Below are 57671 nucleotides of genomic sequence, written 5' to 3'. Positions count from 1 at the left end.
CATTCGAAGCGGTATTGTGGAATATGCCTGCGGTGGCGATTTACAGCTTCCGCCGGGCGGCCTTCAGCCATCTCGGCATGAAAGACAATGATATCGTGGCCTATTCCCGTACGGCGACGCCGCTGCTTGAAGCCATCACGGCCAACAGTACTACGCCCTACATCACCGCCTTTACCGACCTGCAAAAAGGCCCGGTAGTCCTGGAGGTACCCGAAGCCGGTGCGGAAGGCAGTCTCTACGGTCAGATTGTGGATGCATGGCAGTTCACCATTGCCGATGTCGGGCCTGCCGGCATGGATAAAGGCAGGCACTCCAGATACCTGCTGACGCCGCCGGGCTATCAGGAAACCATTCCGGAAGGCTATCTCCATGTCGCCTCCCCCAGTTATCGCATCGCCCTTGCGTTTCGCTCGGTGCCGGCGGCCGGTAAGTCAGCAGAGGATGCCTATCATTATTCAAAAAAGCTGCGGATGTACTTCCTCAGCGAGGCCGGGAATCTGCCGCCGCAGAAATTTGTCGATCCCAGTGACAAGGTTTATCCCACTCTGCCGTATTACGATGAGCGGCATTTCGAAGATATGCACGCGGTGCTGAGCGTGGAACCGGTGCGTGAGCAGGACAAGGTGATGATGGGGATGCTGACATCGCTGGGCATTGAGCGGGGTAAGCCCTTTGCACCCGATGATACCGCACGGCTCGCGATGCGGCAGGCCGCCATTGACGCCTGGTTTTATTTGCAGCAATGGTACGATAATTTCCCGGCAGAAAAGCTCTACTGGCCCGACCGGCACTATGCGTCGCTGCTGCAGGCAGACAAAAATAATCGCTTCACCTTTGTTTATGACGATCGCATCGATCTTATCAACCGTGCGGCTGAGTATTTCTGGTGTACCTATATGCCGGAACAGCTCTCGGCTTCACCGGCGACGCAGTACCTGATGGCACTGGCAGATGCTGACGGCGCGCCGCTGGAAGCCGGTCAGCTGTATAAAATTAATGTTCCGGCGCAGATGCCGGTGAAACAGTTCTGGGCCCTGACCGTCTATAACCGCGATACCCTGTCGTTCATTTACAGTGAGAGCGGGCGAACCACGCTGTCATCTTACGATCTCGACCGGATGCAGAAGAACGCTGACGGCGGCGTAACGATATACATAGGACCAGCAGCACCCGCCGGGCTGGAGAATAACTGGCTCCCCACGTCCGGTAAACGCCCCCTGCCCGCTATGCGCTTTTACGGCGGAACCGACGCGCTGAACAATAAATCATTTAAGCTGGAAGATTTTCAGCGCGTCAGCTGATCTTACCCAACAATGCAGGAACATACCCATGCTGATAAATGCGGAAGATGCGAAAAAGGAACTGCTGCTTACCCGTTCCGGATGCGTCTGGTTTCTCTGGCTGAACGTGGTGTATACGCTGTATCTCTCCGCGCGCTATTTTTTCCATGACCAGCCCGATGCGCGATCGAGCGCGGTCCTGTTTTTCAGTGTCCTGATCCTGCTGTTCTCGCTCTGGAATCTTATCCTGACCGCCCTGTTCAGCCGAAACGGCTTTCTGGTTAAACGGGGAGTGTTACTCAGCATTGTGCTGCTGTATGGCATTCTCTGGGGACTGGAACTCCATTCACTCTACGCTGGCGCGGCTCCGGCAGAATTTATCATTCTGCTGTCACTGCTGCTGGTATTTCCCGCCGTGATTGCCTTTCATCTTTCGCTCAGGCTCATTGCCGCGTTCGCTACCCCTGTCTTGCTGGTGGTGACGGGCGAAGTCATCCTGGCGGGATCAGAGTTCAATCTGTTTCTGCTGTTTTCGTACCTCATTGCGCTGGTCGCGCTCTTCTCTGCGCGTCGGGTGCTGATTGAGTGGTTTCGCAAATCAGAAGAGAGCGAGCGGCATAACGCCCGGTTGATTAAAAAGCTGACGCGGCTTGCAGACAGAGACCCGCTGACCGGCTTAGCCAATAAACGTTACCTGCGGGAATATTTTCATGCCCGCACCGCAACGCTTCCCGCAGGATGCGACACGGTGTTCCTGATCATGATTGACGTCGATTATTTCAAAAAATATAACGACCATTACGGACACCTTGCGGGCGACCAATGCCTGATGCAGGTTGCCCGATGCATCAGTCAATCCGTACGGGATTCGACGGATCGGGTGGCAAGATTTGGCGGCGAAGAGTTTACGGTATTGTTGCTTTCCTCCGATAAGCAGGGGGTCAGAATGGTCTGTGAACGGATACAGCAGAACCTGGCGCGCGCGGGAATCCCGCACGCCCACTCCGGGATTTCCGCGAGTGTCACTGTGAGTCTCGGGGCAGCACAGTTCAAAGCAGGTGATTCGCTGGATCAGCTGCTCGCAGCGGCTGACCAGCAGCTTTACCAGGCAAAACGCGAAGGCCGTAACAGGTTTTGTCTCGACTGATTGCGTATCAAACAACTGGAGCGGCACGGTCAGCGTTAACTTTTTGCGCCTGCGCCTTCCTCTTTCTAAAGGTCACCGCCATTATCAATGGCCCGACACCGCCAACTCTGGCGGTGTCGGGCTAAAGGAGGCACATGAGCGATCAGTGCCCTTTCTTAATGATCTCATCGATCTCTTTTTGCTCAACCGGATGCTGATTAACGCTCCATTCTCCTCTGATGTAATTGACGATATCACGCATCTCATGAGCGCTTAATTCACCGTGATAAGCGGGCATTTTGTAGGGAATATTCCCCTCGGTTACCGGTGTCTCTGCGCCAAAAGCGATCACCTTAATCACATTAGCAGGGTCCTCAGCTTCAACCGATGCGTTATTGACCAGTGAAGGAACGTTATCATCGGTTCCTTTTCCTTCAACCCCGTGACAGGTCGAGCAATATCTGAAGTACAGGATTTTCCCCGCCTTATTTTCCGGCTGTTGCGCTGATGAGGAAACGGGATTTTTTTGCGTCGGGGAAGACACCCGATGATTAAGGCTTAATAAATAGGCGGTAACCGCGTTGAGATCGTTATTCGTCAGGTATTGGGTACTCTGTGTCACGACCTCAGCCATAGGCCCTGTAATCGCTGAATGCTTACTGCGGCCCTTCTGCAGTAAATCTTTTAATTCTTCTGCCGGAATAGCGCTATTTCTCAGGGATGGCGCAAACCAGCCATCGATCATCGCACCACTGAGAAAGGCAGGATCGCTGTCGTCATAGGCTTTTTCCTGCTGCGCAACGCCTCGGGGCGTATGGCAGGCGCCACAGTGTCCCGGACCTTCAACCAGATATTTTCCTCGCGGGATAAGTTCAGCATCACGGCTAACCGGCGCCCTTGCCCGGTCCCCGTGACAGATTATGTTGCACCCGGTAGCCTTCAAAGTGTCTGATGCTGCCATCATCCATTTCGAGTGGAATATCCACAATTAATGCCCGCTTAGGCCGCATCAACGTGTTAGCCCAGTATTCCAGCTCGCCTAAATGAGGCAGTACCCTTTCCACCTGAGTAATAAAAATATTCCATGCAGAATCTTTATTCTCACTTAAAAATGACAGCGTCTTCATGCAACCTCCTGAATAAGAGTATGTAAGTTTTAGGGCACAAAAAAACCGACGATAAAGACCTATCGTCGGCGCTCCGGGGAGCTAAGTACTACGGCGAGGGTGACGCCAGCGCTTCAGCGAATCAGCTTTTCATCACCGATCGGAGAATATTCAGCGCGGCATCAAACTGGTCATCGGGAATAGTCAGGGGATAGAGGAAACGGATTACGTTGCCATAATGCCCACAGGTCAGCAGAAGAAGCCCGCGATCCAGTGCCTGTTTCTGGATGCGCTGTGCCGTCGCTGCGGAGGGTTCGCCGGTCTCAGTATCACAAAACTCTGCCGCAATCATCGATCCCAGACCGCGAACCTGCGCCAGTTCCGGACACGACTCTTTGCAATCCAGCAGGGCTATGCGTAAGCGTTCGCCCAGCGCATCCGCACGCTGGCACAGCTTTTCATCCTCAATAATGTCGAGCACAGCATGTGCCGCCGCCACGGCCATCGGGTTACCGGCGTAGGTTCCACCCAGCCCGCCAGGCGAGGGAGCGTCCATAATGTCGGCTTTACCGACTACGCCCGACAGCGGCATCCCACCGGCCAGGCTCTTGGCCATCGTCATCAGATCGGGCTGATGCGTATAATGATCCATGGCAAACAGTTTGCCGGTGCGGGCAAAGCCGCTCTGCACTTCATCGGCAATCATGACAATGCCATGCTCGTCGCAGAGATGGCGGATAGCCGCAATAAGCTCCGGCGGGGCAACATTAAATCCGCCTTCGCCCTGCACCGGCTCGAAAATAATCGCGGCGACCTGGCTTGCATCAATGTCTGCTTTAAACAGACGCTCGATGGCGACCAGCGTATCTGCCGTTGAGATGTTATGCAGCTGAGAGGGATAAGGAACGTGATAGACCGATCCCGGGAAGGGACCAAACCCTTTTTTGTAGGGAGCCACTTTTCCGGTCAGCGCCATCGTCATGTAAGTACGTCCATGAAACGCCCCGCCGAACGCGATAACGCCGGGACGGCCGGTATGCGCGCGGGCAATTTTAATCGCGTTTTCCACCGCTTCAGCTCCGGTCGAAAAGAAGGCGGTTTTAAGCGGGCCATCAATAGGCGCGGCGGCATTGATCTTCTCGGCCAGCGAAACGTAGCTCTCATAAGGCACAATCTGATACGCCGTATGGGTAAAAGCCTTTAGCTGCTGCTCCATCGCCTGAACCAGTCGCGGATGACGATGGCCGGTATTCAGCACCGCTATACCCGCGGCAAAATCGATATAGTGATTCCCTTCAACGTCCGTGAGCGTGCTGTTTTCTGCCGACATCGCAAAGAAATTGCACATAACGCCGACGCCGCGCGGGGTTGCACTCAGACGACGTTGCTGGAGATTGTCATTGCTCATAGTGATGCCTCATCGATTTTCAATTTATTTGAAATACGAAGAGTAATCTGTCAGCGTTTGGTACCTTAAACGAGAGCCAGAATGTTTTATTTATAGGATCCAAATGCGTTCAATTGCCGGAGATGTGATCAGACAGGCATTTTCTCAATGTGAAGAAGGAAAACTTCATAAGCGGCTTTATATCGCCATAACAGAGTCGATCCTCTCGGGGAATCTCAATCCTTCTGCCCGCATGCCGCCGACGCGCGATTTAGCCGAGGAGCTTGAGCTGTCGCGCAACACGGTGCTCCGGGTTTATGAGCAATTACAGGCAGAGGGCTATATTTCAACCCACAGAGCCAATGGGACGTTTGTAACCCATAGCGTGCTGGATAACCTGGATGCCCGGCCGCTGCCCGCCACAGATGAAGCCGCTGCTGAAGACCGTTCACTGCTGTCTGACCGCTGCCGGATGCTGCTGCAACATGCCAGTGCAAGTCCACGGCAGTGGGGAGCCTTTCTGCCGGGTGTACCGGATGTGGTGAGTTTTCCGCATCGGGTAATGAAAAAGATCCACGACCGCCAGGCGCGCAAGCCTCTTCCGGAACATCTGACCTATGATTCGACGGGCGGCGCGCAGGTTCTCAAATCGGCCCTGACAGACTATCTGCGAACCGCTCGCGGCGTTCGTTGTACGCCCGATCAGATTCTGATTACGGAAGGCATTCATCAGGCGCTTGATCTGGTGACGCGTTCGCTTTGCAATCCGGGTGATACCGCCTGGACTGAAGAGCCTGGATACTGGGGAATAAAGAATATTCTTCGGATCAATGGTGTGGATATTTTCCCCATGCCGGTAGACGAACAGGGGCTGATACCGGCGGCAACGTCCGAAGCCGCACCTAAGCTGATGTTCGTCACGCCTTCGCATCAGTACCCTTTGGGTTCAGTGATGAGCCTGAGCCGCAGACAAGGGCTTCTTTCCCTCGCCCGGGATAGCGGCAGCTGGATTATTGAAGATGACTATGACAGTGAGTTTCGTTTTTCCGGCCAGCCGATTCCCGCTTTACAGGGACTGGAAGAAAACAGTCCGGTTATTTATATCGGCACATTCAGTAAAACCCTCTACCCCGCTCTCCGGCTTGGCTATGTGGTTCTGCCCAAGGCCATATCGGCACCGCTTAAAAAGATGCACAGTGAGCTCTATCGGGGCGGCCATCTCCAGATTCAGGTGGCGTTAGCTGAATTTATCCGTGAAGGTTATTACGCGGCGCACATCCGAAAAATGCGCCAGCTCTATGGTCGCCGCAGGCAGTTTCTGGTAAATCTGATCACCCGCAGCCTGGGTCCCGACTATTTAGGCCAGTACAACAGTAACGCTGGCCTGCATCTTATCCTGCAGCTTCCCGTGGAGAGTGATGATGTCAGAATTGCCCTTGAAGCCAATAATGCCGGGTTACTGGTTCGTCCCTTATCGCGTTACTTTGTAGACAAGGTGACGATCAGAGGATTGCTACTGGGTTTTGCTCACATGGATGAAAAGGAAATTGAATCGGCTTTCACCCGGCTGCATGTGATCATACAAGCCAGTGAGGGGCAGCATTTAAATCAGGATTGAAATGTAATGGCTGGTCAGACAGAAAGGGATCTTTCTCAGCGCTGGTCTCTTTTAGAGTAAACTGACGCACATCTTTCGTGTATTTGCTGTCATGCTTTATCCGCTACAGAATAAAAATGGACAAAGAGAGAATAGATGTAACTCATACAGCTATCCTCTTATCCTGAGTCAATAAACATGCCTGTTGACGGGATATCGGGAAAGCACTGCTTTTCGGATTTTCCTGGGTAAGACTATTGCTGATTACAAATAAAACCTCCGCTGATGGCTGGCGTACAGGTTGTTTGAACAACAGGCCTGGGTTGAATGGTTTGATTATAACTGGCACTGGCTGCGTTCAGGTTAGCCGCCTTTTGTTGCCACCCTGCCGCCGTTGATTGAGCAATAGCCGCACAGTCTGAGGGCGAAATAGTTGCAGTTCCTGCCAATTGTCTTGACTGCATCATGCGTGCAGCTTCAGACCCGCTTGTAAACGTGTCTCCGCTCATGGCCTGACAAAGTTCATAATCTGAGGCATCCGGATTATTTGAGCAACCGGCCAATGTAGTTAAAAATAACATAACAAAAATCAGTCTTTTCATTTTACACCCCCAGCTTAGATTCAGTAGTTAAATTAGTCACCGGTTCATCCGGATGAATATTTTTCATTAGTTCGTCGGTAATAATTGATGAGCACTTATACGCACCTAAAGGTATTCAGAGTTAAACTCACATCAGCTAGCCGCATTATTCGGGTATTTTAAAAAAGTTTAAACGGGTAATTCATCGACGTTGTGTACCGGGAGGCCTGAGCCTCCCATACTGCTGAGAGTGAAGCGCGACAAGCAGACAGCGACTCCACTATTACGTCGCGTTCCCCCTCGTTAACGATAATCAGATTTCAGACGACAGGTGCCTTTATAAACCTGTCGATCCGGCATCCTCTTTCATTCGGGCGTTAAAAATTACCCGCTGCACTGTGTCCACTGCGTTGACCGCCCTGTCCACGGCCACCCATCGCGGAACTATGCGCATTACTGTTGCCATTGTTGCGTGTTGATGCCGCCTCCTGATGCGAGCCGCGATGCTGACCACCGTTGTTGTGCGAACTTTCGACCACGAAGACTTTCGCAATGATCGGGGTTGGAATATTGGTCACGATGGCCGGAACCCTATTAACCGGGGTTAACTGGCCTACTACCGGTGTATTTAAGGTGTTTTGAGCGGCAATTGCAGCTTCAGCGTCGGCCTGAGCTTTTGAAGCGGCTAGTGATTTAGCAGCGGCGTCGGCTTCAAGCGCCTGAATTTGCTGCTGTGAAATCTGAACATTATCATTTATAGCGGCATATTTAGCCGCTGTCAGATCGCGCATTGCCTGCTGCGCCTGGCCTTCTGAAACGGCGGCATATTTAGCAGCTGTCAGATCACGCATTGCCTGCTGCGCCTGGCCTTCTGAAACGGCGGCATATTTAGCAGCTGTCAGATCACGCATTGCCTGCTGCGCCTGACCTTCAGAAACGGCGGCATATTTAGCGGCTGTTTGATCTCGCATTGCCTGCTGCGCCTGACCTTCAGAAACGGCGGCATATTTGGCAGACGTTAATGCAGCCTGAGCCTGCTGAGCTTCGCGCTGTGCCTGTTCTGCTACCTGCGACATGTGCGCGGCCAGTTGCGATGCCTGAGCGGCTTCAGATTCATGCTGCGCCAGCGCGGCATTACGCGCGGCGTTTAAAGCTGTGTTCTGTGCTTCGACGCGATCACGATTTGCCTGTACAAGCGCCTCACCGCGCGCCTGCGCCTCCTGCTGCATCTGAGCGTTTACTTCCGCCACGCCGCCCGCGACAATCTGCTGACGGGTGCGTTGCTGGTTGGCCTTGGTCAGCGCCTCACCGCGCGCCTGTGCCTCCTGCTGCATCTGAGCATTAACCTCTGCCACGCCGCCCGCGACAATCTGCTGACGGGTGCGCTGCTGGTTGGCCTTGGTCAGCGCCTCACCGCGCGCCTGCGCCTCCTGCTGCATCTGAGCATTAACTTCCGCCACGCCGCCCGCGACAATCTGCTGACGGGTGCGCTGCTGGTTGGCCTTGGTCAGTGCTTCACCGCGCGCCTGCGCCTCCTGCTGCATCTGAGCGTTTACTTCCGCCACGCCGCCCGCGACAATCTGCTGACGGGTGCGCTGCTGGTTGGCCTTGGTCAGCGCCTCACCGCGCGCCTGCGCCTCCTGCTGCATCTGAGCATTAACTTCCGCCACGCCGCCCGCGACAATCTGCTGACGGGTGCGCTGCTGGTTGGCCTTGGTCAGTGCTTCACCGCGCGCCTGCGCCTCCTGCTGCATCTGAGCGTTTACTTCCGCCACGCCGCCCGCGACAATCTGCTGACGGGTGTGCTGCTGGTTGGCCTTGGTCAGCGCCTCACCGCGCGCCTGTGCCTCCTGCTGCATCTGAGCGTTTACTTCCGCCACGCCGCCCGCGACAATCTGCTGACGAGTGCGCTGCTGGTTGGCCTTCGTCAGCGCCTCACCGCGCGCCTGCGCCTCCAGCTGCTTCTGGCTCTCATATTTTGAAGCAACTATTCCGTTGAATCGCTGGTTATGATTAATCTGCTCTTTAGTCTGGGCACTTAAACGACCGCTTACTTCATTTCGCTGATCACGTTGTGCGGCGGCATTCTGCTGATTTTCGTTAATCGCCTTCGCCTGCGCGGTAGCCGCATCTATTTTCATTTGTGAACCGCTTATTGTCAGGCCGGTGCTCTGTCCATTACCTGCCCATGCGTCATAACCAGGGCGCTGACTATTTTGGCTCCAGCGCTGAGTCGTACCAGTGACTTGTGTAATCGCGTCAGGATTGGAAATGTGTGGATTGGCTGATTCATCAATTCGTGTCGGGGTTGATGAAATCAGCGTGTCTGGCTGGATAACTTCTGCCGGTTTGACGCTGGTTGGCTGAATAATGTTCTGATGTACCGTTTCACCCTGAAGCAGTTGATCCAGCAAATGACGTGGTGTTGGATCGCCAATTGATATTTTGGCTTGCTCTATTGAATCACTATTCATCGTCTCCAGAATAGCGCGGGCAGCATCCAGAGAAGCGTGCTGATTTACCACATTATTTAACGCTGCGCGTAGTGATTCGATAGCTTGATTATTAACGTTACTATAGTTGATAGCCATAGCGTTAAATGACGGGAAAAATGCTAACATAATGGCAACAGAAATTATTTTTTTGTTCATTATCAGTGACCTGGATCAGGGTTACCGGCTGAAATAGTTTCAGCCTTATTTTTTAATGAATAATAACGGCTCAAAAAGCCCCATTGAGATATAAGCCTTGGCCATCATGCGCTTTTTCTCAACACATGAAATGGTAACGTTTACACCTGTGATCGTAAGCGGAGAACACCGCTTCTGTGGCGAAATCTAACCCTGATCAGGTAGGCTGAAATTGATTTATATCAATTTTGCAAAGTATAAATATGAATGCGATTACACGCACATTTCAATTCATTGTTTCGCAAGGAAAAATATTATGCAAAAAGTGCTATCTGAACCTGTAAATCAACATTTTCAAATAGAAATAAATCTCGTTCTAAAATATGAAATCACATGAGCCTTTTATATCAATCTATTATTGAAAGTAATGACCTACAGGGCTCCGTCATTCAGGCGTTTTAACAGGAGAGGGTTTTTAGTCAGGCAGAGAACGGTGCGGTAGGAATTGCTGAAGGTTTTACAGGGATATTCTCTACCCAGCGAACGGGCGATACCGGATCCATACAGCGAAACCAGGATGCTATTCGCATGGAGATATGCGTTATGCATCAATATTCTGACCTAAGAAAGGTCTTAGTCGCCCCTTTATACTCTTTTTAACTGACATGATTTTTTAACGTTCGCCTTCGGGTTAAAGTACCCTTCACACGACCGGGCCGGTGTACCTTGAGAAAGGCAAAAATATGACCACGCCTGATTAGCGCAATAATGTCGGCATTAACAATAATTCAACCAGCGCTCAACAATGCACTCCGGGTTTGCCACGGTTTAAGGCAGTTATTCTGTGTAACTGCCCTTCTCCTTTTGCCTTAGATACCCCCATTTATTTTTCGCGACTGGCAAAGATATTTGCCATCTGCTCAGCATTTCTCGTGCCCCAGTTGCAAAGCGGGATAATGGCATCAGACAGGCTGCTGCCAAGAGCGGTCAGTGAATAATCCACACGCGGTGGCACCTCCTTATAGTCAGTTCGCAACAGCACCTGATCGGCTTCAAGATCTTTCAACTGCTGAATAAGAACTTTATCACTCACCTCCGGAATCAAACGCTTTAGCTCTCCATAGCGTTTAGAACCGTCTCGCAGAAAAAAAAGAATCAACGGCTTCCACTTACCCGATATCACACGCAGCGTCGCATTAAGCCCACAACCGGTACCGCAAATTTCACTTTCAGAGGGGATTGTCATTTGATACTTACCAAAAGGTGCATACTTGACGTTAAGTTAGCAGACGAACAGACTGGCCTGCAAGCGAGCAGATCCCTGCTTTCGTTAACTCACCAAAAGGTAGACGACATGACCAGACTGAATGGAAAGACGGCGGTAATAACCGGTGGCGCAACCGGGATAGGCCTTGCGGCAGCAAAGCGGTTCATTGAGGAAGGCGCTTTCGTCTTCATTTTCGGTCGCAGACAGCAAGCACTTGATGCAGCAGTTGCCACCCTCGGCCCTGATGCTCGTGCAGTAAAGGGCTCTGTTTCTGATCCGGCTGACCTCGATCGACTCTACGCCGCAGTTAAAGCTGAACGGGGCACGCTCGATATCCTGTTCGCCAATGCCGGAGCGGGAAGCCCGCTTCCGCTTGGTCAGATCACGGCACAGCACATCGACGAGACTTTCGACACCAACGTTAAGGGCACAATCTTTACGGTCCAGCAGGCATTGCCGTTAATGACTGTGGGTGGCTCGATTATCCTGACGGGTTCCAGTGCCGGCACAACAGGTGCACCAGGCTTTACGGCCTACAGTGCAAGCAAGGCGGCAGTGCGCAACCTTGCCAGGAGCTGGGCCGCAGATCTGAAAGGTACCGGCATCCGGGTGAACGTGCTGTCACCCGGCGCGACTGCGACTGAACTGGCGAAGGAAGCGCTGGGTGTAGAAGGTCAGAAAGCCTACGGTGCGATAACGCCGCTCCAGCGTATGGCGGAACCCGAGGAGATCGGGGCGGTGGCCGCATTTCTTGCTTCAGGCGACAGTAGTTTTATGACCGCCAGCGAGGTCGCCGTTGACGGTGGGCTGGCTCAACTCTGACCATTTCAGCTGGCCGACTAGCGCTATCGGTTTCTGATATCCATCCCTCTTCTGAACTCTGAGGCACGATATGAATTATGCAATTATTGGTTTTGGCAGTGTGGGAAAAGCACTTGCCGCAGCATTTGCCCGAAAAGGCATCGACGTTTCCGTTGCAACCACCCGTGATCCGGAGAGCTTTGCCACTGAGACGGCCATGACTGGACCTGGCATCAGGCCCAAAAAGTTAGCTGATGCCGTCAATGCCGACATCATTTTTTTAGCTGTTCGCTATCAGTCACACCCGGACATTGCCAAAACCCTGCCGACCTGGCAGGGAAAAACGATTGTCGATGTGACGAATGCTTACGGTGTGCCCCTTGAGGAACTGGATGGTGAACCTTCCGGACGTGTTGTTGCACGCGCCTTTGCTGGCGGTAAAGTGGTTAAGGGCTTCAATCATTTGATCGCTTCTGTGCTTGCTGAAGATCCTGCCGTTAATGGCGGCAAAAGGGTGGTGTTTCTCGCCAGCGATAATAACAGTGCGCTTGACGAAGTCGGCACGCTGGCCGAAACGTTAGGTTTCGCACCGATCATGCTGGGAAGCCTTTCGGAGGGCGGAATGCTGGTGCAGGCTCACGGGAAGAAATGGGGTGAACTGATATTTCAGGATTTAGTGAAGTTCAGCAGATAATATTTATGCTTAACGCAATCCTGACTTAATATCATCTCCAGAAAAAATCAATATCTATTCTAACGGCATGCTAAATAGCATAGCTGTCTATTCTTACTGCAAAAAAATTGCGCCCCGGCCAATTGTCTGATGTATGGGTACATTAGCTGTGCGGTTCGGGCGCAAGCACATGCAGAGTAAAAACACCTATAGATGGATTGAAGTATATTAATTAAATGGATTTTTCCACATGAATATTTGCTTTCATATTTATCGCCTGAGGATATGTATTATTACTCACCGCTTTAACGTTCTGCTGAAACGGTGATACCCACCTAATGCCAGACGCGAATATTATCTTCGGGAAAAATTGAGCAGATAACCTGCGCTGTTTAGTTCCCCTGATGAGTGAGGACTGGCAGCGACCACATTCATTATTGAACTGACCAAAAAGCATAAAATCCTCCGCAGCCCCATCCTGGATCATTTCATCGAAACGGCAGCGTTCGCTTACCCCGAAGGAGACAGGGTTTCAAAATTGTCTCACTCGTTCCGACGTCGCGTATCGTTCTGATATTGATGCGGAATTAATGAGGGTCTTCCGACTCCTTTTTTCACCTGGAACAATCCCTCTCTGACCTATCAGGCTGGGATAGGCGCATTACCCAATCGTGTTCATCGGGCCAGCCGCCTTTCCGAGACCGTACTGCGGCTGCGGACGTCACTCAGGTCAGCGGCGAGGATCGGCACGGCTGACGCCCCCTGACAGCCCGCATTTCAGTATCACCGCGTCAGCCGGCACCATTTTCGGTTAACCCGGCAACTATAGTTCATACTCAATACTGTTTATGTCGTCACGCTGCGACGGCCACTAAGCGTGGAGACCTGGCTATCTGGCCGGGTGAAGCAAACGTCAACACGACATCAGTGTGGGCGCTGATATCCATAAAGTTCGTATTTTCAGGAGATTTCATGTGTAACGTCAGTTGATAAATTGAACATCGGGTAAGCTCAGGTGTTACCTGATTTACCTGCTGATAACCGTGAACACAACGGTTACTGAATGTTTAAAACTTATCTGACAACTCAGGGTTGTTAGCTGAATATAAGGGAAAATAATGCCGTTGATATTTGATGAGTTATCTGGTTTGCCATCATGGGTGCCTGTTGTATTACTCTTCGCGCTCTCATTTGTACTGGGTTTTCTTGCACGCCTTATCCTTCTCAGGTTTATTCGCTACTGGCAGAGTCGTGATCGGAAACTGTTCAAATCCCTCGAAAAACACCTTCGTGGCTCGATGTTCCTTTTCATTCCCTTGTTGCTGGTCAATGTCGGGATTAATTACATCGACATTCACCCGGACCTGCTGGTTTTCATTACCAATACGGTGAATGTATTTATAATATTATCGTTTTGCTCAGTGTTAATTCGATTAACCAACGTGGCGCAGGATATGCTTTACATCCGCTACGACATCAATATTTCGAACAACCTTCGTGCGCGTAAAATTCGCACACAGATCATTTATGTAAAGAAAGTCGTCATTGTCATACTGGTGTTATTCTGCCTCTCTCTGATTCTGCTCAGTTTCCCCGGTGTGAGAAAATTCGGTACCACTATCCTCGCCGGTGCTGGCGTAGCCGGTATCATCATTGGTTTTGCCCTGCAGAAGTCGCTGGTCAATCTGTTTGCCGGTATTCAGATCGCCTTTACCCAGCCGATCAAAATTGATGATGCCGTGGTGGTAGAAAAAGAATGGGGCTGGATTGAAGAGATCAACCTCACCTATGTGGTGGTGCGGATCTGGGATTTGCGCCGTCTGGTGTTGCCCATCACTTACTTTACAGAAAATCCGTTTCAGAACTGGACCCGCAATAATGCGCAGATTCTGGGCTCGGTTTTTCTCTACGTTGATTATTCAATGCCGTTAGAACCGCTGCGACAGCATTTTGAAAAAGTGCTGAATGAAACCAAACTCTGGGATCGGGAAACTCAGGTGCTTCAGGTGACCGATACCACCGAGAAGACCATGACGATCAGGATGCTGATGACCGCGCAAAATTCCCCGATAGCCTTTGATTTACGCTGTCACGTGCGGGAAAAGATGATTGAATTTATTCAGCAGAATTATCCGCAGAGTCTGCCTCACGTCAGAGCGTCTCTCACCGATACCGCTGCCTGACAGACGGTGAGGTTAAGTTGCAGTCGAATAAAAGCGGAAGGTACAGTGTGCTTTCTCAGCGTCAGGGCCGCTGACCTTCCGCTTCCTGCATGTGTCCGGCTCTGCTTTCCACGCCAGGCCAGAGCAGACAGTCAAATCCCTGATTAAGATGACCGGCGGCGTCGATCCGGCATCATCTTCAGCCTTCGCATAGCCTTGCCCGTTGCTTGCCCCAGCATTCACCTTTATGAAGGAGCGATGATCGCTATCCCGTTGAGGTAACCATACAACGTTATGATGTCTCACCCAGACATTGCCACTGTTGGTCTTTGTTCACTGAAATCAGCACCCTTCACCCGCAGTCGCTGAGTGGTTATCCGCGGCTTTGACTCTCCGATCGAAAACAGCCTGATTTCACAGAAACGCCTGCCAGGCCGCTTTCAGGCCGTTGCGTTAAACCACTACGTTCACTGTAGTCAGTGAAATCAGATTCCGGAAATCCAGCAAGCAGACAGGCTGTATAACCAGGCTGACAGTTAAGCCTCATCAGGCTTAGCGAAATAGAGTGTCGTTGTTTCAAGGCGTTATTAGCCGGTCAACTTTAACGCCCTCGCTTTTCGGCACGGTTAACCTCATCGTGATCACGGCACCGCAGGAAAGGTTAAAGCAAAGATATTGCATTAAGCCCGCACTGCCCGTATACCTTATTAAAGCTAATCCTTTGCGTTAAGGTATCCATCATGACAGCCATCCAGCCCGTTCTGACTCCCCGGTCCGCTGCACGTCTGACGCTTTTCAGCTTCACCGGCGCGGTATTGATTTCGGCCACCAGCAGCGCACCGACGCCGCTTTATCCGCTCTACCGCTCGCTGTTTCATCTGAGTCCATCGCTGCTCACCGTAATCTTTGGGGTCTATGCCTTTGCGCTGCTGGCTGCGTTGCTGACCGTGGGGAAAATATCTGACTACACCGGTCGCCGGCCACTGATGCTGCTGGCTTTGGCGCTCAATAGCGTGGCGCTGGTGATTTTTATCACTGCAGATTCCGCTGCGGTTTTAATCGGCGCACGTCTGGTTCAGGGCTTTGCGACCGGCATCGCCTTACCGACTTTTGGCGCGACCCTGATCGATGCCAATAAACATCGCGGTCCGTTGCTCAACTCCGTCACCGCCTTTCTGGGAATGACGCTGGGTACGCTGGCAGGCAGCATCCTGGTCACTTACGCCCCCTTCCCTACCGTTATGCTTTATGCGCTGTTGTTACTGGCGATGCTGGTGGCAATGGCGCTGTTGCCGCTGATACCCGAAACCATTTCACCCCAGCCTGGCGTGCTGGCGGCGCTGCGGCCACAGGTGATGATTCCGCGTCGGGCGCTGGGACCGCTGTTGAAAGTCGCGCCGGTGAACATTGCCACCTGGATGCTGGGCGGATTCTATCTTTCACTGATGCCGACGCTGGTGATCAGCGCCACCGGCCTGACCTCACCTTTTATTGGTGGCAGCGTGGTGGCAACCCTGATGCTGAGCGCCACCGCCGCGGTATTTTTCTTCCGGTCGTTGCCAGCTGCGCGAGCGCTGTTTATAGGGACGCTGATGCTGATAGCCGGTGTCAGTGTCACTCTCTCTGGCGTCGGTTTGCATGCCGTCGCCTGGCTCTATCTCGGCACGGCCATTGCGGGCCAGGGATTTGGCTCAATCTTTTCAAATGTGCTGAAGATCATTATGCAACTCGCTGAAAGCCATGAGCGCGCCGGGCTGTTCTCGGCCTTTCTCATCAAAAGCTATCTCGCCTTTGCGCTACCGGCGATTCTGGCAGGTATCGCCGCGCCACACATTGGCCTGACTCTGACCGCATTTCTTTATGGCATGACGATTGTGATACTGGCGCTGGTGTCGTTGCTGGCGGTCAGATCTGGTTCATTTGCCCGGGTGCACAGCTAAATAGTGGGACTGAATGACCAGCTTCCCGGCCACGTCATTCACAAATCGGGATTATCATTTACACTCAAACGGTTCGATTCACTGAGTCCTGCTGTTGGGTAACGCCAGAAATATCATGCCTGAATCCCGTCCTGATGATGCTTTAGCCCTGTTTTCGCCCGCGACGCGGCGCTGGTTTTCCACGACATTTGATGCTCCGACGCCGGTGCAACAGTCGGCATGGCAGGCGATTGCCAGCGGTCAGCACTGCCTGGTGATTGCCCCGACCGGCTCGGGGAAAACGCTGGCGGCCTTCCTGACCGCCATCGATTCGCTGTTCCAGGCCCGGGCACAGCAGCCCGCGCCCGATCGCGAATCCACCACCCGTATTCTGTATATCTCGCCGGTTAAAGCGCTGGCGGCAGATGTGCAGCGCAACCTCAATCTGCCGCTGGCCGGCGTGATGGCTGAACGTCAGCAACGGGGCGAGCCAGAGATCACGCTCAATGTCGGGATGCGATCCGGCGACACGCCAACGGCTGAACGGGCAAAACTGTTGCGACGGCCACCGGATATTCTGATAACGACCCCGGAATCGCTGTTTCTGATGCTGACCTCAAAAGCCCGTACCACGTTGCAGGGCGTGACCACGGTCATTGTTGATGAGGTCCATGCGGTAGCCGGATCAAAGCGCGGCTCACAGCTGGCGCTAAGCCTTGAGCGGCTGGATGCGTTGCTGCCGCAGCCCGCTCAGCGCATTGGGCTTTCCGCCACGGTACGTCCGGTCGAACGCGTCGCTGAGTTTCTCGGCGGCTGTCAGCCAACTCTGGTGGTGAATCCCGCCGCTGGCCGCATCCTGCATCTCAGCATTGAAGTGCCGGTAACCGATATGACCGATATCGCCAGCGATCCGAATCCCCATAGCGGCACAGGTCAGCCCAGCGGATCGATCTGGCCGCATATCGAGACCCGCATTCTGCGGCTGGTCATGGCGCATCGTGCCACGCTAGTGTTCGCTAACTCACGCGGACTGGCAGAAAAACTCACCGCGCGACTGAATGAACGTTACGCGGCGCAGCAGCAGACAGAAAGTCTGCGCCAACCGGCGCAGCACTATGATTCGTTTTCCGGCGGCAGCCAGAACCGCAGCGACAGCGCGCCCGCGGTTATTGCACGATCTCACCACGGCTCGGTGTCGAAAGAGCAGCGCAGCGAAATTGAATCGGCGCTGAAACAGGGCGATCTGCGGTGTGTGGTGGCGACATCGAGCCTGGAGCTCGGCATTGATATGGGGCCGGTTGATCTGGTGATTCAGGTGGGTGCACCGTTATCCGTCGCCAGCGCGCTGCAACGGGTTGGCCGGGCCGGACATCAGGTGGGCGGCGCTTCCACCGGGATTCTGTTTCCGCGCACCCGCCGCGATCTGCTTGATGCGACGGTGATGGTGCAATCGATGCAGGCCGGGCAGCTTGATGCTCTTTCACCGCCGCGTAACCCGCTGGATATTCTGGCGCAGCAGACGCTGGCTGCCGTTGCCATGGAGCCCCTACAGGCGGATGCGTGGTTTGAACGGGTGCGGCGTGCCAATCCGTTTCGCACCCTCTCTCGCCGCCTGTTCGACGCCACGCTGGATATGCTGGCCGGTAAGTTTCCGTCGGATGATTTTACGCATCTGCGTCCCCGTCTGGTCTGGGATCGCCAAAGTGGCCTGTTAACGGCCCGGCCTGGCACCCAGCATCTGGCCGTCACCAGCGGCAGCACCATTCCCGATCGCGGCATGTTCAGCGTCATCCTGCCTGAAGGCGAAGAGCAATCGGGATCGCGGCGGGTCGGCGAACTGGATGAAGAGATGGTTTACGAATCGCGGGTTAATGACATCATCACCCTCGGGGCGACATCCTGGCGTATCCAGCAGATTACTCACGATCAGGTCGTGGTCGTACCGGCACCGGGTCGCTCAGCGCGCCTACCGTTCTGGCGCGGTGAAGGCGTTGGCCGGGCGGCAGATTCAGGTGCCAGCCTGGCGGTGTTTTTGCGTCAGCTTGATCACGCGACGCCCGAAGATGCACAACAGCATCTGCACTCCCTCGGGCTGAATGATCATGCCGTCTCGAACCTGCTGTCGTTAGTGGCTGAGCAGCGCGCTGCCACCGGCGTTTTGCCTGGCGATCGCACCCTGGTAATCGAACGCTGCCGTGATGAAACCGGTGACTGGCGGGTGATCCTGCATTCACCCTGGGGACAACGCATCCATGCGCCCTGGGCGCTGGCGATCGCGGCCCGCATCCAGCGGCGGCTGGGCATAGATGCTTCAGTGGTCGCCAGCGACGACGGCATCATCGCCCGCTTTCCCGATAGCGAAGGCCGGGTACCGGGCGCGGAACTGTTTGTTTTTGATGCCGATAGCCTGACGCAGCAAGTCTCTGACACGATAGGCAGCTCGGCGCTGTTTGCCGCCCGCTTTCGGGAATGCGCTTCACGCGCCTTGCTGCTGCCAAAGCGGAATCCGGGTAAACGTTCTCCCCTGTGGCAGCAGCGGTTACGGGCCGGTCAGCTGCTGGAAGTGGCTCGCCAGTATGAAGATTTCCCGATCCTGATCGAAACCGCACGCGAATGCCTGCAGGATGTCTATGATTTGCCCGCGCTGCACCGCCTGATGAAACAGATCCAGCAGGGAAGCGTGCAGTTTGTTGAGGTGATCACTGAACACCCTTCGCCGTTCGCAGCGCCGCTGTTGTTTGGCTATGTGGCCGAATTTCTCTACGCCAGCGATGCGCCACAGGCTGAACGCCGCGCTTCACTGCTGGCACTCGACAGCAACCTGCTGGGTGAACTGCTCGGCCAGACGGATAAAGGTGAATTACTGGCACCTGCCGTGGTTGAGCAGCTAGAGCAGGCATTACAGCGTCTGGACCCGCGCTATCAGGCACAGCATGTTGAAGGCATTGTGGATCTGCTGCGCGAGCTGGGTCCGCTGTCACTGAATGACATTGAGGCGCGTTTCAGCGGCGATCCTTCACAGGCGGTCGCGGCATTAGAGCAGTTTGAAGAAACCCGGCGGGTGATTCGCGTCACCGTTGCCGGCGAGGCGCGCTGGGCGGTGGTGGAAGATGCTGCCCGTTTGCGCGATGCGCTGGCTACCCGCATTCCCGATAACCTGCCTGCCACCTTTTTACAACCGCTCTCCGATCCGCTCCGCGACCTGATCACCCGCTATGCCCGAACCCATAGCCTGTTCAGCGCGCAGCAGCTCGCCGATCGCTATGGATTAGGCGTGGCGATAGTCAATAAGGCACTGCGCCCGTTACGCGAGCAGGGCACTCTGCTAAGCATCGCCGCCGGGCCGGACGCGGCGGCTGGCGTCTGGGTTGATGCTGGCGTGTTTAAACGGCTGCGGCTACGTTCACTGCAATCAGCGCGTGAGGCGACGCGTCCGGTCGCGCCTGCTGCCTGGGTAACGCTGTTGCTGGAGCGGCACGGCGTGCTTAATCCGGCGGCCGCCTTTACCCTTGAATCCTCAACGGTGGCGCAGCCGCTGTATGAGGGTATTGATGGCCTGGCGCGGGTGATAGAGCAGCTGGCGGGCGTGGCGCTGCCTGCTTCGCTGTGGGAGTCGCAAATCCTTCGCGCCCGAATCCGTGATTATCAGCCCGCGATGCTGGATGAACTGTTAGCTAACGGCGAGGTGCTCTGGTGCGGGCATAAGGCGCTGGGACACAGCGACGGCTTGATTTCGCTCCATCTCGCCGAATTTGCCGCTGAAACGCTGCCGCCATCTGACTCAACGCAGTCACCGACAGCCTTGCAACAGGCCATTCTTGAGGCGCTCAGCCACGGCGGCGCGTGGTTCGCCCACGAGATTATGGCAAAACTGGCGGGACCGGAGACGCCGCCATCCGGCGATATTTATGCCGCCTTATGGCAACTGGTGTGGCAGGGCGACATCACCACCGATACCTGGACTGCGGTGCGTGGGCTGCTGGGCTCGCCGGGCGGGACACGCTCCCGGCCGACGCGCGCGCTGCGTAGCCGTCATGTGCAGCGATTCGCACCGTCAGCCCCGGCGGGGCGCGGTCCGGGCGTTAATACCATTGCCGGACGCTGGTCACGTCTTGTCCGGCGAGATATTTCACCGACACGTCAGGCCCTGGCGCTGGCCGAAAACATGCTCGACCGCTACGGCGTCATTACCCGCGGCAGCGCAATTTCGGAGCAGATCCCCGGTGGTTTTCCTGCATTGCAGCCGGTATTGCGCGGTATGGAGGATGCCGGACGGATAATGCGTGGACGCTTTATCGCTGGTGCAGGCGGCGCGCAGTTCGCTGACGCCCTGACGATTGAGCGCCTGCGTGAACTGGCACAGCAACCGGCCGACCCCACCGCCGCGGTAGCGCTTGCCGCCATGGACCCGGCGAATCCGTTCGGTGCCACGCTTGGCTGGCCGGTTCATCTGACCGGCACTCGCCCGGTGCGGCGGCTGGGTGCGCGGGTCGCGATCGTGGGTGGCGAGCTGGCGCTCTATCTGCCGCAGGGCGGAAAAGATCTGCTGATCTTTACACCGGATGAAGCGCAACAGCAGGCCGCCATCGCCGCACTGGCGCTGGCGCTGAAGCGCGAAAGATCGCTGAGCTTTACGCTGGAAACGGTAAACGGTCAGCCGGTATCGCAGTCGCCATTACTCAACGCCCTGCGCCATGCCGGATTCTCCCGCGTGCCACAGGGATTCAGCTGGTACGGCTGAGATTATCTTCACGAACAAAATCGATAAAAGCCTGCAGCGGTGCCGGAATTAACCGGCGGTCATTGTAGTAGAGCCACGGGCCAGAGAAGCTCAGCCACCAGGGCTGTAGCAGCGGTTCCAGTTTTCCGTTGTCAAAACAGGGCTGCAGCCACTCCTCAAACAGATAAATAATGCCGCTACCGGCAATAGCCGCCTCAACCGCCAGATCCATCGCTCCGCCAACGCTCACCACCAGCGGTCCGTTCACCTGTACAGTGACGTCATTGCCATCCCGGCTAAATTCCCAGTCCGGCATGACGCCGCTGGCATATCGGCCCCGCAGACAGCGATGATGGATCAGATCGCGCGGATGATCGGGACGGCCATATCGGGCAAGGTAAGCCGGTGAAGCGGCGGCGGCAAACCGCTGGCGACGTGGGCCAATCGGCATCGCTACCACATCCTGCTCCAGCCGTTCATCGTAGCGGATGCCCGCATCGCAACCGTCACGAAAGACATCCTGAACGTTACTTTCCGCCACAATCTCCAGTTGAATGTCGGGATACCGCTGCAGAAACTCCGGTAATAACGCCGGTAACACCAGCCGCGTGGCGCTGACCGGTACGTTGAGCCGCAGCGTACCGCCTGGCGTATTGCGGTAGAGATTGATCGCATCCAGCGCGGCGTTGACCTCATTCATTGCCGGAAGCAGACGATCCATCAGCGCCCTGCCCGCTTCCGTTAACACCACCGTCCGCGTGGTGCGGTGAAATAACCGGATACCGAGTTGCTGTTCGGCACGGCGAACCGCATCGCTCAGACGTGACGCGTTACTGCCGGTCACCCGGGCCGCCTCACGAAAACCACCGGCTTTTGCCACCGCCACGACCGCCTCCAGTAACGCTATCTCTACCGCCATTGTGCAGCACTCCGTACAGTCTGTCCTGATCTGACCGGATAGTTGCACAACAGGAACCCCGTTACAATCAATCTACATTCACGCAGGAGGTTTCCATGTCACACACCACCATGACCTATCCGCTGGGCGATCGTAATGTTAACCGTCTGGGCTACGGCGCTATGCAACTGGCGGGACCGGGCGTCTTTGGTCCGGTCAAAGATGAAGCGCGGGCCATTCAGGTACTCCGCGATGCGGTGGCCGCAGGCGTTAATCATATCGATACCAGTGATTTTTACGGCCCGCACGAAACCAACCAGCTCATCAATAAAGCGCTGCATCCCTATCCGCAGGATCTCTGCATCGTGACGAAAGTCGGCGCCCGGCGTGATGCTAAAGGTGGCTGGCTGCCCGCGATGGAACCCGACGCGCTGACCCAGGCGGTAGAAGATAACCTGCGTCATCTTGGGCTGGATGTCATCGAGGTGGTGAATCTGCGCAGTATGTTTCAGGTGTTTGCGCCGCAGGAAGGTTCGCTGGAACCGCAGCTGGCAGCCCTGCTGGAACTCAAAGCGCGCGGGTTGATCCGGCATATCGGCCTGAGTAACGTGACGCCGAAGCAGGTCGCTGACGCGCAGGCCATGACGCCGATTGTCTGCGTGCAGAACATGTATAACCTGGCAAACCGGCAGGATGATGCGCTGATCGATCAGCTGGCCGAGCAACAGATCGCCTACGTGCCCTTCTTCCCGCTGGGAGGTTTCTCGCCGTTGCAGTCGACGCAGTTAAATGAGGTCGCCGCCGCACTGAATGCCACGCCGATGCAGGTCGCGCTCGCCTGGCTGTTGCGCCGTTCGCCAAACATTTTGCTGATCCCCGGCACCTCATCTCCCGCGCATTTGCAGGAAAATCTGGCCAGCGCTCAACTGACGTTAAGCGATGAGATCATGGCAAAACTCAACGGTATCTGAGCTATTCGCCCGCCTCGCGGGCTTTTTTTTGGCTGAACGGTGTCAGAACTGCTTCAGACACTCCACCAGCGAGGGCCGATCGCTACAGCGGATGTGGTGATCAATTCTGTCGATCATATAGGGGTAAAACGGGTTCGATGTGGCGCGCATGATCGAGTCAAGACCGACAATCAGCACCGCACTCTCGCCCCGCAGCGACAGGGTGCCGAAGCTGATGCCAAACTCATTTTTGATGGCTGGCTCACTGCCATATAAGCCATCCTGCGCCGGAAACGGGATCGCGACGTGGGAGAGTGAATAGAGACCGGCAGGATAATTGATCGCCAGCGGCAGCGTCTGCTCGCTGATCTCACCGGCTGGTACTGTTTTCGTCACCATGTTTAACGAGGTGGCCGTGGCGTTAGTGATCACCGTTGAGGTATATAAACGACGGGCAGCCGGCAACAGCTGATTAACCGCGGTGTAGGAGGAGTGACGGAACAGCGGGCTGACGCTGACTGCCTGATTGATATCAAACAGCACCAGTTCGCTGCCATTATCCGGCAGGTAGTTATAGAGAGATCGGATCACCGACGGGGTGCTGACGGTGGAATCCATCACCGACTGGAAGGTCAGTACCGGCGGAAAGGTCGCCAGTTGCTGTTGACGTGACGCCTGCACAATCTGCTGTTGCAGCGCCTGCGTTAACAGGTAGGTCTGGCGAGCAGCGTGAACCGGAAAGGAGTTGTACTTAAAGGGATTGAACTCCGGCACGATGTTCAGCCAGGCCGTTTTAGAAAAAGCCGGAAAAATCGACGGCAGCCCCGCGACACCGGCAAAGCGGGCGAAACGGGTTACGCCTATCATCGGCGACAGCAGGATCAGCTGTTGCGGACGGCGTAAATGGTGATCGGTCAGACTGTCCAGCGTGTACTTCACCGCCAGCGCGCCGCCGTTGGAAAAGCCAACCAGGTGCAGAGGCGTCTTCTCACCCGCCAGCCGGGTCGCCTCACGCACCGCTAACCGTGTCGCCGCCAGCCAGTCCTGCCAGTCTACATCCGTCAGCCCGGCCGGCACCGTGCCGTGACCGGGTAACCGCAGTGCCACCGCCACATAGCCCTGCTGGCGGTAGGCTTCCGCCACGTGTCGCAGGCTATAGGGGCTGTCGGTCAGGCCGTGCAGCAAAACGACCGCTCCCCGCGGTACGCCAGCGGGTCGCAGAATATAGGATCGGTTCCAGTCGTGACTGAAATTTTCGGGATAGATCAGGCTACGAGCATAGTAGCGGTTAAGCGGCGTTTTCTCGTCCGCTTCCAGCTTGTCGCTGACCTGCTGCTTCATCTTATCAAACAGCCGGTTTTCCGCCGCCAGATAATCGGCATAGCTGGCCTGATCAAGCTGCTCAACCGTTAATTCATCCGGTACCCAGGTGTGCCAGCGATGTAATTCCGGACCGCGCTCAGCCTCATATACCCGGAAGATCAGCAACAGCACCACGATCAGTCCTGCGCCGAGAAGGCAGCGTTTGCTCCAGCGGGCGATTTTTTTTAACGTCCTGGTCATGCATCCTTACCTGAAAAATTAAAAGCCATAACGAAGCCATGCAAATAAGACATTGCCATTGTTGTAGGTGCCGGGAATATAGGTGAACTGCACATTCAACGCTTTATAACCGGCAGAGAATAGCGGCAGGACGATTGGCAACGGGATATATCCGCCGAAATCGTCACGAGCCGTAATACCCGCGGTTAATCCCGCGCCTAACCGGAAATCGTGATTATCACCGGGATACCAGCCCTTCTCCCAGCCGTAACCCACAATCGGTTGCCACTCGTTATGCGAGTCTTTAAATGCCATCGCGTATAACGCATTCCAGTTGCCGTTCTCATCATATCGCGACACACCCAGCCCGCCGCCCCACGGCATCTCGTTATAGTGGTCGGTTTTCTCTTTGTCATACATAAAACGGGCATGCCAGCTGATAAAGGGCAGATAGAGATCGGTATGCTGCGGTGCATTCCAGGTCTGCGCGACATCGTCCGTCACCCCATCCCACCAGGATGACAGAGACGAGACGGCTGTTTCAGCATAGAGCGGACCGACAGCCAGCGATGCAGCAAGCAATACCGTTGCGGTTGCAATTTTCATGACAGGTCCCGTCAGCGCGCGGTGGTGATGACGAATGAGTATAGCGCAGTCCTTAACGCGCCGATTGTCACCGGTCATGCTTCGCTTAAATAGCGGATAATCTGGCTTATTCCCCAGAGGATCAGTAATGAAGAGGCTGCTTTCAGACCGTACTCAGCAGAATTTCAGGCTGAAATCGCCAAGGGTGAAGGTATAACGACCACTGATTACAGTGAATGTCTGAGTGCTACAGTTGAGGGTTAACGGTGAACAGCAGGAAGAAAGAACCGGACTGGAGCCAGTCCGGTTCGGAGGATCAGGCTTCAGCAGCCAGGGATTTTTCGCTAAACTTCTCTTTCATATGGGACTCAATCTCTTCCAGACTTTTACCGCGCGTCTCAGGAACCATCGCCATCACAAAGATCAGCGAGCCGACGTTAATCGCAGCAAAGATAAAGAAGGTGGTGCTGCCGGCATATTCCATGATGGGTGGAAAGCCAAAGGCGACTATCGCGTTAAAGATCCACTGTAATGAGACGGCGCTGCCGGTTAACACGCCGCGCAACTGCATCGGGAACAGTTCCGACATCATCAGCCAGTAGACCGGTGAAATGCACATCTGCATACAGAACAGGAACAGCAGAATACAGCCCAACGCGAGGTAGCTTTGCATCAGGCTCGGGCTGATGAAGGTCATCACCGCACCCAGCATAATCTGCGAGGTGATGACCAGACACAGGCCGGTGATCAGCATCGCCCGACGAGGGAAACGGCTGACCGCCCAGATTCCCACAATCGCCGCCACGACGGAAACGACGCCGTTGCCGATGGTTGCGGCGATCGAGGCGCTGGTGCCAAGACCGGTCTGCTTGAGGATGATAGGCGTGTAATACATAAAGCCATTAACCCCGGTAAACTGCGCCACGAAGCCCAGACCGACGCCGATAATCATCAGGCGTATCACCCACTTCTCGCGGATCAGGGTTTTTGCATCAGGACCCCGTTCCGCTTCCCGCGCCTGCTTCTTCATCTGCGCCATTTCATGACGCACTTCTCGCGGCGTTTCACGCAGGTATTTGAGGATCTTTTTCGCTTCTTTCAGGCGACCTTCCGCCACCAGCCAGTGCGGTGACGCCGGAACAAAGAAGGTTCCGATAAACAGCAACAGGCCAGGCACCATCGCGATGGCCAGCATGTAACGCCACAGATGCGGATCGTGCAGCAGATAACTCAGCAGCGTACTGGCCACGTAGGCGATCAGCTGACCGGTGACAATCATCAGTTCATTACGGCTGACCAGCGGCGCACGCAGTCGTGGGCCGGCAATTTCAGCGATGAACACCGGCACGGTCGAAGAGCCGCCACCCACCGCGATACCGAGCAGGAAACGCATCGCCACCATCACATTGACCGATGGCGCCAGCGCCGTGCCCAGCGAGCCAAGCACAAACAACACAGCCAGGCTGCGCAGCGTGATACGGCGACCAAAGCGATCGGAGAAGAAGCCGCTCAGGAACGAACCGATGGCCGCACCGAACACCAGTGAAGAGGCGACCAGCCCTTCGGTGAAGGAGTTCAGCCCAAGTCCGCCCTGATCCGGCGGAGAAGTCATGTAAGGTAAGGCACCGGAGATAATCCCGGTGTCATAACCGAACGCCAGCGCACCCATAGTGGCAACCAGCACCACAAGAAAAATACGCTGGCGTACCGTGTCGGCAGGCGCGTGTTCGCCCGCTTCACCCGCGTCTGGTCTATTCGTACTCATAATTACCCTGCCATTAACAAGTTAAACATCCGTTGATGAAATTTCATACGGAATAAAATTGGAACATATTTACCGATTGGGAGATGAAGTGTAGACGGTATTTATCACTTAGCTTTAGCAATGCGTCTTTTCTGGCGGGATAATTAATTACAAAACTCAGGGAAATAGTGGCGAACCGAAATTATTTTTAACATTAAATTAACGTATTCAGTTCGTGCTGGATCCAGTTCAGGAAATGACTGACGCGGGGAAACTGCGCAAATCCGCGCGGATAGACCAGGTGGTGCGCGCTGACCGGCAGGCTATAGGGCTCTGGCAGCACTCTGACCAGTTTACCGCTGCGTAGATAATCTTCAGCCAGCAACTCACTCTCGAAAATAAGCCCGTGCCCCAGCATGGCGGCTTCAAGACTCATATAAGAGCGGTCAAAGCGAAATAACCATTCTCTGTCCGGCTGGGGTAATTGTTGAGCAGCGAACCATTGTGGCCACTGAATAAGCGGTGATTCCGATAATATCAGCGCGTGATGAATGAGATCCCCGGCCTGATTAACGGGAAAGCGTTCAAGATAATCGGGCGAAGCCAGTACCGACATCCTTTCATGGCGGATGGTTTTAATCTCAAACGATTTCCAGTCCGGGAAACCGTGCCGCACCGCAAGATCAATATTATCGCGACTGAACGATAAATTTTCATAGGAGCAGGAGAGCGTTAGCTGAAATTCCGGGTAGCTGTCGCGAAATTTATGAATCCGCGGCAACAGCCACAGCAGACCGAAACTCGGCGCGCAGTGAATCCGCAGATTACTGCGCGTCTTCTCGTTACTGATGCGCGCCGTCGCCTGCGCCAGGCCCAGCAGTATCGGGCTGATTTCTTTAAGGTAATGTTCGCCTGACAGCGTCAGCACCACGCCTTTAGCCGAACGATTGAACAGGCTGCAACCGAGTTCCCGTTCCAGTTTTGCCAGCTGATGACTGGCCGCCGAAGGCGTAATACTTAATTCCTCCGCCGCACGCGCCACATTGCCAAAATGGGCCACCTGCTCAAACACCCGCAGTGATTTAATCGAAGGTAAGTGGTCAGCCTGCTTGTCCATTGGTCTCTCCGTGACGGAAATATGTGATGTATGCCCGTTTCTAAACCGCAGAAATGTTAACTGCATCAAACCAACAAATTCATTCAGCATCAAATGAATTTTTTTGCATTGCCAATATCGACGGCTTTATCAATTCTGATCGTGACCCTGCCGGTAGCAATACCGAACCACTAATAATTATTCTTCTGGAGTGGACCATGTTACTTGAAAATAAAGTCGCGATTATCACCGGTGCAGCTTCCCAACGCGGGATTGGCCGTGCAACCGCAGCCTGCTTTGCGCAGCACGGCGCCCGCGTGGTAGTGCTGGATTTGGATTTACAGGCCGCTCAGGCCAGTGCGCTGGCCTGTGGTGACGGTCATCTGGGGCTGGCCGCAGACGTGACCGATCCGCTTAGCGTTCGCCGGGCAATCGATCAGGTCCTGAAGCACTATGGCCGGATAGATGTGCTGGTCAATAACGCCGGGATTACGCAGCCGGTGAAAACGCTGGAGATTGGCCTTGAGGATTACAATCGCATTCTTGATGTTAATCTGCGCGGCACTTTGCTGATGTCACAAGCGGTGATCCCCACCATGCAGCAGCAAAAGAGCGGCAGTATTGTCTGCCTCTCGTCGGTTTCCGCACAGCGCGGCGGCGGTATTTTTGGCGGCCCGCACTACAGCGCAGCCAAAGCTGGCGTGCTGGGGCTCACCAAAGCGATGGCGCGCGAATTTGGCCCCGATCAGATCCGTATCAATGCGCTTACGCCCGGTCTGATTCAGACCGACATCACCGGCGGTCTGCTGCAGGATGAACGTCGTCACGCCATTATTGACGGTATCCCTCTTGGCCGCCTCGGCGCAGCCAGCGACGTCGCCAACGCTGCGCTGTTCCTCGCCAGCGATCTCTCCAGCTACCTGACCGGCATCACGCTGGACGTCAACGGCGGCATGCTTATCCATTAAAAGCGCCCTGCCCTGCCCGCATTACCGGCGGGCTCACACCGGGAGTGACTATCATGAGCACGCTTAACCTGAGCGCAGCTGCGGCTGCGCGCGATATCACCTATCGCAAAATTGCCTGGCGATTAATGCCGTGGCTGATGCTGTGTTATCTCTGTGCCTATCTTGACCGCGTGAATGTCGGCTTCGCTAAATTACAGATGATGGAAGATCTGTCACTGAGCGAGACGGTATATGGTCTGGGTGCTGGCATCTTTTTTATCGGCTATTTCTTTTTTGAAGTCCCCAGTAATCTGATTCTGCATCGGGTCGGCGCTCGCCGCTGGATCGCCCGCATCATGATCACCTGGGGTTTTATCTCAGCCCTGTTCGCCTTTGTTGAAACTGCATGGCAGTTCTATCTGCTGCGTTTCCTGCTTGGCGTGGCAGAAGCCGGACTCGCGCCCGGTCTGCTGCTCTATCTCACCTACTGGTTCCCCGCCAGCCGCCGCGCCCGCATGACAGTGCTGTGGTTTATCGCCATTCCGCTTTCCGGGATGCTTGGTGGCCCGCTCTCTGGCTGGATTATGGCAACCTTTGCCGGTTTCCACGGCTGGGCCGGCTGGCAATGGATGTTTCTGCTGGAGGCTATCCCTACCATTGCTATGGGTTTAGTGGTGTTGCTGGTGCTGAAAGATCGGGTTGAGCAGGCGGACTGGCTGGATGATGACGAAAAGCGCCGAGTCCGCGCCGACCTGGATGAAGACAATCAGCAGAAGGCTTGTCACAGCACGGTTAAAGCATTCGTTGCGGATAAGCGTCTCTGGCTGCTGGCGCTGATCTACTTCTGCGTCGTGATGGGACAATATGCCCTGACCTTCTGGTTACCGACGCTGGTCAGAAATTCCGGCGTCAGCGAGCCGCTGCATATTGGCTTCCTGACCAGCCTGCCCTACCTGTGCGCCATCATTTTTATGCTGCTGGCCGGTCGCAGCGGTGACCGTCATCGTGAACGCCGCTGGCACCTGATCATTCCGATGCTGGTGGGACTGAGTGGATTGTCGCTGGCAACGCTGCTGAGCCATAGCGTCTCTCTGTCGCTGCTCTCACTGTGCATTGCCGCCGCCGGGATTCTCTCTGCGTCTTCACTGTTCTGGATGCTACCGACCAATCTGCTGGGTGGCGTCTCTGCTGCCGCAGGCATCGCCGCGGTGAACTGCATTGCCAATCTGGCCGGCTTCTTTTCGCCGTGGCTGATTGGTGCCATTACCACGGCAACCGGTTCACCCGCATCAGGAATGTATTTTATCGCTGCCGTACTGCTGGGTGGCGCGCTGTGCGTGCTGCGCATCCGGGCAGCGGATGTTAATCGTTAATCAGGAGGTAATATGACTGACCATCTGCACGCGTCTTCCGGTCTCTCACTGCAGCAACGCGCTACCAATATTCGCCGCCACGCGTTATTGATGGGCCAGGTTCAGGGACAGGGCTATATCGGTCAGGCGCTCGGCGCGGCCGATCTGCTCGCCGTCAGCTATTTTCATGCCATGAACTATCGCGCCGATCAGCCTGACTGGGAGCAGCGCGACCGCTTTTACCTGTCGATTGGGCATTACGCTATCGCCCTGTATGCGGCTCTGCTGGAAGCTGGCGTGATACCGGAAGCCGAACGTGAGACTTACGGCACCGATGAAAGCCGCTTGCCCATGTCCGGCATGGCAGCCTATACGCCGGGCATGGAAATCACTGGCGGTTCGCTCGGGCATGGCTTAGGGATCGCCGTTGGTGCCTGTCTGGGCCTGAAGCAAAAAGGATCTGCTTCGCGGGTCTTTAACCTGCTCTCTGACGGCGAGCTGAACGAAGGGTCAACCTGGGAAGCGGCGATGTCCGCCTCACACTGGAAACTGGATAATCTGATCGCCATCGTTGATGTCAATAATCAGCAGGCGGATGGCCATAGCAGCGAGATCCTGGCCTTTGAACCGATTGTGGATCGCTGGCAGGCTTTTGGCTGGTATACGCAGCGGGTGGATGGCAATGACATCACGGCTTTACAGTCAGCGTTTGATGCAGCGCTCAACTGGGCTGAACCGCAACCACGCGTGATTATCTGTGATACCCGGATGGGCAAAGGTGTCTCGTTTCTGGAGAGCCGTGAGAAAACGCACTTCATCCGGGTTGATGCCGATGAGTGGGACAAAGCCCTGACTGCGCTTGAGCAAGGAGTCTGAGATGAATTTACAACCGCAAAAAAAACGCCTGACCACCTCGGCAATGATCGCGTCGATAGCCGCAGAGGGACAGCCAACACTCTCAGCACCGTTTGGTCATACGCTGGTCTCGCTGGCGCAGCAACGACCGGATGTGGTCGGAATGACGGCGGATTTAAGCAAGTACACTGACCTGCATCTGTTCGCCGACGCTTTTCCGGAACGCTTCTATCAGATGGGCATGGCGGAGCAGTTGCTGATGAGCGCAGCGGCTGGCATGGCGCGTGAAGGCTTTACGCCGTTCGTGACGACCTACGCGGTATTTGCGTCACGGCGCGCCTATGACTTTATCTGTATGGCTATCGCCGAAGAGAATCTGAATGTCAAAATTGCCTGTGCGCTGCCGGGCTTAACTACCGGCTACGGACCCAGCCATCAGGCCACGGAAGATGTGGCGATTTTCCGCGGGATGCCTAATCTCACCATCATCGATCCTTGTGATGCGCTGGAGATCAGTCAGGTCGTTCCGGCTATGGCCGAGCATCAGGGACCGGTTTATCTGCGCCTGCTGCGAGGTAAGGTCCCACTGGTGCTGGATAAATATGATTACCGCTATCAGCACGGTAAAGCCCAGCGCCTGCGTGGCGGCAAACATGCGGTGATCATCAGTAGTGGGCTGATGACGATGCGGGCTCTGGAAGCCGCCGAAGCGCTGGAGAAGCAGGGTATTGAGGTAGGCGTAGTGCATTCACCCGTCATTAAACCGCTGGATGAAGCGACTATTCTGCGCGAAGCCGGTGAGGCGGTTGATGCTAACCGGCTGGTGATCACCGCAGAAAATCATTCAATCGTAGGTGGATTAGGGGAAGCCATTGCGGGTCTGCTAATGCGTAACAGCGTGATGCCGCGCTTCAGGCAAATCGCCTTGCCGGATGCTTTTCTGGCAGCAGGCGCGCTTCCAACGCTGCATGACCGCTATGGCATCTCAACCGAGGCAATGATCAGGCAAATCACCGCTTGGCTGGAGGCGTAATCCACAGTAAAACCGGGCCGGGCCCGGTTTTTTTTCGTCTTATAAACTGTCGTAGCCGGGGCGAAGCTGAATCAGCGCTGCCTTCAGCTGATTGCAGTGGTCAGCGAATCGGGTCAGCCAGTGATCCTGATAAGAGTGAAGCGCCAGCGGCTCCCGTGTTCGCATCCCGCCTGGTAAAATTATCGCTATCCGATAAAAGCTAAAAACTGGCTATTCACTGTAAACAGTATCTGGCCCGGACCCGTGGTTCGCTACCGGCAGGACGACAAGCAATCGGGGCAGAAGAGGTTATCTGGCATCGGTGACATTCCTGTTTACCGATCGCAGTGAATGGGAGATCAGGCGCTGCTATCTCAACTCATATCCTGAATGCGTGGTAAGCATGACAATGCGCTGACAACCTGAAAGTCGATGAAACCTGTTAAAAAAGTGCTGACATAAAAACCTGTTTCATCAACGGGAAAAAAGTTATCCACTTTTTCTGTGGATAACTGAGGGATATTTTCTGAGTATCTTTTTTTACCCCGGTTTGTTGCGCTTCTGGCTGACCGGTACCGCTTAACCTGAGGCTGTTTTCCAGAGACCTGTTGCCAATAGATTGGCCGGAATGGCCTGAAATTCTGGCGATTTCAGGCTGAAATCCTTCTGATTATTGGAATTAAATCAATATGTTATCTATGAAATCCATCTGGCGCGGCGTTTGGCTTCCGAACGTCAGAGGTGCGCAAACAAGCGCTGAGCCGTCTGGTCGTGCGTTAAGGAACCTGAAGTAAAAATTGATTGGTTACTAATGAACCAGCGTTAGAATTAATGATGTTGCATTGTCATCTTTAGTGAGTGACCGGCAAGCTGGCACGTTAATAACTCATCTTCCTGATTCAATGAATAGCCCCGGTCATAGAGGCTTCACTTTTGACTGTGTCATCCGCTGACAGGATTTCCCCGCAATGCTGGCATCAGTGCATTGGTTCTTTCATCACTTTGAACTGCTGGCCTGCATCATCTTTGCCGTAAGAGTTAAAGCAGCCGACCATCGTTGCTTTAACGATCAAGACCAAAAGCGTAAATCATCGCTGATTCTAAACGGTGGCGTTAGTAGCCAATGTCAGCGAAATTTCAGGCAAAAAACACAGCGATTTCATGCGAAGTTTTGACGGTGATAAATTGGCTTTATCTATATTTAACAACAAGTTAGATTTGAAATTTTCGATGATTTTCTGGCGATTTCAGCCTGAAATTCGGCTGAAATCGCTGTAGCCAAGGTATTTCCCGTCAAAAAACCCGCTCTGAAGAGCGAATAGTGATCAGTTAAACGACAGGTGATAACGCAGAGTGGTACCGCTGGTGCAGAAGTCTACGCCGGGAAGCATGGAGAGTTCGGGGCCGGGCAAAATGGTCGATCGCCGAACGGTACGCCGGCACGACGTCAAAGCCAAAAATAACGCGTGAGCGGCGCGAGCACGGCCCGGCCCGGCAGCAGCAGAAGCGCTCAGGCCCGCACTCCGGCACACGCGCGCAGAAAAAAAGCTGCCACGTTTGAGCGTGACAGCCTTTGCAAATTTAACCTTAACTGACGAGCATTCGCTCTGAAGCGTTGGTTTTTTAACGGATGAAGCGTTAACGGGCGAGATATTTTTTCAGCGTCTCTGCAATGACTTTATCCAGCTCTTCCTGCAGCTCTTTTGACTGTCGGTTGAACTCATAGCTGAACATCCGGCCACGAACTTTTTTGCGAGCGAAGCGATCCTTGTCTGCAAATGACCAAAGCGTCGTTGCCTGGGTTTTGTCTTTCTCAGGCTCTTTCATCAACGTCTGGCTGCCCTGGCGAATCAGACGCAGGATGTGATTTTTGAGCTCATCCTCAGCCAGGCCGTCACGCGCACAGACCACATCAATCTCCATAGAGATCGAATCAATCAGTGCTTCTACAGTTTGTCCGGACTCGCTCAACTTATCGGCCGCCTGCAACAGCGCTTTATAGTCCGGATAGGTGAGTTCAGAATGATTAGGAAACAGTGAAATCAAATCAGAGGGTACGCTGGCCGCCTGCAAAGCGCGCGTCACTTTGGCCTGAGATAAGCCCTGATTTTCGGCAATCTCTTTCTGCGACAGGCCACCTTCTTTTAGCGTTAACAGGCGCATCCCGACTTCACGCAGGTTATGTTCACGCGCAGTCTGGATATCCTGTGCCAGACGACGCGCTTCCTCTGCGCTGATTTCAGCGTCACTGATCAGAACATCCAGACCCGTTTTGCAATAAATAGCCGCAGCACGACGGCGTGAACCATCCAGGATCTCAATGCGGTCATTACGCATGATGCCGATAGCCGGGAAAAACTGTTGCAGCTTGATAGTGCGAATGATGTCACGCAGCGAATCCGGCGTGAGCCCGGCCTGGTCACGGCCGTTCGTTTCCATCGTGACTAATGTTTTCGTTTCGACTTCATTTGCCGCAATGCGCTCAAAGCGAAACAGCGCACGTTTACCGGTGGCCAGCACAAAGGTCTGGCTGTGCTGTTCATCACTCTTATCATTTTCCAGCGGCGTCTGGCTGAAGGTTCTGCCAATCGTAATTCTTTTTGCGCTCATACAAACCTCAGTTCAGGCGAATAAATTCGATACGGTCAAATACCGCTTTAGCAAAATCCTCAGCAGCTGAGCGCGCATTTTTCAGCGCTTCGCTACTGCCGACATAGGTCGAAGGATTTGCCGAGATTACGGTGTCGAATGACTCACCGCACCGTTCGAAGCCGTCAAGGCGGGGAAGGGCTGCGTCCAGCATGTCACCACCAAAGATTTCCTTGGCGAGACTGTGGCACAGTTTGTGGTCCGCCTTGTTAGAGAGTTTCGACATAAAGCCGATGTTGCCCTGCAGGCGACAGGTCGCGCCCGAATCTTCGATGATGCCAATCAACTCCGGTAAACGGGTCAGATACTTCAGAGTTGAATGGAAATCGACCTGAGCAGGCGGCACCGGCGTCATCAGGAGATCCGACGCGGCTATGGCGTTCTTCAGAAACGCATCCAGATGTGGACCACTATCAATGAAGATAAAGTCGTAATCTTTCTTCAATTTAGCAATAACGTTGTCATACAACACGGAATGGACGTTTTGCCCAGGCAGATGTTCAGCGCACAGCTCGTCCCAGCGTGAGGCAATAAACGCATCGTCGATTGAAGCGGGCAACACATCAACGCCCGGAATAATCGACGGCACGATAAATTCATTCACCAGCTCATCACGGGAGACGTTCTGCAGCATCGCCTGGGCCGCCGTAGCTTCGACCAGACCGACTGAACGTTCATGATTCAGAAACATGGTAGCGGACGATTGCGGATCGAGATCAATCACCAGAATACGCAAATCTTCAAATAAAAGATGAGGATGCGCGCGCAGTGCATGTGCCAGCGAAACGGTTGATACGGTCTTAGAGACGCCACCTTTAAGGTTACCGACAAACAGGGTGTAAGCGTCGGTATGGCGGTCGCGATACTTAGGTACGCCACGATGGTGATAGATATCGATGATATTCTGAATCGACATCGCGTACTTTACTGACGATCCGGCTGCACGCTTATCGAACTGATAGCCGCTCTCCTCCATCTCGTTAACCGCATAATCCACACTGGCTCGGGTCAATTTAGGCAACTTGGCTAACGCCGCTTTGGCATAGACCTGATAGTAGGTGTTTTCATGTAACTCTTGTTTTTGCGCCTGAATTTGCTCGGTAAGGCTTAACAACATGCGTTCTGAACGCTGCGCCACCTTCATTACCTGCTTATCATCGTTAGCCATAGTTGCTCCGGACATGTAGGATTTATGACTTTATACAGAAATCCTGCACATGAGGCAATAATTTATCCTATCAACGTAATCTGCGTATCTGTGTAGTCAGAGTGGTTATGGTGAGGTTCATCACATTATTTTTACATTACTGTCTGTATCGGCGCATTCTCACAGACCGAAATGTTCACTGTAATCAGTAAAACACTGGCAGAACATTCACTGTAATCAGTAACAGGTCAGGCAACGGGCAGAACGCGGGCGGGATAGCGGATGGTTGGACAGAGTCGCGGATAGGTGGGCAAGAGAGAGCTGGATAAGGGCACGGAGTTGCTGGCTGATATGATAAAAACATTCACTGTAATCAGCGGACCCTAAGGAAGCCTGTTGTGATCTTTAAAGGATGGTTATGAAAGAAAAGGGTGGGGCCGCAAATTTTGTCTGAACCATCATCAGCTGAACGCAGGGTAGTGAGCCGGGATGGCGCAGGTGTTCAGCCAACTGTCTGCTGTAACGTTCACTGTAAGCAGTAGAACAGACCAGTGGCGTTGCAGAGAGAGGTTCCATGACATCAACTCAAACGTTCACTGTAGTCAGTAGTTTCTCACTTCTGGTTTGGCTTATTTTCTCAAGGCGACGCAAACATTCACTGTAATCAGTAAAATTGAGCCTGAACGCTGCAGTTTGGTTAATTGCCAGGCACAGTAAAACTGACTCGCGTCGGGATAGAGATGCTGAACGGTGAACAAACCCACAAACGTTCACTATAATCAGTAGCGCAGTAGCCGGAGGCTGACTCTGCGTTCACTATAATCAGTAAAAAGCGCGCCCCGAGCATAACGTTCACTGTAGTCAGTAAACTGCATACGGCCAACCTGCCTTCCTGTTGCGGCAAGGGTGATGCGATGCTGACCGCCTCTGAATGCCTGGCCGGGTAGGGCGGATACTACTCTGGCGGCGCCAGGCCCTGCGTTCTGAGCCCTGCGTTCTGAGCCCTGCGTTCTGAGCCCTGCGTTCTGAGCCCTGCGTTCTGCGTCCTGAGCCTTGCGTTCTGCGTCCTGAGCCTTGTGCCCTGAGCCTTGTGCCCTGAGCCTTGTGCCCTGAGCCTTGTGCCCTGAGCCTTGTGCCCTGAGCCTTGTGCCCTGAGCCTTGTGCCCTGAGCCTTGTGCCCTGAGCCTTGTGCCCTGAGCCTTGCGTCCTGAGCCTTGCGTCCTGAGCCTTGTGCCCTGAGCCTTGTGCCCTGAGCCCTGCGTTCTGAGCCCTGCGTTCTGAGCCCTGCGTTCTGAGCCCTGAGCCCTGCACCAATAGCGCAATATTCATTAAGGATGCGGCAAAGCAGGCATGACTCGCTTAATTGCAGCAACTGCCTTCTGAGCGCAGCGTCGCCTGGTCAGGGCTGGGATAGCGATCAGTAAGCCCGCCTCTCACGCTTTCATCCCGATACTGACTGCAGTCAACAACCCGATCTGCCCGTGGTCTTTCAGAGACTACTACGCTGCAAACATTCACTGTAATCAGCAACACGTTCACTGTAATCAGCCAGCCATTCTCAGCACCCGCTCGTGCCACCAGAAAACATCGCAGTCTGGCTTGCGTGACCAACCTGACAAGGCGAAGAGGAACGTTCACTGTAATCAGTAATCCGTTTCCACAGTTGCAGAGCTGAAAAACAGCCTAACCCCAATGCCAGCCGCTCTTCAATGCCACCAGCCGGTTTGACCCGATACTTCAGGTGTTCACTGTAATCAGCAATTCTGCGAACCCTGTCACGTTTGTCACTGATTGCGCTGTAAAAACAGGGTTGTGAGCGTAATGCTCATCCCATACCGCACAGTTTTTTTATAATTATTATTTTTCAATGATTTAGAATTAAGTGTTCACTGTAACGAGTAATATGGCGTGTTAAAGCGTTCACTGTAATCAGTAAACAGCCTTGAGTCGTCAGGCACGTTCACTGTAATCAGTAAAACGGTTAAACGCAGCGATAAGGTAATCACCAATATATTGAAGTAAGCACTAACTAACATGCAAATTACTGTTACATATGGAATTTAAAAAGGGGTAGCGCCAGATACGTATCTCGCCATAGCGGCGACTGCTGAATACAGTGAACGTTACTGATTGCAGTGAACAGGGGGAAGGATGCTGATTACAGTGAACAGCTGAATCTGGCATGCAGTGTCACTTTCAGGCGGGAAGTGACACTGCAACGCGCGGGTACTGATTACAGTGAATAGCAGAGGCTACTCGTCAAATTCAATCTCATCCAGCGAATCGATGCTCTCAAGATTGCTGATACCATCAAGTTTCGGGGTACGGCTATGGATGATGAAGAAGACCGAGCGGCCACGCTTCACCTCAGAATAATCAAGATAGCCAATCTCTTTCAGTTGTTCCATTGCGCGTCGTACCACATGATTCTGAGTGGTGGTCTTGGAACCCAGGTTCAGACGCATCCGCAAGCGGGCAAGGGAGATAGGTGCAGGATTAGTCGGCAGGCTTTCAAGAAAAGTATAGAGCGCCTGAGCAGACTCTTTACGCTTGAGCCGTGATATCGCCCGGAGCTGCAATAACACTTTGTGATCGAAATTATAGAGCTCAAACAGCTTGGGGTCCGCCTGGATACGCACGATATCCTTTTCGCGATCGTAATAGGCCGACTGCACAAGGTGGGTATGATACGCCTTTCCGTTGCCTTCAAAGGATAAGGTATTGGTTGCAATGCGGCGTAATGAAGCATCCAGACGCTTACGCAATGCGGCAGAAGAGTTGGCTGAAGGGATGCCGCACATTTTCACAAAATCGATAAACGGCAGCGTCACCGTGTCGCCTTTGGTCGGATAACGTGAAAATGACTGAATGATGCCAGCCCAGGTTTTAAAATCGTTATCCATATCCAGCCGCGCGCCGGTGATGGTAATCTTTTCATACCCTTCAGCTTTAACCAGCGACAGATTCTTCAGCTCTTTGGTGGCGTCCGTTGATGCCATGGCACCGGATTTGCCGCGCGCTGTCGATTTCAGCGTCGGAACAAACAATCCGAGCCGCATTAAAGCAACAGGCTGAACCGTATTATTCTTGTTGGGATGAAGCTGAATAACTTCACCGCTGTTTTTGGTCACCGACAGAAAAGGTTCTAGTAACGCTTTGTTTTCACTATCTTTATCTGCCATAGCTTGAGATCTTCATTCTGTGGATGAAAGGGATCGTTTTCTGACTACAGTGAACATTAGCACTGTTTATAGTGAACATTCTACCTGGTACAGTGAATAAAGTACTGATTACAGTGAACACTTTACTGATTATAGTGAACGCGATCACCCTTTCAGCCCTTGTGGGGTGCGGCCTGCGACGATCGGGGATCTCTTAGGATCTCTATATGATCTCTTTAGGATCGTTATATAGGAACTAATCACTGTATAAGTGGATAACCTCTCACGGTTCTTATCAGTATGCACGTCAGAGAACATCCTCAGGATCATTACCGAGATCGCTGCCACAGCAACGATCAATGACCTCACACTGAAAACGACCCGACACTTATCGTTCTCAATTAATAAAGAACTTCCTCACTATTATTCATTTTTCATCACTAATTACCGGGCGTATGGTGATGTGACTGTCTACTGAATAAGGAAAGGGTGCCATGACTGACTATGCTATCTCTCGTAACCCCACCACAGGCGAAGAAATTGGCCGCTATCCGCTGCAGAACAGCAGTGAACTGGAAAATGCGTTGCGCCGCAGTGCAGACGCTTTTTCACAGTGGCGACACAGCGCGATGGATCTTCGGGTTAAGGTATTGCGTCAACTGGGCGAGCAGATCCGTCTGCGCGAACCGGACCTGTCGCGCATGATCACCCTGGAAATGGGTAAACCGATCGCTCAGGCGCGAGCTGAAGTGCTTAAATGTGCCAATCTGTGTGACTGGTACGCGGAAAACGGACCGGCAATGCTGGCTGACCAGCCCACTCAGGTTGCGGATGCATGGCAGCGATTCCGTCCGCTCGGCGTGATCCTGGCAGTAATGCCGTGGAATTTCCCTCTGTGGCAGGTTCTGCGAGGCGCAGTGAGTATGCTGCTGGCAGGCAACACCTATCTGCTTAAACACGCGCCTAACGTCATGGGAAGCGCAACGCTGATGGCTGAGCTGTTTGACGCCACCGATCTGCCGGCGGGTGGTTTTAACCTGATCAATGTCGATAACGACGGCGTCTCCGCCGCCATTAAAGACGATCGTATCGCGGCTGTCGCGGTAACCGGTAGCGTACGAGCCGGAGCGGCTATCGCTGCGCAGGCGGGTGCAGCACTCAAGAAAACCGTATTAGAACTGGGCGGCTCCGATCCCTTTATCGTGCTGGCGGATGCCGATCTGGATGAAGCCGTCAAATCAGCAGTGATTGGCCGTTTTCAGAACACCGGACAGGTCTGCATGGCGGCGAAACGTTTTATCGTGGAAGCGCCGGTTGCTGAAGCGTTCGAAAAGCGCTTCACCGCGGCCGTTCAGGCTTTAACGATGGGCGATCCGCTGGATGAAAATACTTTCCTGGGTCCGATGGCCCGTACCGATCTGCGTGATGAACTGGATCAACAGGTACAGGCCACGCTGCGCGAAGGCGCTCGTCTGGTGCTGGGCGGCGAAAAGGTGGCGGGGCAGGGCAACTTCTACGCGCCGACCATCCTGTCAGATGTGACCTCTGAGATGACCGCTTTTCAGCAGGAGCTGTTCGGACCGGTGGCGGCCATCGCCGTGGCGCGTGACCCGCAACATGCGCTGGCGATCGCCAACGACAGTGAGTTTGGATTAAGCGCAACAGTCTGGACCGCCAATGAAGAGATCGCCGATCAGCTGGCGTTGCAGCTGGAAGTAGGTGCCGTATTTATCAACGGCAACGGCGCTTCCGATCCACGAGTGACGATCGGTGGTGTGAAGAAAAGTGGCTACGGTCGTGAACTGTCACACTTTGGCGTGCATGAATTCTGTAACGTTCAGACCGTCTGGAAAAATCGCCGCTAAGATTTACTGCGCCGCCGGAAGATAAGCAGGCGCAGCGTTTTTATCATCTTCAATAAGCGGGCGCACTAACCGATCCGGTGCAAAGTCAGTCAGCATCGCCGGACGTGCGCCGCTTAACATCTCCCCGGCGACCAGCCTGCCGAGTAGCGGTGCCAGCGTCATGCCGCTGTGACTGACCATCAGATAAACCCGCGCCAGCCCGCTGACATATCCTATCGCCGGCAAGCCATCCGCCGGACGGGATCGCTGTCCCACCTCAATCCGCTCGATGCGCGCATCCTGACTGTTAGCGAACAACCGGCGCAGTCGCCGCAGCATTTCGTTCCCGATCATCCCATCCACCGCCACCGGACGCGCCGGATCGGCATGCTGATCCAGATCCAGCGCCTGCAGCATCAGGCGGCCGCCGCCATCGGGCCGGACATTCAGCTCCGGCGTAATAATATTGCTGCTGAGCTGAATCGGCAGCGGCTGTGTATAAGCCAGAAAGCTACAGGCGGCAGGGTTGGCCCGGTTAGCTTCGGTCATCGCCAGTTCAAAACCGCACTGCGCCAGCAGTTCGGCGGACCAGCGGCCGGTCGCCAGCACCAGCTGATCGCCCTGCCAGCGCTCGCCACTGGCAAGCGTCAGATCAACACCCTGATCGGAGGTGGACAGTGTGGTCACTTCGTCATGGCAGACCAGTTTAGCGCCCAGCGTCCGCAGATCGGCCAGCATCCGGGCAATGAACAGGCTGGGATAGAGCAGGCATTCAGAGGAGAAGAACCAGGCATTCTGCACCCGGGGATCGGGCCGCAGCTCCGGCAAAGCAGCCTGCAGCCTGGCGCGATCCCAGCTTTCTGCCGGGTAGCCGAGCGCCCTGAGCTTAGCCACGCGCTGTTCCAGCTGGCGATGAATGGCCGGATGCGCCGCCCACTCCAGCGTGCCGGTTTCCAGCAGCCAGGGCGCAGGCGCAGGATGCTCTGCCTGCCAGCGCTTATGCTCGTCAATCGCCGCTGCGTTGAGCCGGTGATAACTGGCGGGATCTTTGCCGTTAGCATTGACCCAGCCGTAGCTGATCTGGCTGGTGCCGCTTCCGGGGTAGCGTTTGTCAAAAACCGTGACCTGCGCGCCCTGGCTGGCCAGCGATCGCGCAACCGCTAAGCCCAGCACGCCGGCACCGATCACGGCAATACGTTGTGGTGCAGTGTGTTGTCGCACAGTCTTTTGAGGCATAGTCAGTTTTCTCCGGAATTGATCGATGCAGCGGGCGTCGCCGATAGCTGTCGATGGTTTGATTCAGGTGACCTGTTCATTCAGGCTGGATAGAAAGGATTAACTTAACCGGGAGCCAAAATGCAACAACTCTCCATTGTTCCGCGCCTGTTGCCCGCTGTCCGACACGGTGAAAAAACGCATACCCTGCGCTGGCAGGAAGGGGATATCCATCCCGGTCCGCTTCGCTACTACAATCAGCAAAACCCTGCCGACACGCTGGTGGTATGGGTGACGAGCGTTGAGACGCTGCCACTCAGTGCGGCAGCGGAGAGGCTGGGAAAACAGGCAGAGTGGCCGGATGAGGTACTGCTGGCCGGAATGCGTGAACACTATCCGGCAATTGAACTTAACAGCGAGGTTCAGCTGGTGCATCACCTCACACCTGAGGCGACGCGGCAAAAAATGGCTAAATCTGCGTCAGAGGTGCTCCATCACCCGTAACGCCAGAGTATCTGCTTCTCGCGCATGGCTTCTATCGACTATGAGATCGCCTGATAACGGCAGAGCCAGAGTGCGCGTGAAGCCTTTCGCAACCTGCGCAAATTTGAGTTCCTCATCACATAAAGGCGATCAGATAGATTTTACAGGCTGATGCAAAACAGCGGCAAAGGCACCATTTACCGCACCCGATTTTGTTTCAGCAATAAAAAACCCGCGAAATCGCGGGTGAATAAGGCGCTAATTCAATCAATATAAAGTTGTGTTGTTCTGCATTGATATAAAGTGGCTAATTTTTCAAGTGTTTGTTTTTGCGGTTTTTTCCTTGATTCTAATTTAGAAACGCCGGCCTGAGTTATTCCCAACGCAGTTGCAACGTCTTCCTGTGACATTTTGCGGTGTAAGCGCCAGGCAACATGCAAAGGAACAGACTGTCTGCGACTGATTTTCAGAACCTCATGAGGAATTGTTTCATCATCGTCAGGCCCAGCCTGGTATGGAACAGGCTCAAACGCTTCTTCTGATAAATGGCTTTCGGCCATTAATTTGTTGAATAGCTCGATAGGGATAACGGCACTGGTACGATTCCCGCGGTCGTCGGTGAGAAACTGTATAACTGACATGAGTGCTTACTCCTATACGGTAGCGGCAAGCCCGGTATTCTGGTCATCCACTGGATATTACTGTCGCGTGTTTTTGTCTGCAGAGAACAAAATGAAGAGATCGGCAAGGCGGTTTCTCTTCACCATCCTGTCAGCGCTTTTTGTAGGTCGTCGATGTTCTTCTCAGTACTTCCAGAATATCAATCACCACGGGCTGACCTTTTTCAATCTTCCAGAGAACACGATAGTTACCTACCACCAGCTTCATTCGCTTCTCCTTGTCGTCGGTCAGCTTTTCAACTTTCAAATGTGGAATTTCAGGCCATTTCGCGAGCTCTTCCACCGCGTCCTCAATGGCATCACCCTCTTTTTTAGGTAGCGCTGAAAGTTGTTTCGATGCCTTTTTTGTCCAGTTAATTTCTGGCATCTCTCACCCTTCCATGTGATTAAAGAAAAGACTGAATCAGGCTTAAATATAACTATATTCAGTCATAATTGAAAGTGGATGGTTATAAAAAATCGATTTTAGTCATAGGGTAATGCGCGAGTGACGTACTGCGGACACTATCCGGCAATTGAACTTAACAGCGAGGTTCAGCTGGTGCATCACCTCACACCTGAGGCGACGTGGCAAAAAATGGCTAAACCTCCGTCAGAGGTGCTCCATCACCAGTAACGCCAGAGTATCTGCTTCCAGCGCCCGGAAAATATGCGGCTCATCGCCCGGGTAAGTGATGTAGTCGCCCACATTCAGTTCGACCGGGGAATCGACCGGACCGACGAGCGCCCGGCCCTTAGCCACGATGATGTGCTCGTTGGTGTTAGGGGAGTGCGGCTGAGAACAGCGATCGCTGCCGGGCTGAACCTGCAACAGATAGAGGTCCCGTCGGGCGCCTGGCGGGCAGGTCGCCAGCAACACCGCCTGATAATCGGCTAAATCGGCGGTTACCGTTGGCCCTTCACCCCGGCGAATCACCTGCATACGGCGGGCTTCCGGTTCCATCAGGCGTGAAAAGGGAATATTCAGGGCTACGCACAGTGACCACAGCGTTTCGATGCCGGGATTACCATTGCCCGCTTCCAGCTGCGACAGGGTGGATTTGGCGATACCCGCGCGGCGAGCCACTTCCGCCAGTGATAAACCGGCCCGCTGACGTTCACGGACCAGCGCGTTAGCGATGATGCTGATAGGGGTATTCAAATGAACTCCATTTTCCTGATCGTTTTTTATAACGAACGTAATGTTCGACTTGTAAATGCATCTGTCGGTGTTCATTATAATGGGTAATTCGTTCATTATGAGATCAGGTCATGCTGTTTTCACAAATAAAATTGCTGGACAAAGGGGTGGTGAAGGCCATTTTTCTGGTCTGTCTGGCGGATGGCATTGTGGGTTTATCCTACGGTTCGCTGGCAACCGCCGACGGTTTTCCGCTGTGGGTACCGCTGGCGCTCTCCACGCTGGTACTGGCGGGAGCGTCAGAGTTTTTATTTATCGGTATCGTGGCGGGCGGTGGCAGTCCGTTTACCGCCGCCGCGGCGGGCCTGCTGGTCAATGCCCGCCATTTGCCCTTTGGTATCGCAGTCAAAGATCTGGCAGGACGCGGTCCGGTCGGCTTGCTGGGCTGCCATATCATGAATGATGAAAGTGTGGTGTTTGGTATTTCACAGCCAAAACTGGCGCAGCGCCGCATCGCCTACTGGCTGTGCGGCATCGGGATCGGTTTAATATGGCCGATCAGCGTGATGACCGGAGCGGCCATCGGTCAGTTTATTCCCGATACCTCAGTCATCGGGCTGGATGCGGTGTTTCCTGCCATCCTGATTGCCCTGATTTTTCCGGCGCTGCGTCAGCGCCGCACCCGTATTCCCGCCATGCTGGGCGCTTCACTGTCGCTACTGGCGACACCGCTGGTCCCGGCGGGAATGCCGGTGCTGTTCTCGCTGCTCGGCCTGCTGGCATGGAGATCGCGCAAATGAGCCACCAGACGATGATCGTTGCCGGAATTGCCCTGCTGGCGGCCGGAACCTGGCTGATGCGCTTCGCCGGTGTCAGGCTGGGAAATCGCTTACCGCTCAGTGAGCGCAGCCAGCAGATGCTGTCAGACGCTGCCACCATGCTGCTGTTCGCCGTCGCTGCCACCACCACACTGTTCGAAGGTCAGCATTTTTCCGGTATGGCGCGGGTGCTGGGTGTCGGATTTGCGCTGTTGCTGGCGTGGCGTCGTGCACCGCTGATTATCATTATTCTCGGTGCGGCGCTGATGACCGCGTTGCTGCGCTACTTTGGTCTACCCTGACCGCGATAACCCTATCAAACGCGGGATTTTTTCGCGGTGGATATTTGTTAGGATGCCGGTCAGTTAAGTTTTACTCAACACTGAACAGGCGTTGCTGAATGAATACAGCCCGAACCTTCCGGGGTTATGTCCTGCCGCTGCTGCTCGCGATGGCGAGCGTTTTCACGGTGAATCCCGCCACTGCGCGCCCCGATCTGCGCCCTCTGGGCGAAAATATCGCCGACAAAGGCTCGGCTTGGTATCGCTTTGAGAGCAGAACCTTTGACTCGCAGGACGGCAAGCGACATTACCGGGTCTGGCTCGGTATTCCGAAAATGGCGGCTCCTTCCTCAGGCTATCCGGTGCTCTATATGCTGGACGGTAACGCGGCGATGGCGCAGCTGACGGAAAGCCAGCTTAAACAATTACGCCGTGGCTCGTCACCGGTGCTGGTGGCGGTGGGTTATGACAGCAATCTGCCATTTGACGTGGTGGCGCGCAGCTACGATTACACGCCACCTGACGACGCGCCAGACCCGATAGTCAACATGCCGCAGGGTCGCAAGGGCGGCGGCAGCCATCTGTTTCGACAGCTGCTGCTGAACAGCATCGTACCCTGGGTTGAAGCACAGGCAGCCAGCGATCCCCATCAGCGCGGCTTATGGGGCCACTCCTACGGCGGTCTGTTCGTGCTGGATACCTTTTACCAGGCCGCCTGGTTCAGCCATTACTTTGCGGCCGCTCCGTCGCTGGGCTGGAACGATCAACGCATCATCGAACTGGCACGGCGTGCCGATCCCCATTCACTGCAGCCATTATCTCTCTACCTGATGGAGAGCGACGGCGTCACCGAGCGGCGCGCCGGGCATTCTGATGACCTGCAACAGGAAGAGGCTGAGCTGATACCTGTTCTGCGCCAGACCGGTGCTACGCTGCATCTGACCCATTATGCCGGGCTAAGCCACGGTCAGATCCTGCCGTCCTCGCTGGCGGATACGTTAAAAATCGTCTCCGGTTCAAAAGGTTGATCACCGCCGGCTAACCTGCGCATGATGTTTGTTTATACCCGGAGGAAGCCTTTTATGAGCTGCCCGCTACAGATTGGTCTGTTGCTGTTTCCTGATGTCACCCAACTGGACTTAACCGGTCCGTGGGAAGTTTTTGCCCGCACGCCGCAGTTTGCCTGTCATCTGATCTGGAAAGATTTGCAGCCGGTTCGCTCCGATCGCGGCTTATCGATTTTACCCACCGTGACGTTCGATGCCTGCCCGCCGCTGGATGTGATCTTCGTGCCTGGCGGTCCGGGACAGATTGCGCTGATGTCAGACAGTGAAACGCTGAACTTTCTGCGTCAGCAGGCCAGTCAGGCTCAGCGCGTGACGTCAGTTTGCACCGGCTCGCTGGTGCTGGGCGCAGCCGGACTATTGCAGGGTTACCGCGCCACGTCGCACTGGGGTTCGATTGATCAGCTGGCTTTGCTGGGTGCCGAACCGGTCAGCCAGCGGGTGGTACGCGATCGGAACCGCATTACCGGCGCGGGCGTGACCTCCGGTATCGACTTTGCCCTGACGCTGGTGGCGGAACTGTGTGGCGATGCCGTTGCCAGGGCGATTCAGCTCCAGATGGAGTACGATCCGGCGCCACCATTCAACAGTGGTTCGCCCCGGACCGCTCCGGCCGAAGAGGTGGAACAGGCGAGAGCGGGCATGGCAGCCTTTATCGCCACGCGTCGTCAGGCTACCGAACAGGCGGCGGCTCGGTTACAGGCTGATCAGTTTACTAACGCCGGGAATACGCAGCATCAGCAGTGAGATGACCATCGAAAACAGCAGCGTCAGGGCGATCACCAGCAGTTTATCGCCCAGCGTCTGAATCCTGATGGCCAATGCCAGCAGATTGAAGATCAGATAGTGCAGGATGTAAACGCCGGTCATGGTTTTGCCCAGCGTGGTCAGAAATGAGGTTATCCACGGCCTGTTTTCCGGCAGCCTGATGGCATTAATGCTGATCACAATCAGCAGCACCAGCAGGTAAACCTGCGAGCCGGTGAGCACGACCTCATTGCTGGTGGCAAAAAAACGGGCGATGAAGTAGTAGCGCTCATAGAGCCAGGTGAACAGCCAGACCGCGGGCAGTAACAGCAGGCTGCTTTTGATCACGCGGTGCGACATCAGCAGGCGTATCACCTGTGGTGCCGCCATCAGCCGTCCTGACAGGTAGTAAAGCACCCAGGTCCAGATGCGGTATTGCGGCAACAGTGAAAACGCCCGCTGATTGGGGTAGAGACTGGCCATCAGATCGTAGACAAAGGCAAAGATCAGCAGCAGCAGTATCCCCAGCGCCATCTTGCCAGGCGTACGGATCAGCCGGTCGATCAGCGGATGTGAGGCATAGATGAAGATTAACGCGATCACAAACCACGGCTGGATTAAATAGCCCTTCTTGTGCAGGCCGGCAAACCAGAAAAAGCTAAACCAGAAGAGGAAAATCAGCAAAATGCGGCGGATTTTGCCCAGTTGCCAGGCTGACGTATGCTGCTCGCCCGCATCCATATAGCCGCTCAGTAAAAAATAGAGCGGCGTGGCGATGGTTGAGACGAAGCTCAGCACGTTCAGCGCCAGATCCGAGTCGTAGTGGTAGCTGTCGTAACTCTGATAAAAAGTAAAAAAGGAGACGGCAGTGATGCAGGCCAGCATCTTCAGCATCGCCAGCCCGCTTTTATTCATTTTTCGCCTCCCGCCCGTGGAAGCAGCGATAGATCACCGGCAGCACCAGCAGGGTTAAAACGGTGGCGAAGCCCAGACCAAAGATGATCACCACTGCCATGCTCTGGAAGAAGACGTCGCGCAGCAGCGGCAGCAAGCCCAGCACCGTGGTAAAGGCGGTAAGCAGAATCGGGCGCAGACGTGAGGTTGCGGCATCAATGATCGCCTGCTGCAGCGGTTTTTCCTGCTGGAACAGACGAATCTCCTCCACCAGCACGATGCCGTTGCGGATAAGCATTCCCGACAGGCTGAGCAGCCCTATCAGCGCCATAAAGCCAAACGGAATGCCGGTCATTAAGAAGCCAAAGGTCACGCCGATCAGTGCCAGTGGCACGGTGATCCAGATCGCCAGCGCGTCGCGCAGCGAGTTGAACATCAGAATGGTAATCACGAACATGGCCAGGAATCCCACCGGAAGCGAACTCAGCAAACCACTCTGCGCTTCACGCGAACTCTCCAGCTCGCCGCCCCATTCAAGCCGGTAGCCGCTCGGTAAGGCAAGTTGATCGATTTGCGGCTTCACCCGCGCCACAATCTGTGCAGCGGTCAGGCCAGAGGCGGGATCGGGATCGGTTTGCACCGTCAGCACCCGCATCCGATCGCGGCGCATAATCAACGGATTTTCCCATTCCAGCCGAAAGTCGGCGATCACATTACTAAGCGGAACGAAGTGCTGTAGTGCGGCGCTCCAGAGCTGAATATTGGCGATATGGTCGATATCCTGTCGCTCTTCATCTGTGGGATAGAGCATCACCGGCATCAGGCGGGAGCCGTCACGGAAAATCCCCACCGCATCACCGCTGAAATTCATTCTCAGGGCCTGATCGATGTCGCGTTTATCAATGCCCAGCTCCTGACCGCGCAGCGCTGAATAGAGCGGCCGGATGACTTTGCTGCGTTCCTGCCAGTCATTGCGTACCGGGAACGTGGTGCCATCCGCAAGGAAAATGGCATCCAGCTGGCTGGCAATGTGGCGCAGTTTTTCCGGGTCAGGGCCGATCACGCGCAGGGCGATGGCGCTGTCGCTGGCGCTGCCAAACTGAATGCGTTTAATCCGCTCATTGACCTGCGGATAGTGCTGCTGAATATAGGCTTCCGTTTTCAGCACTAGCGCATCGAGCTGACGGGCATCTTTCACCCGCACCATGATCTGCGCAAAGTTGCTGTACTGGCGGGCGCCATCATAGGTCAGCGTAAAGCGCAGCGCGCCCTGACCGACGGTGGTGACCGTCGCTTCTGTGGCCGGGTCCTGATTGATATAACGCGCAACAGAGGCGGCTGTGTCAGCGGTGTAGTGGATATCGGTGCCGTAGGGCAGCCAGAGATCGGTAAAAAAGATCGGCGTGCTGGAAGAGGGGAAGAAGTTCTGTTTCACCAAACCGAAGCCATACAGTGACAGTGCCAGCAACGCCACCATGACCGTCAGCGTGGTCAGCCGGAAACGCAGTAATCCACTCAGCGCCTGACGGTAAAGCCGGAAAACGATGCCCTGATAGGGCGCCTCTTGCTGCTCTGGCTGACGGGTTGGCTGGCGCTGCTCGCTCCAGCGGATAAACACCGGCGTTAAGGTCAGGGCGGTAACCCAGCTCAGCATCAGCGAAATCAGCAACACCTGGAACAGTGATTTACAATACTCACCGGTGGAGTCCTGCGACAGGCCGATCGGGGCAAAGGCGATGATGGCAATCACGGTAGCGCCCAGCAGCGGCAGGGCGCTTCGCCGGATCATCCGGGTCATCGCCTGCTGCAACGGCTGGCCGCGCTGGTGATCAATTTTGACTCCTTCAACCACCACGATGGCGTTATCGACCAGCATACTCAGCGAAATAATTAACGCTCCCAATGATATTCGCTGCAGCTCCAGGCTGAACAGATCCATGATCAGCAGCGTACCCAGCACGTTGAGTGCCAGCGAGGCGGCAATCACCAGCCCGCTGCGCAGCCCCATAAACAACAGCAGCGTACCCACCACTATCGCCAGGGCCATCAGGAAGTTAAGGATGAAGCCATCGACCGACTGCTTAACCTCATGGGCCTGGTTATAGAACACGTTAAGGCTGATGCCCGCAGGCGTCTCCTGCTGATAGCGTGCCAGCTTGTTTGAAAGCGCATCGCCCACGTCAATCACGTTAACGCCAGGCGCAAACGAGACGCCGATAGCCAGGGCCGCTTCGCCATCGGCAAAGTAGAGGTTGGCCGGATTATCGGTGACGCCGCGCGTCAGGGTTGCGATGTCGCGCAGATGAACATTTTGCGGGCTGCCGGCGGGCAGAATCGGCAGGCTGGCCAGATCCTCAAGCGTCTGCAGTTCGCCAGTGGGATGGAAACGGATCGATTCACTGTCCACCCGCACGCTACCGGCATTGGCCACGCTGTTGTGGCGGCTGAGCAGATCGGCCACCCGCTGCGGTGTCATGCCGTAGGCGGTCATTTTGCTGGCCGAGAGCGCAATGCGTATCTCTTCCTGCTCAACGCCCGCCACCGCGACTTTTGCCACGCCAGGCACCAGCACCAGATCGCGTCGCAGCTGATCGGCATAGTTACGCAGTTCGCTGTTGGTGAAGTCTTTGCCGTGGATGACAAAGAAGTAGCCATAAACATCACCGAAATCGTCATTCACCAGCGGTGCCTGAACGCCCGGAGGAAACTGGCGGGCTGCATCATCCACCCGACGACGCAGTTCGTCCCAGATCTGGGGTAGCTGATCGGCGAGATAACGGGTATGGATATTGACGGTGATCTGCGACAGGCCATTTGCAGATATGGAACTGACATTATCCAGCGAAGGCAGACGTTGCAGGGCGTTTTCCAGCGGCAGGGTGACCTCTTCCTCAACCTGCTGCGCCGAGGCACCGGGATAGGCGGTCACTATTACCGCGGATTTGATGGTAAATAGCGGATCTTCCAGTCGTCCGATATTGAGCAGGGCATAAATTCCGCCCACGCCCAGCAGCAGAATGACCATCCAGTAGCGGATCGGCTTATCGAGGAAATGCTGCTGAATACGCATTATAACCCCCGCTCGCGCTGCCAGATGCGTACCGCTTCACCGTCACGCAGTTCGCCAACTCCGGCGGCGACAATCCGATCACCCGGCTGCAGTCCGCTGACAATCTCAACACCTTGCGCACTCAGCCTGCCGACCTCAACCTGACGATCTTTGACCCGCAGCACATCGCCCTGTTGTTCCACCAGCCAGACGTGCGGCTGATTAGTCGGGCTGTGATTGGGATTAAACACGGCGGCGGCAGGCACCACCAGACGAGGCTGGGCAGGTGCGTTGGGGAGATTGTGCAACTGGACGCGCACCGAGCCGCTCAGCCCCGCCACGCCGGGTAAATCTGTCGGCCGCGGCATGGTCAGCACCACCTGATAGGTCAGCGTGGCGGCGTTGGTCTGGCTGGTGTGTTCCTTATATTGCGCCTTAAAGACGCGTCCCGGCAGCGCATTAAACTGGACTTCGGGCTGGTAATGGATGTTCTGGATATCCAGACTGGCAAACAGGGTTTCTGGCAGGGTAAAGATCACATCCAGCAGGTCTGCGCGAGTCAGCAGCGCCACAGGCTGACCTGCCGCGACCACCTGATGATTCCGCACCTGAACCTGCGCGATCACACCATCAAACGGAGCACGTAGCGTGAGGAACTGTAACTCTTCTCTGGCAAGTTTTAACGCCGTTGCCGCCGCATCGCGATTGGCGGTCTGGATATCCATCTCTGACTTTGAAACCGCACTGCGCTGTGCCAGCGTGCGGAATCGCTGGTACTGACGTTCCGCCAGTTGCAGGCTGGTCTGGCGGTCACGCACCCGTAACTGCGCCTCGGCGTCGTTGAGGGTCGCGAGAGTCTGTCCCGCTTTTACTGTTGTTCCGTCACGAATATCCAGCGTAACCAACTGGCCTGCGCGCTTAAAAGCCAGATCGGTGTTGTCACCGGCCTGAATACGCGCAGGAAAAACACGGATATTTTCGGCGTGATTGCTTTCCAGGGTGAAAACTTTAATTACGCGCGGAGGTGGCGCATCAGGCTCTTTTTTCTCGTCACACGCTGTCATAAAAACACAACAGAGCAAAACGGAAATAACTTTGTGTTTGATCATTTTCTTCGCCTTAACATCAGCTATTTTAGCCGCGGTTTAATAAGCGTTGAGGAATAAAGTTACCTGATGCTTATCGCCACCGATTTAAAAATAAGTTTAACGCACTCAAAATATTTTTAGCCAGACGGCAGTGCCGCTTCGTTTGTTACCTATTAGTTTGCCATTTGCGAGACGACCAGCCAGGTCAATAGCCCCACCAGCGTGGTCGCGGCAACCGCGAGAATAACGAAACCGCAAAGCACGATAATGCTCTGTTTTTTCATCAATGTTTCCTTTTGTCTGCCACGATCTGAAACGGTGCAGAGTGCACGAACAGGTATAAACCTGAGTTAAACAAAAACAACGTTGTCATTCTGATAATATAGGTTAAATTTAATTTAGCCATTTCCTGTCATCCACCATACCTTTTTTGCTGAAAAATGATGTCGGTCATTACCTGTGGGTATCGTATCCCGCAAAATGCATTTTTTTAAATTTCGCGTTTAATTCATCGCTTAATGGCACGGGGTTTATATATGCTAAACAACGAAAAACAGGATAAAGCGCCGGCTTTATCAGAGCGTACCTGGTATCAGCGTAGTGTGACAGAGATATTTACTGACCTGCAAAGTTCCTCAGCGGGATTAACCTCCGCTACCGCTCAGGAGCGGCTAAAGAAATATGGTCCGAACGCACTGCCACAAAAAGCGGAAAAATCGGCGCTGATAAAATTTATCGCGCATTTCAAAGATGTACTGATTTATATCCTGCTGGCAGCGGCGGTGATCACGGCGATCATGGGCCACTGGGTGGATACCTTTGTCATTCTCGGCGTTGCTGTCATCAATGCGCTCATCGGTTTTATCCAGGAAAGCAACGCCGAGAAATCTTTGAAAAGCATCCAGAACATGCTGGCGAATGAGGCGATGCTGGTGCGTGATGGAAAGCAGGTCACCGTGCCGACGCGGGATATCGTGATTGGCGATGTGGTGATGCTACGGCCCGGCGATAAGATTCCGGCTGATTTGCGGCTGTTCGAAGTCAACAATCTGCGGGTTGAAGAGGCGATTCTGACCGGTGAGTCGACGGTGGTATCGAAAAGTGTCGATACGCTGAGCGGCGAAAAATCGCTGGGCGATCGCCTGAATCTGGCCTTTTCAGGCACCACCGTCAGTTCAGGCACTGCGGCGGGCGTGGTCATTGCCAGCGGAGGAGATACCGAACTCGGCCATATCAATGAGATGATCAGCGGCATTAAAGAGGTGAAAACGCCGCTGCTGGTGCAGATCGACAAGCTGGGGAAAGCGATCTTCTTCATCATCCTGCTGATGATGGTGGCGCTGTTCATTTTTGGCTACCTGCTGCGCGATATTCCGCTGGGCGAACTGTCGCTGTCGGTTATCAGCCTGGCGGTTGCTGCGGTTCCGGAAGGGTTGCCCGCTATTATTTCCATCATCCTGTCGCTGGGCGTGCAGTCCATGGCGCGTACCCAGGCGATTATCCGCAAGCTGCCTACCGTTGAAACGCTGGGTGCGATGTCCGTGATCTGCTCGGATAAAACCGGCACGCTGACGATGAACGAGATGACGGTAAAAGCGGTGGTGCTGGCGAAAAGCCGCTGGCGCGTCAGCGGCAACAGTTATGAACCGAAAGGGGAGATTGTTGCCGAGCAGGCTGCAGGCGACGGCGCGAATGCGGCGCAGGACCCGCTGTTTCAACAGTTCCTGCACGCGGTAGACACCTGCAATGAAAGTCAGCTTCGTCAGGACAATCAGGGACACTGGACCATTGTCGGTGGCCCGACCGAAGGTGCGCTGAAAGTGCTGGCGGCGAAGGGGATGACCAGCGCCGTGCCGGTTGAGGTAGTCAGCAAACTGCCGTTCGACTCCCTGTATAAATATATGTCGGTCAGCTGTGTGGCTGGCGGTGAATCCTATGTGCTGCTGACCGGCGCGCCCGATGTGCTGCTGAATCTGTGTCAGCAGCAGCAAACGCCGGAAGGCGTCGAGCCGATTGACCGTGCTTACTGGGACGCAGCCATCACGACTTACGCCAGTGAAGGATTACGCACCGTGGCCGCGGCCTGGAAGAAAACCGCTGCGCCGGTTACCTCGCTCGATCATGATGAGCTGAAGCATGACATGGTGCTGCTGGGGCTTGCCTGCATGATGGACCCGCCGCGCCCTGAAGCGATCGCGGCCATCGATGAGTGCCAGCAGGCGGGTATTCGCGTCAAAATGATCACCGGTGACCATCAGGAAACCGCGATGGCGATCGGTCAGATGCTGGGTATCGGCAACAGCCAGGCCGCCATCACCGGTTATCAGCTGGAACACATGAACGATGCCGAGCTGGCTGAGGCGGCGAAAACTTACGATATCTTCGCCCGTACCAGCCCGGAACATAAACTGCGGCTGGTAAAAGCGCTGGAAGCCAGTGGCGAAATCGTCGGTATGACCGGCGACGGCGTCAACGATGCGCCGGCGCTGAAACAGGCTAACGTCGGTATTGCGATGGGGATTAAAGGCACCGAAGTGACAAAAGAAGCGGCAGACATGATCCTGGCTGACGACAACTTTGCCACTATCGCCGCTGCGGTAAAAGAGGGACGTCGGGTTTACGACAACCTCAAGAAGACCATTCTGTTCATCATGCCGACTAACCTGGCGCAGGGCTTGCTGATTATTATCGCCATCCTGATGGGTAACCTGCTGCCGCTAACGCCGGTGCAGATTTTGTGGATGAACATGGCGACCTCTGCCACGCTGTCGTTTGGTCTGGCATTTGAACCAGCGGAAGCGAATGCCATGCGGCGTCCGCCGCGCAATGTGAAAGCGCACGTCATGGATGGTTACGCCATCTGGCGCGTGGTGTTTGTCGGCCTGCTGATCTCCATCAGCGCCTTCGTGCTGGAAGCCTGGCTGCAACCGCGTGGCTACAGTGCGGAATTTATCCGCACCGTGCTGCTGCAGATGCTGGTTACCGCACAGTGGGCCTATATGCTCAACTGCCGTAACGCTGATGGCTTCTCACTGGATCGCGGTCTGCTGAAAAACCGCGGTATCTGGCTGGTGACGCTGGTACTGATCGTGCTGCAGGCGATTATTATCTATGTGCCGCTGATGAATACGCTGTTTGGCACCCGTCCGCTGCCGATCAACTACTGGCTGATCTCCCTGATTGTCAGTATGGCGATCTTCATCGTGGTCGAGATTGAAAAACGCCTGACCCGTTCATGGCGTAATAAAGCCGCCTCACTGCGTTAATGTTGTCTGTGAGTCCTGCTGTTGCGGATAGCCCGCCAGCAGGACTTTTTTGATCAGATAGGTTAACGGTATCGCCAGTATTGCCCCGGTTATGCCCAACAGTGCCTGCCAGAACAGAAACGCCAGCAGCTGGCTGGTTAAGGACATATCAAGCCGCCTTCCAATCAGCAGCGGTTCAATGACTGAACTCAGACAGAGATTCAGCACCATAAAGAAGCCGGCCACCGCCAGCGCCATCTGCAGATCAAACAGTATGTAACTCTGGATCACCGGCGGGATCGCCGCCAGAAACGAGCCCAGCACCGGCACATAGTTAAAGACAAACATCAGCACGCCCCAGAAAAAGGCAAATTTCAGACCCAGCAATTGCGCGCCGGTTCCGACAATAAGCGCGCCCAGCAGGCTGGTCAGGGTTTTGACGCGGGCATAAACAATCACGCTCAGTATCCCTTCCTGCAACGCCTGATAAATCGCCTGATGCTTTCCGGCTACCCGCTGCTGAAGCGCGCGTTTCAGCAACGGTAATTCATACAACATAAACAGCAGCATCAGAAAAACCATGATCCACCAGGAGATAACGCCGGGGATCTGCGTCAGAAAAGCGGTGACAATCCGCACCACGGCACCGGCATCGATAAAGGTTAATAGCTGGTCGGGCGTCATGCCGATATCCAGCCGGGCGAACACCAGCGTGAGCTGTTCCAGCCGGGCTGCCAGCAGCAGCGGTGCCTGACGGCTGAGCTGCATCAGATCGGGGGTCAGCACCGTCAGTTTAATGATGGTAAATACCACCACCATCAGCATCAGAATAATGACCAGTAAGGTCGACAGAATGCGCGGTATGCGTCTCCTCTCCAGCCAGCTAATCAGCGGATCGAGCATGATCGATAACAGCATCGCCAGCAGGACCTGGTTAATCCACGGCGCGGCCAGATACAAACCGCTGAGAATGATAGTGAGTGAGGCGAGAACAAAAAGTACGCGGGCCAGAGGCGGCCAGAGAGTGAACCAGCTCAGTTCCATGAGGGCGCTCCTTGATTGAGGATAGTTTGCAGTATAGATGAGCGGCAGATGACGGTGCTTTGCGTCAGGTCAGACGGCAGTGTATCCGGCAGGCGTGACGGTTTCCGTTCTGGCTGTTGATAAATTCAGGAAGCCAGCCCTTTTTATTCTGAGGAAGATGGTTTATTTTTAAGGAAATGATCATTTCCTAAAGGTAAGGCGATGGGCCATCATCATCCGGTGAAAGAGCGGGGCCGGCCGCGAGAATTTGAGACTGATGCGGTGTTGGACAGCGCGATGCAGATCTTCCGCGAAAAAGGGTATCACGCTACCTCGATAGGCGATCTCAGCCGCGCGATGCAGCTCACCACCGGCAGCATTTATAAAGCGTTCACGGATAAACGCTCGCTGTTCGCGCAGGTGTTTGCACGCTACCTCTCATTACGCAACGCCGCGCTAAGCGAGCGGCTGGCGCAGTGTGAAAACGGTCGCGCCAGGCTGGCAGCACTGCTGCAATTTTATGTGGAATCAGTACGTGATATTGAAGGCGAACGCGGCTGTCTGGTTGCCGGCAGTGCCGTTGAACTGCAGACGCTGGATGACGATCTGGCCGATGCGGTCAGTGACGCGCTGACGCGCAATCAGCAGAATCTGCGGCAGCTTATCGTTCTGGGGCAGCAGGATGGTTCGATCAATGCAGCACTGAGTGCTGAAGCGACCGCCTCGCTGCTGTTATGCATTGTGCTGGGAATGCGGGTGGCCGGTAAAGTGGCTGCCACCCGACCCGATGAGAGCGTTATCCCGCTGGCCCTGAAAATCCTCGACTAAATTTTTTAGCTAATATGGAAACGAACGTTTCCTAAATTATGGAGCGACATCATGCAATATCCTCAACACTATCAGCATCACTTTGCCAGCGTGGATGAGATCCGT

The 57671-nt window shown here is 54.7% G+C and carries 42 protein-coding genes and 1 pseudogene (1 of these 43 running past the window's edge); 21 read left to right on the top strand and 22 right to left on the bottom strand.

All coding sequences use genetic code 11. The features are described 5' to 3' along the window. Together ACX3P5_RS20860 and ACX3P5_RS20855 are read left to right on the top strand one after the other, a co-directional pair. Window positions 1-1301: the 3' portion of a DUF1254 domain-containing protein gene (locus tag ACX3P5_RS20860; protein ID WP_458969288.1), read on the top strand. Its footprint begins 214 nt before the window's first position; 1301 of the gene's 1515 nt are visible here — the last part of the coding sequence; its start codon lies beyond the left edge, outside the window; its stop codon occupies window positions 1299-1301. 28 nt (window positions 1302-1329) lie between these two features. Continuing rightward, a complete protein-coding gene (locus tag ACX3P5_RS20855) occupies window positions 1330-2427 on the top strand; it encodes a GGDEF domain-containing protein (RefSeq protein ID WP_336755993.1) in 1098 nt (365 codons plus the stop codon). Window positions 2428-2569: 142 nt separating this feature from the next. Here the strand turns inward: ACX3P5_RS20855 and ACX3P5_RS20850 are convergent, their stop codons facing one another. The 3 genes and pseudogenes from ACX3P5_RS20850 to puuE form a co-directional block, all read right to left on the bottom strand. After that, on the bottom strand, window positions 2570-3367 hold the full coding sequence (locus ACX3P5_RS20850) for a c-type cytochrome (RefSeq protein ID WP_458969470.1): 798 nt from the start codon (window positions 3365-3367) through the stop codon (window positions 2570-2572). After that, window positions 3300-3533, bottom strand: a pseudogene (locus ACX3P5_RS20845) (Glu/Leu/Phe/Val dehydrogenase dimerization domain-containing protein); the annotation flags it as partial. The gene ACX3P5_RS20850 and the pseudogene ACX3P5_RS20845, both read right to left, overlap by 68 nt. A 121-nt stretch (window positions 3534-3654) precedes the next feature. Beyond that, window positions 3655-4920: a 4-aminobutyrate transaminase gene (gene puuE / locus ACX3P5_RS20840; RefSeq protein ID WP_458969287.1), complete on the bottom strand. Its 1266-nt coding sequence runs from the start codon at window positions 4918-4920 to the stop codon at window positions 3655-3657. Window positions 4921-5023: 103 nt separating this feature from the next. Between puuE and pdxR the strand changes: the two genes are divergently transcribed. After that, on the top strand, window positions 5024-6517 hold the full coding sequence (gene pdxR / locus ACX3P5_RS20835) for a MocR-like pyridoxine biosynthesis transcription factor PdxR (protein ID WP_458969286.1): 1494 nt from the start codon (window positions 5024-5026) through the stop codon (window positions 6515-6517). 233 nt (window positions 6518-6750) lie between these two features. On the opposite strand, the gene ACX3P5_RS20830 is transcribed toward pdxR, so the two are convergent. The 3 genes from ACX3P5_RS20830 to ACX3P5_RS20820 form a co-directional block, all read right to left on the bottom strand. Next, window positions 6751-7098, bottom strand: a complete 348-nt coding sequence (locus ACX3P5_RS20830; RefSeq protein WP_458969285.1) for a hypothetical protein — start codon at window positions 7096-7098, stop codon at window positions 6751-6753. A 356-nt stretch (window positions 7099-7454) separates the two neighbouring features. Further along, a complete protein-coding gene (locus ACX3P5_RS20825; protein ID WP_458969284.1) occupies window positions 7455-9551 on the bottom strand; it encodes a coiled-coil domain-containing protein in 2097 nt (698 codons plus the stop codon). A 1039-nt stretch (window positions 9552-10590) separates the two neighbouring features. After that, window positions 10591-10953, bottom strand: coding sequence for a winged helix-turn-helix transcriptional regulator (locus ACX3P5_RS20820; RefSeq protein ID WP_262287725.1), 363 nt, complete (start codon window positions 10951-10953; stop codon window positions 10591-10593). A gap of 108 nt (window positions 10954-11061) precedes the next feature. Here ACX3P5_RS20820 and ACX3P5_RS20815 point away from each other — a divergent pair, with 108 nt between their 5' ends. The 5 genes from ACX3P5_RS20815 (at window position 11062) to ACX3P5_RS20795 (ending at window position 21270) form a co-directional block, all read left to right on the top strand. Next, a complete protein-coding gene (locus ACX3P5_RS20815) occupies window positions 11062-11796 on the top strand; it encodes an SDR family NAD(P)-dependent oxidoreductase (protein ID WP_233988491.1) in 735 nt (244 codons plus the stop codon). 70 nt (window positions 11797-11866) lie between these two features. Then, complete coding sequence (locus ACX3P5_RS20810; protein ID WP_458969283.1) at window positions 11867-12469, top strand: NADPH-dependent F420 reductase; 603 nt, start codon at window positions 11867-11869, stop codon at window positions 12467-12469. A gap of 1097 nt (window positions 12470-13566) precedes the next feature. Continuing rightward, window positions 13567-14631, top strand: coding sequence for a mechanosensitive ion channel family protein (locus ACX3P5_RS20805; protein WP_233988494.1), 1065 nt, complete (start codon window positions 13567-13569; stop codon window positions 14629-14631). A 719-nt stretch (window positions 14632-15350) separates the two neighbouring features. Continuing rightward, window positions 15351-16550, top strand: coding sequence for an MFS transporter (locus tag ACX3P5_RS20800; protein ID WP_458969282.1), 1200 nt, complete (start codon window positions 15351-15353; stop codon window positions 16548-16550). A gap of 115 nt (window positions 16551-16665) precedes the next feature. Further along, window positions 16666-21270: an ATP-dependent helicase gene (locus ACX3P5_RS20795; RefSeq protein WP_458969281.1), complete on the top strand. Its 4605-nt coding sequence runs from the start codon at window positions 16666-16668 to the stop codon at window positions 21268-21270. Here ACX3P5_RS20795 and ACX3P5_RS20790 read toward each other — a convergent pair. Next, window positions 21254-22168 carry a LysR family transcriptional regulator gene (locus ACX3P5_RS20790; RefSeq protein WP_458969280.1) on the bottom strand — a complete coding sequence of 305 codons (915 nt, stop codon included), beginning with the start codon at window positions 22166-22168 and terminating at the stop codon, window positions 21254-21256. The two genes, ACX3P5_RS20795 and ACX3P5_RS20790, sit on opposite strands and share 17 nt — an antisense overlap. Window positions 22169-22263: 95 nt before the next feature. Between ACX3P5_RS20790 and ACX3P5_RS20785 the strand changes: the two genes are divergently transcribed. Then, on the top strand, window positions 22264-23118 hold the full coding sequence (locus ACX3P5_RS20785) for an aldo/keto reductase family oxidoreductase (RefSeq protein WP_458969279.1): 855 nt from the start codon (window positions 22264-22266) through the stop codon (window positions 23116-23118). 42 nt (window positions 23119-23160) lie between these two features. Here the strand turns inward: ACX3P5_RS20785 and ACX3P5_RS20780 are convergent, their stop codons facing one another. The 4 genes from ACX3P5_RS20780 to ACX3P5_RS20765 form a co-directional block, all read right to left on the bottom strand. After that, window positions 23161-24660 carry an alpha/beta hydrolase gene (locus ACX3P5_RS20780; protein ID WP_458969278.1) on the bottom strand — a complete coding sequence of 500 codons (1500 nt, stop codon included), beginning with the start codon at window positions 24658-24660 and terminating at the stop codon, window positions 23161-23163. An 18-nt stretch (window positions 24661-24678) separates the two neighbouring features. Beyond that, window positions 24679-25245, bottom strand: a complete 567-nt coding sequence (gene pagP, locus ACX3P5_RS20775; RefSeq protein WP_233988503.1) for a lipid IV(A) palmitoyltransferase PagP — start codon at window positions 25243-25245, stop codon at window positions 24679-24681. A gap of 295 nt (window positions 25246-25540) precedes the next feature. Further along, window positions 25541-26989 carry a sugar porter family MFS transporter gene (locus ACX3P5_RS20770; protein ID WP_458969277.1) on the bottom strand — a complete coding sequence of 483 codons (1449 nt, stop codon included), beginning with the start codon at window positions 26987-26989 and terminating at the stop codon, window positions 25541-25543. 193 nt (window positions 26990-27182) lie between these two features. Then, window positions 27183-28085, bottom strand: coding sequence for a LysR substrate-binding domain-containing protein (locus tag ACX3P5_RS20765; RefSeq protein ID WP_336756322.1), 903 nt, complete (start codon window positions 28083-28085; stop codon window positions 27183-27185). Between the two features lie 197 nt (window positions 28086-28282). Between ACX3P5_RS20765 and ACX3P5_RS20760 the strand changes: the two genes are divergently transcribed. From ACX3P5_RS20760 to ACX3P5_RS20745, 4 genes are read left to right on the top strand one after another with little or no spacing between them, the layout of a single operon-like run. After that, the gene (locus ACX3P5_RS20760) at window positions 28283-29032 is read left to right on the top strand and encodes an SDR family NAD(P)-dependent oxidoreductase (RefSeq protein ID WP_336756320.1); all 750 of its coding nucleotides are present in this window, start codon (window positions 28283-28285) and stop codon (window positions 29030-29032) included. 53 nt (window positions 29033-29085) lie between these two features. Beyond that, on the top strand, window positions 29086-30384 hold the full coding sequence (locus ACX3P5_RS20755) for an MFS transporter (protein ID WP_233988510.1): 1299 nt from the start codon (window positions 29086-29088) through the stop codon (window positions 30382-30384). 12 nt (window positions 30385-30396) lie between these two features. Then, a complete protein-coding gene (locus tag ACX3P5_RS20750) occupies window positions 30397-31239 on the top strand; it encodes a transketolase (RefSeq protein WP_458969276.1) in 843 nt (280 codons plus the stop codon). A 1-nt stretch (window position 31240) separates the two neighbouring features. Next, window positions 31241-32251, top strand: coding sequence for a transketolase family protein (locus ACX3P5_RS20745; protein WP_458969275.1), 1011 nt, complete (start codon window positions 31241-31243; stop codon window positions 32249-32251). 1617 nt (window positions 32252-33868) lie between these two features. Here ACX3P5_RS20745 and ACX3P5_RS20740 read toward each other — a convergent pair. The 3 genes from ACX3P5_RS20740 to ACX3P5_RS20730 form a co-directional block, all read right to left on the bottom strand. Then, window positions 33869-34840: a ParB family protein gene (locus ACX3P5_RS20740; RefSeq protein ID WP_458969274.1), complete on the bottom strand. Its 972-nt coding sequence runs from the start codon at window positions 34838-34840 to the stop codon at window positions 33869-33871. 7 nt (window positions 34841-34847) lie between these two features. After that, complete coding sequence (locus ACX3P5_RS20735; RefSeq protein ID WP_458969273.1) at window positions 34848-36047, bottom strand: AAA family ATPase; 1200 nt, start codon at window positions 36045-36047, stop codon at window positions 34848-34850. A gap of 2231 nt (window positions 36048-38278) precedes the next feature. Continuing rightward, window positions 38279-39208: a RepB family plasmid replication initiator protein gene (locus ACX3P5_RS20730; RefSeq protein WP_233988520.1), complete on the bottom strand. Its 930-nt coding sequence runs from the start codon at window positions 39206-39208 to the stop codon at window positions 38279-38281. Between the two features lie 473 nt (window positions 39209-39681). Between ACX3P5_RS20730 and ACX3P5_RS20725 the strand changes: the two genes are divergently transcribed. Next, the gene (locus tag ACX3P5_RS20725; RefSeq protein WP_458969272.1) at window positions 39682-41052 is read left to right on the top strand and encodes an aldehyde dehydrogenase family protein; all 1371 of its coding nucleotides are present in this window, start codon (window positions 39682-39684) and stop codon (window positions 41050-41052) included. A gap of 3 nt (window positions 41053-41055) precedes the next feature. Here ACX3P5_RS20725 and ACX3P5_RS20720 read toward each other — a convergent pair whose 3' ends face one another. Then, on the bottom strand, window positions 41056-42267 hold the full coding sequence (locus tag ACX3P5_RS20720; RefSeq protein ID WP_458969271.1) for an NAD(P)/FAD-dependent oxidoreductase: 1212 nt from the start codon (window positions 42265-42267) through the stop codon (window positions 41056-41058). A 120-nt stretch (window positions 42268-42387) separates the two neighbouring features. Between ACX3P5_RS20720 and ACX3P5_RS20715 the strand changes: the two genes are divergently transcribed. Continuing rightward, window positions 42388-42750 (top strand): hypothetical protein, encoded by a 363-nt coding sequence (locus ACX3P5_RS20715; protein ID WP_458969270.1) that lies wholly within the window; start codon window positions 42388-42390, stop codon window positions 42748-42750. 242 nt (window positions 42751-42992) lie between these two features. Here the strand turns inward: ACX3P5_RS20715 and ACX3P5_RS20710 are convergent, their stop codons facing one another. The 3 genes from ACX3P5_RS20710 to ACX3P5_RS20700 form a co-directional block, all read right to left on the bottom strand. Continuing rightward, window positions 42993-43370 carry a helix-turn-helix domain-containing protein gene (locus ACX3P5_RS20710; protein WP_233988527.1) on the bottom strand — a complete coding sequence of 126 codons (378 nt, stop codon included), beginning with the start codon at window positions 43368-43370 and terminating at the stop codon, window positions 42993-42995. A gap of 130 nt (window positions 43371-43500) precedes the next feature. Next, complete coding sequence (locus ACX3P5_RS20705) at window positions 43501-43776, bottom strand: type II toxin-antitoxin system RelE family toxin (RefSeq protein ID WP_233988528.1); 276 nt, start codon at window positions 43774-43776, stop codon at window positions 43501-43503. 225 nt (window positions 43777-44001) lie between these two features. Continuing rightward, on the bottom strand, window positions 44002-44550 hold the full coding sequence (locus ACX3P5_RS20700; RefSeq protein ID WP_233988529.1) for a helix-turn-helix domain-containing protein: 549 nt from the start codon (window positions 44548-44550) through the stop codon (window positions 44002-44004). 110 nt (window positions 44551-44660) lie between these two features. Between ACX3P5_RS20700 and ACX3P5_RS20695 the strand changes: the two genes are divergently transcribed. The 4 genes from ACX3P5_RS20695 (at window position 44661) to ACX3P5_RS20680 (ending at window position 47439) form a co-directional block, all read left to right on the top strand. Continuing rightward, complete coding sequence (locus ACX3P5_RS20695) at window positions 44661-45329, top strand: AzlC family ABC transporter permease (protein WP_233988530.1); 669 nt, start codon at window positions 44661-44663, stop codon at window positions 45327-45329. Further along, a complete protein-coding gene (locus ACX3P5_RS20690) occupies window positions 45326-45649 on the top strand; it encodes an AzlD domain-containing protein (RefSeq protein WP_458969269.1) in 324 nt (107 codons plus the stop codon). The genes ACX3P5_RS20695 and ACX3P5_RS20690 overlap by 4 nt, the downstream gene beginning before the upstream one ends. 98 nt (window positions 45650-45747) lie before the next feature. Beyond that, window positions 45748-46656: an alpha/beta hydrolase gene (locus ACX3P5_RS20685; protein ID WP_458969268.1), complete on the top strand. Its 909-nt coding sequence runs from the start codon at window positions 45748-45750 to the stop codon at window positions 46654-46656. 54 nt (window positions 46657-46710) lie between these two features. After that, entirely contained in the window at window positions 46711-47439 is a 729-nt protein-coding gene (locus ACX3P5_RS20680; RefSeq protein WP_336756303.1) for a DJ-1/PfpI family protein, read from the top strand. Here ACX3P5_RS20680 and ACX3P5_RS20675 read toward each other — a convergent pair. Genes ACX3P5_RS20675 through ACX3P5_RS20665 form a run of 3 tightly spaced genes read right to left on the bottom strand, consistent with a single transcriptional unit; the run spans window position 47389 to window position 52491 of the window. After that, on the bottom strand, window positions 47389-48354 hold the full coding sequence (locus tag ACX3P5_RS20675) for an acyltransferase family protein (protein ID WP_336756302.1): 966 nt from the start codon (window positions 48352-48354) through the stop codon (window positions 47389-47391). The two genes, ACX3P5_RS20680 and ACX3P5_RS20675, sit on opposite strands and share 51 nt — an antisense overlap. Further along, entirely contained in the window at window positions 48347-51403 is a 3057-nt protein-coding gene (locus tag ACX3P5_RS20670; protein ID WP_336756300.1) for an efflux RND transporter permease subunit, read from the bottom strand. The genes ACX3P5_RS20675 and ACX3P5_RS20670 overlap by 8 nt, the downstream gene beginning before the upstream one ends. Beyond that, entirely contained in the window at window positions 51403-52491 is a 1089-nt protein-coding gene (locus ACX3P5_RS20665; protein ID WP_233988539.1) for an efflux RND transporter periplasmic adaptor subunit, read from the bottom strand. Before ACX3P5_RS20665 ends, ACX3P5_RS20670 begins: the two co-directional genes overlap by 1 nt. A 515-nt stretch (window positions 52492-53006) precedes the next feature. Here ACX3P5_RS20665 and ACX3P5_RS20660 point away from each other — a divergent pair. Continuing rightward, entirely contained in the window at window positions 53007-55736 is a 2730-nt protein-coding gene (locus ACX3P5_RS20660) for a cation-transporting P-type ATPase (protein ID WP_233988540.1), read from the top strand. Here ACX3P5_RS20660 and ACX3P5_RS20655 read toward each other — a convergent pair. Continuing rightward, window positions 55725-56759 (bottom strand): AI-2E family transporter, encoded by a 1035-nt coding sequence (locus ACX3P5_RS20655; RefSeq protein WP_458969267.1) that lies wholly within the window; start codon window positions 56757-56759, stop codon window positions 55725-55727. The two genes, ACX3P5_RS20660 and ACX3P5_RS20655, sit on opposite strands and share 12 nt — an antisense overlap. Before the next feature lie 201 nt (window positions 56760-56960). On the opposite strand from ACX3P5_RS20655, the gene ACX3P5_RS20650 reads away from it, so the two are divergent. Beyond that, on the top strand, window positions 56961-57566 hold the full coding sequence (locus tag ACX3P5_RS20650; RefSeq protein WP_458969266.1) for a TetR/AcrR family transcriptional regulator: 606 nt from the start codon (window positions 56961-56963) through the stop codon (window positions 57564-57566). Window positions 57567-57671: the final 105 nt, after the last annotated feature.

The sequence above is a fragment of the Pantoea sp. S-LA4 genome (genome assembly GCF_054482835.1).
Note: the sequence above shows the minus strand (reverse complement) of the source record. Positions and strands in the feature narration are given on the sequence as shown.

Excerpts from the sequence above, each read along its gene's own strand:
- ACX3P5_RS20765 (WP_336756322.1), bottom strand. The coding sequence starts at position 28,085 with ATGGACAAGCAGGCTGACCACTTACCTTCGATTAAATCACTGCGGGTG.
- ACX3P5_RS20670 (WP_336756300.1), bottom strand. The coding sequence starts at position 51,403 with ATGCGTATTCAGCAGCATTTCCTCGATAAGCCGATCCGCTACTGGATG.
- ACX3P5_RS20750 (WP_458969276.1), top strand. The coding sequence starts at position 30,397 with ATGACTGACCATCTGCACGCGTCTTCCGGTCTCTCACTGCAGCAACGC.
- ACX3P5_RS20755 (WP_233988510.1), top strand. The coding sequence starts at position 29,086 with ATGAGCACGCTTAACCTGAGCGCAGCTGCGGCTGCGCGCGATATCACC.
- ACX3P5_RS20710 (WP_233988527.1), bottom strand. The coding sequence starts at position 43,370 with ATGTCAGTTATACAGTTTCTCACCGACGACCGCGGGAATCGTACCAGT.
- ACX3P5_RS20660 (WP_233988540.1), top strand. The coding sequence starts at position 53,007 with ATGCTAAACAACGAAAAACAGGATAAAGCGCCGGCTTTATCAGAGCGT.
- ACX3P5_RS20675 (WP_336756302.1), bottom strand. The coding sequence starts at position 48,354 with ATGAATAAAAGCGGGCTGGCGATGCTGAAGATGCTGGCCTGCATCACT.
- ACX3P5_RS20795 (WP_458969281.1), top strand. The coding sequence starts at position 16,666 with ATGCCTGAATCCCGTCCTGATGATGCTTTAGCCCTGTTTTCGCCCGCG.
- ACX3P5_RS20785 (WP_458969279.1), top strand. The coding sequence starts at position 22,264 with ATGTCACACACCACCATGACCTATCCGCTGGGCGATCGTAATGTTAAC.
- ACX3P5_RS20770 (WP_458969277.1), bottom strand. The coding sequence starts at position 26,989 with ATGAGTACGAATAGACCAGACGCGGGTGAAGCGGGCGAACACGCGCCT.
- ACX3P5_RS20855 (WP_336755993.1), top strand. The coding sequence starts at position 1,330 with ATGCTGATAAATGCGGAAGATGCGAAAAAGGAACTGCTGCTTACCCGT.
- ACX3P5_RS20720 (WP_458969271.1), bottom strand. The coding sequence starts at position 42,267 with ATGCCTCAAAAGACTGTGCGACAACACACTGCACCACAACGTATTGCC.
- ACX3P5_RS20680 (WP_336756303.1), top strand. The coding sequence starts at position 46,711 with ATGAGCTGCCCGCTACAGATTGGTCTGTTGCTGTTTCCTGATGTCACC.
- ACX3P5_RS20760 (WP_336756320.1), top strand. The coding sequence starts at position 28,283 with ATGTTACTTGAAAATAAAGTCGCGATTATCACCGGTGCAGCTTCCCAA.
- ACX3P5_RS20815 (WP_233988491.1), top strand. The coding sequence starts at position 11,062 with ATGACCAGACTGAATGGAAAGACGGCGGTAATAACCGGTGGCGCAACC.
- pagP (WP_233988503.1), bottom strand. The coding sequence starts at position 25,245 with ATGAAAATTGCAACCGCAACGGTATTGCTTGCTGCATCGCTGGCTGTC.
- ACX3P5_RS20830 (WP_458969285.1), bottom strand. The coding sequence starts at position 7,098 with ATGAAAAGACTGATTTTTGTTATGTTATTTTTAACTACATTGGCCGGT.
- ACX3P5_RS20715 (WP_458969270.1), top strand. The coding sequence starts at position 42,388 with ATGCAACAACTCTCCATTGTTCCGCGCCTGTTGCCCGCTGTCCGACAC.
- ACX3P5_RS20690 (WP_458969269.1), top strand. The coding sequence starts at position 45,326 with ATGAGCCACCAGACGATGATCGTTGCCGGAATTGCCCTGCTGGCGGCC.
- ACX3P5_RS20780 (WP_458969278.1), bottom strand. The coding sequence starts at position 24,660 with ATGACCAGGACGTTAAAAAAAATCGCCCGCTGGAGCAAACGCTGCCTT.
- ACX3P5_RS20685 (WP_458969268.1), top strand. The coding sequence starts at position 45,748 with ATGAATACAGCCCGAACCTTCCGGGGTTATGTCCTGCCGCTGCTGCTC.
- ACX3P5_RS20825 (WP_458969284.1), bottom strand. The coding sequence starts at position 9,551 with ATGAATAGTGATTCAATAGAGCAAGCCAAAATATCAATTGGCGATCCA.
- puuE (WP_458969287.1), bottom strand. The coding sequence starts at position 4,920 with ATGAGCAATGACAATCTCCAGCAACGTCGTCTGAGTGCAACCCCGCGC.
- ACX3P5_RS20735 (WP_458969273.1), bottom strand. The coding sequence starts at position 36,047 with ATGGCTAACGATGATAAGCAGGTAATGAAGGTGGCGCAGCGTTCAGAA.
- ACX3P5_RS20655 (WP_458969267.1), bottom strand. The coding sequence starts at position 56,759 with ATGGAACTGAGCTGGTTCACTCTCTGGCCGCCTCTGGCCCGCGTACTT.
- ACX3P5_RS20740 (WP_458969274.1), bottom strand. The coding sequence starts at position 34,840 with ATGAGCGCAAAAAGAATTACGATTGGCAGAACCTTCAGCCAGACGCCG.
- ACX3P5_RS20810 (WP_458969283.1), top strand. The coding sequence starts at position 11,867 with ATGAATTATGCAATTATTGGTTTTGGCAGTGTGGGAAAAGCACTTGCC.
- ACX3P5_RS20805 (WP_233988494.1), top strand. The coding sequence starts at position 13,567 with ATGCCGTTGATATTTGATGAGTTATCTGGTTTGCCATCATGGGTGCCT.
- ACX3P5_RS20745 (WP_458969275.1), top strand. The coding sequence starts at position 31,241 with ATGAATTTACAACCGCAAAAAAAACGCCTGACCACCTCGGCAATGATC.
- ACX3P5_RS20665 (WP_233988539.1), bottom strand. The coding sequence starts at position 52,491 with ATGATCAAACACAAAGTTATTTCCGTTTTGCTCTGTTGTGTTTTTATG.
- ACX3P5_RS20705 (WP_233988528.1), bottom strand. The coding sequence starts at position 43,776 with ATGCCAGAAATTAACTGGACAAAAAAGGCATCGAAACAACTTTCAGCG.
- ACX3P5_RS20730 (WP_233988520.1), bottom strand. The coding sequence starts at position 39,208 with ATGGCAGATAAAGATAGTGAAAACAAAGCGTTACTAGAACCTTTTCTG.
- ACX3P5_RS20695 (WP_233988530.1), top strand. The coding sequence starts at position 44,661 with ATGCTGTTTTCACAAATAAAATTGCTGGACAAAGGGGTGGTGAAGGCC.
- ACX3P5_RS20790 (WP_458969280.1), bottom strand. The coding sequence starts at position 22,168 with ATGGCGGTAGAGATAGCGTTACTGGAGGCGGTCGTGGCGGTGGCAAAA.
- ACX3P5_RS20820 (WP_262287725.1), bottom strand. The coding sequence starts at position 10,953 with ATGACAATCCCCTCTGAAAGTGAAATTTGCGGTACCGGTTGTGGGCTT.
- ACX3P5_RS20725 (WP_458969272.1), top strand. The coding sequence starts at position 39,682 with ATGACTGACTATGCTATCTCTCGTAACCCCACCACAGGCGAAGAAATT.
- ACX3P5_RS20850 (WP_458969470.1), bottom strand. The coding sequence starts at position 3,367 with ATGGCAGCATCAGACACTTTGAAGGCTACCGGGTGCAACATAATCTGT.
- pdxR (WP_458969286.1), top strand. The coding sequence starts at position 5,024 with ATGCGTTCAATTGCCGGAGATGTGATCAGACAGGCATTTTCTCAATGT.
- ACX3P5_RS20800 (WP_458969282.1), top strand. The coding sequence starts at position 15,351 with ATGACAGCCATCCAGCCCGTTCTGACTCCCCGGTCCGCTGCACGTCTG.
- ACX3P5_RS20650 (WP_458969266.1), top strand. The coding sequence starts at position 56,961 with ATGGGCCATCATCATCCGGTGAAAGAGCGGGGCCGGCCGCGAGAATTT.